Here is a 57,671-nt window from a genome sequence, read left to right as displayed (position 1 = left end):
CGCCGCCGCACGCGGCGAACTGCTGATGCTGCTCGATGCCGACCTGAAGGGCCTGACCGCCGAGGGCATCAGCACGCTCGCCCTGCCCGTTTTGCAAGGCAACGCGCAAGTGAGCCTGAGCCTGCGCCAGAACAGCCTGCTGGCATTCCGCGCCATCGGCCTCGATTTCGTCTCCGGCGAACGCGTGGTCGAAAAAGCGCTGTTGAGCGAAGTCCTGCAGGAGGTTCACGGCTTGCCGCGCTTCGGGGTCGAAGTGTTCATGAACCGCCGCATCATCGCGCGCCGTCTGCCGATTGCGGTGACTCACTGGCCACATGTCACGCAGGCGCGCAAAACCGAGAAACTCGGCTACTGGAAAGGCATGCGTGCGGAATGGCGGATGATCGCGGACCTTCTGAAAGCGGTCTATCCGCTCGCGCTCATTTCACAGACCTTTCAAATGCTTCGCTTGCGTGTCGAGTATGGCTCGCGCACGAGTTTTGCGGCGCGCATCCGGAAAGTGCCCGATACCGATAGTCCGGGCTGACGCGCTTGCGAACCTGACGAGCCTGGCGATCCTGACGAGCCCCGCGCCGCCCTGTCCCGCTCGCGCCCGGTCTCGGGCGTTCAGTCGGCAGCCGACAGTGGGTTGCGCCCCCTCGCCGCCAGTGCGGCAAAACCTGCCGCGCCCAGCGCCAGCGGGCTGTAAAGCGTTGCGAAACGCCACAACACCAGCGCCGTAGCGATGCCCGCGCGGGGCACCCAATTCGCGAATGCCGCAGCGAGAGCGATATCGCCGGTGCCGCCGCCCGCGGGCACACCGGTCCACAACGCGGCATGCAGCACGACTGCCTGCACGGCCAGAACGAACCCTAACGGCAAGCGGTAACCGAGTTCGCGCAAGATAAACCAGAGGGCGCCATAGCGCAGCAACCACTGCAGCGTCGTGAACAGACACAACGCGCCAAGCCGCCACCTGGGTCCCGCAAGCAGTTCCAGCCATTGCCGGCGCACGTTGTGGAAAAACCGGCTCAATCGCGCGCGGCGTTCATCGAGCCAACGAACGCGCCGGCCGGCGGCGCCCAATGCCGCCGCCACACGCCGGCGGCTCATCCAGCAGACACCGATCAGGCATGCCGCGCCGGCCAGCCCGCCGAACACGAGCGGCGCGCTGGCACGCGGAATCACTTGCATCAGCGGCCCGAAGGCAAACAGCAAGGAAACCGGTACGGCGGTCGTGAAGAACGCGAGATCGAGCGCCTGATCCGCGCCGACGACCGTCGCCGCAAGCGACCAGGATGCGCCGGCGCGCTGCAGCAGGCCGATGTTGACGCCGTAGCCCGCCGCGCCCAGCGGGGACGCCAGGAACGCGAAATCGGTCGCCAGCGTGATGGCCAGGGTCCGTAGAAAACCGACCCTGAATCCGAGCGCGGTCTGCATCAGATGCAGCTTGCCGGCTTTTGCCATCGCGCTGATTGCGGCGCTCGCGGCAAGCGCGGCGAATACAGATAGCGAGACGTTGCGCAGCCCGGCGAACGCCGCGTGCGAATTGAGAACGAAAGGCGCGCCGGCGGCGAGGCCGATACCGGCAAGCGCCACCAACACGGCCGCTTTATGCGTATGTGATCTGATCAACGAAGGCCTCAGCAAGTACAGCCTGGCCCTGCATTCTCCGCACGGTGCAGCATGCATGAGGCTGCGTCGTGGGTGAAATCGAGGCCGTCCGGGGCCTCATGGTAACCACGCGACGCTGCGTTTTCGTGACTGTCGACTATCGACTATCGACTATCGACCGGCAATCAGCGATTGGCGCGCGGACGGCAACTGCCCCCATCCGACCAGCACCTGCTGGATGCTTCGGGCGTAGGCGTCGCGCTGCTTCGGCGATTCCGAGTGATACGCGCCGATCGCTCGCCAGGTGTTGCCGTATTTGACCATCTTCTGCTTCATCAGCCACGCGGCCACGTAGACGTTCACGCACGGATCGGTCAACGCGCGGTGCGGTACGCCCTCGCGCGCGAGCGCACCAAAATGGATCGAATTGATCTGCGCCTGGCCGACGTCGATCGAACCGTTCGCGTTCTGATGTATCGCGGCTGGATCGCCCTTTGACTCGTACCATGCAACGGCGCGCAATACCCAAGGATTGACGCCCTGGTAGGCCGCGGCTTGATTGAAGCAGTCGTCGGCCGCGAGGGCCGCACCGGACATCGACAGCCACGCCAGGGCAATACAGAAGACTTTCAAGGACACGATTCATCCTTCCGCTTGATCGCGATAAAAAGAGAACGGCAGGCCGCCGGCCGGACTACTTGACCAGGGCCTGATCGATCTGCCGTTGCACGGCGTCGAGGTAAGCGTGCGAGGCATCGGACACCACGGTCCGGACAACCGGCGTCGACGGTCCCTTGTGCTCCTGAAGCTGGGCCGGCGCACGCGACTTCTTTCGATGTGTCGCCGGCTTCAGCGGCAAATCGTCATCCGCGCCGCTCGGCGGCGGTAGCATCGCGAGCGACGGCAACGGCGGATAGACCTTGTCCGCCGCGGCGGGCACCGTGGCGGGGAACGCGCCGGACGACTGCAGATCCGCTCCCGGCTGCCCCGCGAAAGCAGGCGCGGCGAGCAGCGTGGCCACCGTCAGCAAGGTGATTCGAAGCATCGCGATAGCCTCCTTCATTGCACCGTCCTGATCGAGACGCTATACGGCTGGCCGAGGCCGGCGGTTCGATTTTCGAAGCTCACCTTCGACATGCGTTGCGCGGGCACGCCCTTCCATACCGCCTGGTTCAGGTACGCGAAATCCTGACCCAGCGCGGTGACCAGCACGACCGTGGACTGCTGCTGCGCGGCAGCCAATGCGCCTGCCCTGGTCAGCACGGCGGTGAGTTGCGGGTCATGCGCGCCGAGCGCGTCGGGCGGAATTTCGAAACTGATGACTTCATTGGGCGCCTTGTCCGTGCGCGCGGCATTCTGCGCGGGCATCTGTGCGCACCCGGCCAGCGCGAGAACGGCTACCAAAAACCACACCTGTCGCTTCACACCCGTCTCCAGTCAATCCCGTTGCTATAGCGATGTTTTCGGCAAGCCCGAGGGAAAAGTTGATAGGTCGAAAACGCACCGGCGAAAATCAAAAAGAGTTACCTCAAGATCGGCGCAAACGATTGCTTCGGCGCTCGCTGAAGCGTCGAACGAGGCGAAGTTGCCTCACGTTTTGAGGGGATTATTCGTATGACAATTGCAGGCTGAAGCGGGGCCGAAGACGCCGCCAAGCGGGATTCCGCGGGTCATGCCTGGGTGAAACAGGCTGGCTTGTGCTGCCAGTGAGCAACGCGCCCACGGCCGCAAGTAAGTGAGTTGGCAAGAGAGCGGCCTGGCTATCTACCCATCGATTCAAGTCGAAAGCGGCACGCGCTCCGGTTCGTCCGCATCGAACCACGCCGGATTGCGCTCGGCTATCGGACCCAGCGACATCAGAATCTCGCGCAGATGGTTGCGCATCGCTTCTTCAGCGGCGCTCGGGTCGTGCGCGCGCAGGCCCGCCAGAATTTTTGCGTGCTGCTTGATCAGCAGATCGAGCGGCGATACATCGGGCAAGCTCAGGTAGCGCACCCGGTCCATCTGTGCCTTGATGTCCTGAATCGTTTCCCACGCCGCCGTGCAATCGATCGCCTGGGCAATCGCGTAGTGAAACGCCTCGTCGAGCGCAAGGAAGGCGGCGGTGTCGTTCGATTTCGCCGCGAGCTTCTGGTCGCGAAGATTGTCGGCCAGCGCCTGCAACTGCTCGTCGGTGATCGATACGGCTGCCTTCTTCACCACCGCCGTCTCGATGGCTTCGCGAATGAAGCGCCCTTCCCGCACCTGGCGCGGCGAAATGCGCTTCACGAAAGTGCCGCGCTGCGGCAATACCTGAAGCACGCCCGCTTCGACCAGCTTGATGAACGCCTCCCGCACCGGTTGCCGCGACACCTGAAACAGGTCGGACACTTCCTTCTCCGAAAGCGGCGTGCCCGGCACCAGCTGGCCGACAAAAATCGCCTCGCGCAGCGCACGGAAAATCTGCTTGCCGATCGGTTCGTGCGAGTCCAGCGAGACGCTGGCGGTCAGATCCGGCAGTTCGACGCGCGCACCGGGCTGCACGCTCGCGCGGCGCCGTATACGAGGCGCGACGAGCGTGACATCGGAGGAGAAAGGAGACGCGCTGGCGTGGAGGTTCTTGGTCGGCATCGGTTAAAGCAGCGGATAGCGGCGAATGAATGGCGAGGGGGACGGCACGCACCACGAATACCCACCCGGATATCCACTAAAGCGTGCCGCACCATACTACCATGCACGTTTCATGTTCAATGCACTCGCACGCGGCTCGCGAATCCACACCAGCGAACACAGCGCGCCGAGCACGGCAATCGCGCCCGCCAGCACGAACGCACTGGCGTAATTGCCGTGCGTCGCCTCGACGATGAAGCCCGTCACCGCAGGCCCGATCACGCCGGCCAGGTTCGCCAGCAAGTGCGCAAAACCACCCGCGCCGCCAACGTGTTCGCGCGGCACGGTATCCTGAATCACGGCCCAGTACACCGCGCCCGTCACATACAGGAAGAAGATCGACACCGACATCAGCGCGACGGCGCTCTGAGTACTGGCAACGCGCCCGGCCAACGCCACGCACACCGCCGCCGCGCCCAGACAACTGCCCAGCACGAGCCTGCGCGACAGCAGCGGCTTGCCGGTCAGGCGCAAGATGAAGTCGGAGATGAAGCCGCCCGCCGCGAGCCCGATACTGCCGAGCAGCCACGGAATGACCGTGGCGAAACTCATGTCGCGCAGACTCAGGTGATGCGCTTCGGTCAGATAGGTCGGGAACCACGACAGGAAGAAGAACAGCACGTAGTTGTATGAGAAGAACGCGAAGGCGGTGGCGAGAATGATCGGTTTCTTCAGGAAGTGCCGCAGGCCGAACCGCTCGCCGCTGGCCGAATGCGCGATCGCATGTTCGTCCGTCTGACCGGCGCGGATGAGTTCGATCTCGTGAGGCGTGACGCGCGAATTTTCGTGCGGGTGTTCGGTCGTGGTTGCCGCCCACAAGACGAGCCACAACAGTCCCAGCAGCATGATCGCGACAAAGGCCCAGCGCCAGCCGAACTGCACCGCCATGAAACCGACTACCGGACCCGCCAGCGCGCCGCCGAGCGGCGTGCCCGAACTGATCACGCCAATCGCGCTCGCGACTTCCTTGCGCGGGAACCAGTTATTGACCATCTTGCTGTTCGACGAACTGAACGGGCCTTCGCCCATCCCGAACAACACGCGCAGCACGATCAGCGAACCGATGCCCGTGGCCAGCGCGGTCGCGCCGCAGAACACCGACCACACACCCATTGCGGTGCCGAATACGCGTTTCGCGCCGACTTTGTCCGACAGCACACCGCCGACAAAATTGAACAGCGCATAGCCAATGAAAAAGCTGCTGAACACGATGCCCAACTGCGCATGCGAGAAGTGCAGGTCTTTCTGGATCAGCGGTGCCGCAATCGACAGCGCCGCGCGGTCGAGATAGTTGATGACGCCGGCCAGAAACAGCAGCGCGACGACAAACCAGCGTTGACTCTTGATCATCAGGTGTCTCCTTCGGGTCGCCTCTTGGTGGGCGTTTGAATAGCTATGGTGGTTTGATTGGCCTGGCAAGGCGCTGCGGCCAGATGCAACGCCTCATGCCATGGTCGATGCTCAGTCGAAGTTCAGGTGCACCTTCATCGACTGCGAGCGGTCGAGCGCCACTTCGAACGCACGGTTCGCTTCGCTCATCGCGAACGCATGCGTCATGAGCGGTCGCAAGTCGACCTTGCCGGAGGCGATTTCATCGGCCGCGATGGCATATTCTCCGGCGAAACGGAACGAGCCTTGATAGCGGAGTTCCTTCGACATCACCAGGTTCGCCGCCACCGGCGATTGACCCGCCGGCAGATTGCCGACCTGAATCACCGTGCCGCCCGCGCGCGCCGCACGCAGCGCCGTATCGAGTCCGGCGGGACTGCCCGATGCCTCGATGACCACGTCGAACCTGCCGCGTTGCGCGGACCATTGATCGATCGTCGTGCTGTCCGTCGCGTTCACGATCTGATCCGCGCCGAGTTGCTGCGCAACCTGCAACGCCCGGTCCGACAGATCCAGCGCGACCACGCGATGAGCGCCGGCGCGGCGCGCCACGCTCAACAGAATGCAACCGATCGGCCCGCACCCCACCAGCAAGACATGGGCGCCGACGAGCGAACCCGCCTGCTTCACCGCATGCAACGCGACCGCGAGCGGCTCGGCCATCGACGCCTGTGCGAAATCGACGCCGTCCGGCACGGGCACGCATTGCCGCGCCGCGACGACGATGTACTGACGGAACATGCCCTGCGTGTGCGGAAACGTCGATGCACTGCCCATGAAGCGCATGTTCAGACAATGATTCGGCATCCCGCCGACGCAAAAGCGGCAGGTCCCGCAGGCCAGTCCGGGATTCACGGCGACACGCTGCCCAGGCGTCAGACGATGCTCGGCGATGACGCCCTCGCCGAGCGAATCGATTTCGCCGGCCACCTCATGCCCGAGCACGAACGGCTCGCGCACCGCGAAATCACCGCTCTTGCCTTTGAAGTAATACGACAGATCGGACCCGCAAATGCCGCCCGCGCGCACGCGTACTCGCACCTGGCCGGGGCCGGGTACAGGCGGCTCGACTTCGTCGATGCGGATCAGTTTGGGTTCGTGAAGCACGGCTGCAAGCATGAAGGACTCCGGAATGACAAAGGTCTCGCGCTCAATGCCGCGCGAAAGAAGATGGGGATGCGAGGGCTTGTGCTGCCGGTTGCGCTTCTGCCGGCTCGCCGCCGCCCCAGTCATGGAGATCGCCGCCGCGGCGCAGAGGCGCGGTTTCCGGCAATGCAAAGAGCGACACGGTCGACACGATGCCGAGCACGGCGACGTAGACGATCAACGCGAGCGAATTGCCATGCGTGGCCTGAATCAGCTTGACGGCCAGCAGCCCGAGCACACCGCTGCCGAGCAAAGAGCCGATCTGCCAGATCAGCGCGATACCGCTGCACCGCACGCGCGCCGGGAACAGTTCGGGGAATAGCGCCGCTTGCGGTGCATAGCAGAGGCTGTGGCCCACGCTAATGGCGAGAATCATCACGAGCTGGATCGCCGCGCGATTGCCGCTATCGATCGCCATGAAGAACGGCACCACCAGCGCCACGTGCAATAACGCACCGGCAATAAAGGTCGGCCGCCGTCCGATGCGATCGGACAGCGCACCGGCGAGCGGAATCGTCACGAGTTCGAGCGCGACCGCGACGATCACCGTTTCGAGCAGCATGCTTTGTGCGATGCCGTGCGCTTTGCCGTAGGCGAGCACGATCATCGTGTACATCGCAAAGGCGCACGCCTCGATCAATTTGGCGCCGACACCTTTGACGATCGTCGGGCCGAACTGCCGCACCACTTCCACCACCGGGCGCGAAGCCACTGCCTTGGTGCGCTGGATCGTCGCGAAGATCGGCGACTCTTCGGTGCGCAAGCGGATGTACAGGCCCACGGCGACCAGCAGCGCGCTGGCGAGAAACGGAATGCGCCAGCCCCAGTCGAGCAGTTGTGCCGGCGTCAACGTCGCGCTGAGCAGCGCGAACAAGCCAGACGGAATCAGGAAACCCGCCGGTGCACCGAGTTGCACGAGGCTCGCAAAGAAGCCGCGCCGCACAGGAGGCGCGTATTCCGCCGTGAGCAACACGGCGCCCGCCTGCTCGCCACCCACACCGAAGCCTTGCAGCACGCGGATCACGATTAGCGCGATCGGCGCCCAGATGCCGATCGACTGATAGTCCGGCAGCAGGCCGATCACGAACGTCCCCAAACCGACGATCAGGATCGTCACGATCAAGGCCTTCTTGCGGCCGACGCGATCGCCGAAATGACCGAACACGATGCCGCCCAGCGGGCGAGCCAGAAAACCGACCGCGTAGGTGGCGAAGGCGGCGAGCGTGCCGATCAGCGGGTCAGCGGAGGGAAAGAATTTCTGGCCGAACACCAGCACGGCAGCCGTGCCGTAGACGAAGAAGTCGTAGTACTCGGCCGCGGTGCCGATGGTCGAGGCGAAGGCCACGCGGCGCAGCATGGCGCTGCTGGCCGGCGCGGCGGCTTGCGGACGTGCTGGGTTCACGCGTGTCTCCATGATTTTGTAGTTGGGTTGGTCGAGCGAACTCGGCTCACCAGTTCCACAGCGTTCCGTCTTCGAGGCGCGCGACCGGCAGATACGCGGGGTCGTAGGGATACCGCGCCGCGGCCGCTTCGTCGATATCGACGCCGTGGCCCGGCGCTTCGCCGGGATGCATCATGCCGCGCTCGAAGCGCCATGCATGCGGGAATACGTCGAGCGCTTCCCGCGGAAAACCCATGTATTCCTGCACGCCGAAATTCGGCACCCACAGATCGAAGTGCAGCGCCGCGCCCATGCACACCGGCGACAGATCCGACGGCCCGTGACAACCGGTTCTCACCTGGTAGAGCGAAGCAAAATCCGCGATACGTCGCAGATGCGTTATGCCGCCCGCGTGCGTCAAAGTTGCGCGGATATAGTCGATCAACTGCTCCTCGATCAACTGTTTGCAATCCCAGATGCTGTTGAAGATCTCGCCCACGGCGATCGGCGTGACCGTATGCTCGCGGATCAGTCGGAAGCCGGCCTGGTTTTCCGCGGGCGTCGGGTCCTCCATCCAGAACAGGCGATACGGCTCGACCGATTTGCCGAGACGCGCGGCTTCGATCGGTGTCAAACGGTGGTGGACGTCGTGCAGCAAATGCGTATCGAAGCCGAACTTGTCTCGCACCGCGTCAAAGAGCTTCGGCACGAAGTCGAGATACTTTTCCGACGACCAGCTCTGCTCCTCGACCGCGCCCTTGGTGGCCGGCTCGTACATGCCGCCGCCTTTGGACACGCCGTACACCGAGCGCATATTCGGCACGCCGCATTGAACGCGAATCGCCTGATAGCCGGCTTCGACGTGTTCCGCGTAACGGTCGAGCGCTTCGGGAATGTCGCGGCCGGTGGCGTGGCCGTACACCATCACGCCTTCCCGCGAGGCGCCGCCGAGCAGCTTGTACAGCGGCATGCCCGTGACTTTGCCGAGAATGTCCCACAGCGCCATATCCACCGCGGCGATCGCCGTCATCGTGACCGGGCCGCGGCGCCAGTACGCGCCCTTGTAGAGGTACTGCCAAGTGTCTTCGATACGGCCGGGATCGCGGCCGATCAACAACGGGCACACATGGTCTTTCAGGTACGAAGCAACCGCGAGTTCGCGGCCGTTCAGCGTTGCATCGCCGATGCCGTGTATGCCGTCGTCAGTGACGATTTTCAGCGTGACGAAATTGCGGCCCGGGCACGTGACGATCACGTCGGCGCGAACGATTTTCATGAGTGCTTCCTTGCAGAGGCGAGTCGCGAACCGCACGGAACGGCGGGATGCGAATGGCGGTTTTTTATGTCGGTTTCGGGCACGGGTTGAGGTGGAAAATGAGGTGGAAAATCGCACGCATCAACTTGTCCCAAACCCGTCTCAAATTGTTTGAACGATGCTACCATACAAGTATATCGAGACGTCAAATCAGGGTTTTCCCGCTGAGCGGCGTCGTTCCAAAGCCTTTTCCGCCTTCTTCCGCCATCTGGATTTCGTCACATGATTTCTGCAGCCACCTTGCCTCGCCTCGTCCGCCAAGCACTGCCTACGCTGCAGACGCATCTGTTGTCGCCGCAATGGCAGGAGCCGCGCATCGGCATCGTTCATCTGGGGATTGGCAACTTCCATCGCGCGCATCAAGCCCTCTATACGGAGGAGGCCATGCTTGCCGCGGGCGGCGACTGGGGCATTTGCGGCGTCACGCTGCAAGGCGATGTCGGCAAGCGCGATACGCTGATGGAGCAGCAAGGTCTGTATAGCGTGGTTGAACGCGGGCCGCGTGGCGCCAGGGTAACCGTCGTGCGTGCGCTGCGCGAAGTGCTGGCCATGCCGCACGATCGCGCCGCCCTGTTCGCGCGTCTCGCGGATCCGCTGGTCCAGATCGTCTCGCTGACCGTCACTGAAAAAGGCTACTGCCGCGACCCGCAAACCGGCGAGGTCGCGCTGAACGATCCCGCCGTCGCGCACGATCTGGCCAACCCGCTCGAGCCGCGCACGGTGCCGGGCATCCTCGTCGCGGCATTGCGCGAGCGGCGCGACAGTGCGCACGGTCAACCGTTTACCGTGCTTTCGTGCGACAACCTTTCTCACAACGGCGCCGCGCTGCGGCAGGTGGTCTGTTCGTTCGCGCGGCAACGCGATCCCGGGCTGGCCGACTGGATCGCCGCCCGTGTTGCGTTTCCGTCGACCATGGTCGACCGCATCGTGCCGGCCACCACCGACGCCGAACGCGTCACCGTGGCCCACGCGATCGTTTATGAGGATGCCGCGCCGGTGCCGTGCGAGCCGTTCCGGCAATGGGTCATTGAAGATCGTTTTGCCGGGGGACGTCCCGCATGGGACGCAGTCGGCGCGCAACTCGTCGACGACGTGACGCCGTTCGAACTGGCGAAGCTGCGCATGCTGAACGGCACGCACTCCACGCTGGCCTATTTGTCGATGCTCGGCGGCTTCGACACGATCGACGCAGCGGTCTCCCATCGTCCCCTGCGCAATCTCATTCACGCGATGATGACGGACGAAATCGCGCCGACGCTAACCATGCCTGCATCGTTCGACCTGCCCGCCTATCGGGACGCATTGCTCGAGCGCTACGCAAATCCAGCGCTGAAACACCGCTGCGCGCAGATCGCGATGGACGGCAGCCAGAAGATTCCACCGCGCCTGCTCGCCACGATCGCGGCGCGGATCGGCGCGGGACAGCCGTTCACGCGTCTTGCGCTGGCGATAGCGGCCTGGATGATGTTTTTGCGCGGCCATGCGGACGACGGCGCGCACTACGAAATCAGCGATCCGCTAGCCGGCAGACTGACAGCGCTCGCGGCATCCGCGCGGAGCGAGCCGCAGGCCCTGATGGACGCATTGCTGTCCGTGCGTGAAGTGTTTCCGGCGGATCTGGCGGCCCTGCCCGAGTTCAGAAAAGCGCTTCGACGCGCATTGCAGTTGCTTCACGAAAATGGCGCACGGGGAGCCATCGCCGCATTGCAATGAAGCCGCGCGTTGGGGAAACGCGCATGGCCGGCATAGTGGGGCTGGCGGCGTCGAACCGGCACAGCATGCCGGTTTTTTCCATCGTTGCGATCGATCAGCGCTCTCTATCGAAGCGTCTCATTGACATCTCATCGGCGCCTCAGGCGGTCGGCTCCGCTTCACGGCCTTCCGTGGCCCCTTCGCTCGCCCGCTCCTGCTCCCGCTTCTGTGCCTCCTGTGCCTCCTGTGCCTCCAGCACATCCTGGTAGCGCAGATACCCACACCGTCCGCCGGCCTTGGCGGCATACATCGCCGCATCGGCGTGGAGCAGCAGCTCCTCCACCGTGGCGCTGTCGTCAGGAAACTGACTGATGCCGATGCTGGCGCCTACCGTCATGCGTTGTCCATCGATCAGCAGTTCTTCGTTCAACACCGCCATGATCCGCGAGGCAATTCCCGGTGCGGCCTCGGCGGAGCGCGGCCCCTCGATCATCACGATGAACTCGTCGCCGCCGAGCCGCGCCGCAACGTCCGCCTTGAAAAGCACCTGCTTCAGCCGCTGCGCCACCGAGGCGAGCACCTTGTCGCCGATCGAATGGCCGAACTGGTCGTTGATCTGCTTGAAACGGTCGAGGTCGACGAACAGCACGGCAAGCCTTTCCTGACGCTGCGTCGCTTCCTCGATCGCCGTCTCGAGCTTCTGCATGAACAACATCCGGTTTGGCAGGCCTGTCAGGCCATCGTGCGTGGCGAGATGCACGAGCTCACGTTGCTTGTTATGCAACACATCCATTTGCGACTTGATTTCCCGGCGCAAACGATCGAAGCAGCGCGCCAGAACGCCGATCTCGTCAGTGCGTTTGAGTGGCAGCGTTTCCATCGCGTGCTCGGCGAACAGATGCGTCGCTGCGTACGCGAGAATGTGCAACGGCTTGGTCAGCGCACGCGCAAACAGAATCGCGAGGAACAGCGCCAACACGCTGAATACCAACACCATGCGAATGATTCTGTTGCCCAGCTGGGTGGCGCCGGACAAGACGTCGTCGAGCGGCTTGGCGAGGCCGATCACGATAAAACGGTTGCCTTCGGAGGCGCCGAACGGTCGGCGCACGAAAGCGAGCACCTGACCGGCCGCCTGTCCCGGCCGCACGAGACCGTTCAGTTGCACTTCGCTTTTTGACTGATCGAAGAGCGGCCGGGTGGCGGAAAAACTGTCCTGCATCAGGACGCGGCGCCCCCTGTCGAAGCCGAACGTTTTCGAGGCATCCGGATGGACCAGGAAGTCGCCCCACTCGTTGGCGAGATAGACCTGGTAGTCACTCGGCAAATCGCTCTGCAAACGGTTGAGCAAGCCGGCCAGATCGATATCGATTATCACGACGCCCACCACCGCGCCACCCGCATCGGCCACCGGTGTGCCGAGCCGCAGCGTCGGCTTGCCCTCGGCGGCATGCGCGCCGTACTCGTGATTCACTGTGATCGGCGAGGTGTAAATGCGCCCGGGCGAGAACGCCAGCGTGTCGAACACATACGCAAACTGGCCTTTTTCCTGCAAGCGATTCCCCTCGACCCGCACCAGGCCGTCCCCGTCACGGTCGAAACGGATCAGCTCGAGTCCGTAGTGCTTGCGGGTAATGAAACGAATTTGCAGGTACTCGGGATGGTGCACCATGAAGCTGGCATACACCTGCGCCAGTTGTTCGCGCGGCGCATTCGGGCCAACGCCGTTGTCGGTCTGCGCAACGTCCGCCAAAGACGGCAAGCTCGCGAGCACCAGCGCGTCCGCGGCGACGTCGGCGATCGCCACGGAAAAGCGCTGCCCCAGCAGTTCCGTCGACGTCAGCAGGCTGTGTCCGGCTTCGTTCACCAGCATCGTACGGTTGGCGCGATACGTGTAATAACCGGTCGCGCCGGACGCGAGCACGCCAATGCACGCCAGCAGAATCGATAACTTGAATGTCAAGCCGGGGCGCATCATCAAAAACGCTCCGACCTGTCGCCGGACACGATTCTGCTCCACAGTTCCTCGCGCCGCTGAATGTCTTCCACTGGGCCGATCCAGACGATGTGCGCCTTGTCGCTGTTCTCCGCCGGTGCTGTCAGCGTGTTGGCAAGCCCCTGCCGTTGGGTCAACAACGCACTGACGTCCGGTTCGAGCATGTAGTTGATCCACGCAAGCGCGAGCGGACGATCCTGCGCGGCACGCGTCATCGCCCAGCAGTCCAGCCAGGCGAGCGCGCCTTCGTCGGGAATCACGTAGCCCACGTCGGCGCCGGCGCGGCGCAACGATTCGACCTGCTGGGTGCCATAGTTGCCGAACATCAAGGCAGCTTTGTGCTGGATGAAGAACGCGGTCGCTTCTTCCGGCAGTGTGTAGTAGGTCAGCAGATTGCGGCGCAGATCGACTAGCTTGTGGGCGATCACGCGCATCTGCGTGGCATCGAGCTGGAAGGGATGGGGATAGCCCAGCGCCAGCGCCGTGAACGAGAAATTGTGCTGGGCGCTATTGAAGTCGAGAACCTTGCCGCGGTAGCGCGGGTTCCACAGTTCGCGCATCGAGCGCGGCGCAACGGCGATCTGCTTGCGGTCATAGATCAGCCCCATCGACGAATACGTGAATGGAATGGCGTACACATTGCCCGCCGAGGTCAGCCCTTCGATCGACGACCGCGCCTGAAACCGCGGCAACTGTTTTTTCGTATTCGGCAAACTGGCCAGATCGAGCGGCACCAGCAGATTCGCGCGGGTATAACGCTGGACCTCGGCGGTATTCGCCGCGAGCACATCGAACTGTGGCGTACGCTGGGTATGCATTTGCGCCCATAGCGCCTCGTCGGAATCGACCAACGTGACTTCGACCTTCGCGTGGTAGCGCGCCTCGAAAGCCTGGACGACGTCGGCGTCGGCGTAACCGGGCCATGCCAGCACTCGCAGAACCTTGTCGGCGGCCACGACGGGTGCTGGAGACAAAAGGCTACCGCAGAAAGCGGCGTTTATCAGTAACGTCAAAAAACCCGAAACCCCGCCGCCGCAGAGCGACTTCGCGCGTGCCGCCGCGAGCGCAATCCGGCGCCGCAGCGATGGTTTGAAACAGCGCATGTCGTCTGCCATCGAAATCGTGTGCATATACAACCGCTTAGCAGAAGGCCATCAAGACGAACGCAAACGGGTGCGCGGTGTTTAATCGCGGGCGTAGCGCTCGCGTAGTGCTCGATAACTTTGTTCAGACAGATACCGATACGAACGTACGCTGCGAAGGCAGGCGTGCAGAGCGTCGATCATAGCGCCAAGCCATGCATTTTTGGTTCCGGCCCCGCCCCAATCGCGAAAAACCATCGGTCAGGCTTGATTTCACACATACGTTCATCTGTATTTAACGGTCGTTCATGCGAAATCTTTAACTCGTCGACAGCCGTTTGAAACAATTTGAAACAATCGAGGGCGCCGCAATAGTCCGCAAAATTCCGCAATAGGCAGTGGTAAATAGCGCTTTTTCGAATGCCGGTTTTGACGGCACAACACATCCGGCAACGTATCCGGACAACGCGGCGCGATTCGCCAACTTCCCAACTTCATTACGACCTCGTTACAGGGCAACGAGCGGCTTTCGAGGCCATGCTCGGGGTCATGCTCGGAGCCATGCTCGGAGCCATGCATTAAGCATGACGACACCACCGAACCCTATCGAATCCCCTCACCACATTCAGGCATTAAAAGCTATTCCCTTGCGCTATCCGGTGTTTCACTAACTACCCAATCTTTTTGAACTGATAAGCTTGGCGCGCGCTGCTGGCCGCCCCGGCCGGCAGCTTCAACCCAAGCCTGGTCGTAAGTCGCGCCAGGCGTCCCGCAGCGGCACAACCGCATACGGGAGTATTCGAACTACACCGAGGAGTAAAACAGTGAAAAAACTGCTAGCGGCTTTGACGGTTGCTCTGCTTGCTACCGTCTCGATTGGCGCACACGCTAAAGATTGGTCGACTATCCGTTTCGGCGTTGACGCCAGCTACCCCCCGTTTGAGTCCAAGGGTTCGGACGGCAAACTTGCGGGCTTCGACATCGACCTCGGCAATGAAATCTGCGCGCGCCTGAAAGCCAAGTGCGTGTGGGTCGAAAACGACTTCGACGGCATGATCCCGGCCCTGAAGGCGAAGAAGTTCGACGGCGTGCTGTCGTCGATGTCCATGACGCCGCAACGCGCCGAGCAGATCGCCTTCTCGTCGAAGCTGTTCAACACGCCGACGCGCCTCGTCGCGAAGAAGGGTTCGGGCATCCTGCCGACCGCCGATTCGCTGAAGGGCAAGTCGGTTGGCGTCGAGCAAGGCACGATCCAGGAAACCTACGCAAAGACGTACTGGGAAGCGAAGGGCACGAAGGTTGTGCCGTATCAGAACCAGGACCAGGTCTACGCCGACTTGCTGTCGGGCCGTCTGGACGCTGCGCTGCAAGACGCCGTGCAAGCTGACATCGGCTTCCTGAAGACGCCGCGCGGCGCGGGCTTCGACTTCGTCGGCAAGGACCTCGACGATCCGAAGATCCTCGGCAACGGCGCAGGCATCGGCATGCGCAAGGAAGACACCGATCTGAAGGCGAAGGTCGACAAGGCAATTGCCGACATCATCAAGGACGGTACGTACAAGAAGCTCGAGAAGAAGTACTTCGACTTCGACGTGTACGGCGGCTAAGCCAGCCACGCGCGTCTGACGACGCGCTTGCCGGTTTGCAAGGACGGGCTCCGCATCGCGCGGAGCCCGTTTCGTTTGTGGGACCGCTTTAGCGCGCAACCCGGCGTGCGATCGAGCCGCCCCCAACCTGCCGCGTGTACCGCACGCGCTCCGGACAATGCCGCATCAGACCACGCGCTGCGTCATATCGGCTAAGATCGTGCGATCGAGACGCCGCGAACCCGCCCGCCAATAATTCAGTTCGAATACTAAGCTTGAAGCCCCCTTTCCCCCTGTAATCAACGACATAGCGCGGCACGCCTCACTTGCCCGCGGATTTGAAGACCATGCAAACCCAAACCCATCCGCTGATTGCCCCGACGCTCGGCACCGCCCGTAATCTGACGAGTTTTCACTACGGTCCCGGCGGCGGGCAGAAGATTTACATCCAGTCGTCGCTGCATGCCGACGAGCTGCCTGGCATGCTGGTGTCGTGGGCGTTGCGCCGCAAGCTCGCCGCGCTGGAAGCCGCCGGCAAGGTGCGCGGCGAAGTCGTGATCGTGCCGGTGGCCAATCCGATCGGTCTGAATCAGCACTTTCTCGGCCACCTGACAGGCCGCTTCGAGACCAACAGCGCGCAGAACTTCAACCGCAATTTCTACGAACTGGCGGCGCTGATTGAGCCCGGCATCGAAGCGCGCCTCACCGACAACGTCGACGCCAATCGCACGGCAATCCGCGCGGCGATGCGCGAAGCGCTCGACGCGCAAAAGCCGGCAACCGAACTCGAATCACAACGTCTGGCGCTGCAAAAACTCTCGTATGACGCCGATGTCGTGCTCGATCTGCACTGCGACTGGGAAGCCGCGATGCACCTCTACACGAACCCGGACCTGTGGCCGGAAGTCGAGCCGCTCGCCTGTTATCTGGACGCCAAGGCTTCGCTGCTGGCGTTGAATTCGGTGGGCAATCCGTTCGACGAAATCCATAGCTTCTGCTGGTCGGATCTGCGCGGCCGTTACGGCGACCGTTTTCCGATTCCGAACGGCTCGGTCTCGGTCACGATCGAACTGCGCGGTCAGCGCGAAGTGTCTTACGAGTACGCGGAGCGCGACGCCCAGGCGATCGTCGAATACCTGACCTCGCGTGGCGTGATCGACGGCACAGCGGCGCCGCTGCCGGCGCTCGAATTCGCCGCCACGCCTCTGGCCGGCGCCGAGCCGATCGTCGCACCGATCAGCGGCGTGCTCGTGTATCGCTGCGAAGTCGGCACCTGGGTCGAGGTCGGCCAGGAGATCGCCGATATCGTCGACCCGTTGACCGATCGTGTGGTGACGCTGAAGAGCAGCGTGGCCGGCGTGCTGTATGCGCGGCATTTGACGCGCTTCGCGACGGCCGGGCTGGAATTCGCGCGCATTGCCGGTGCGAAGGCATTCAGAAGCGGATCGTTGTTGAGCAATTGAGGAACCACTGCGGCCGCGCTTCCATGTATTGATGAACGGAAGCTGTGCCTGCAACGCAGAACGCCCGCTATGTCAGCGGGCGTTCTGCGTTTACGCGCCTGTTGCGAAAGAACAGCTTGCTCGGAGGCGGACGGAAAGCCGCCTATCAAACCCGCTCAGAAAGCCGGAATGATCGCCCCTTTGAACTGCGTGTCGATGTACTTGCGCACTTCATCCGACTCGTATGCCGCCACCAGTTTCTTGACCCACGGCTTGTCGCGATCCTGCGCGCGCACGGCGATCAGATTCGCGTACGGACCTTTGAGGTCTTCGATCGCGATCGCGTCTTTGGTCGGCTGCAAGCCGGCCTTCACCGCGTAGTCCGTGTTGATCGACGCCGCGTCGAGGTCGTCGAGCGCGCGCGGCAATTGCGCGGCGTCGAGTTCGACCAGCTTGATCTTCTTCGGATTCCCGGCGACGTCGAGCGGCGTGGCGTTGACGCCGTTCGTGCCGACGCCCGGCTTCAGTTTGATCACGCCGTACTTCTGCAACAGCAGCAGCGCGCGGTTGCCGTTCGACGGATCGTTCTGGATGCCGACCTTCGCGCCTTCCGGCAAGTCCTTGAGCGACTTGAGCTTCTTCGAATAGAAGCCCATCGGCGACACGTAGGTCAGGCCGACGTTGACGATCTTGTAGCCGCGCTGCCTGATCTGGCTATCGAGAAACGGCTGGTGCTGGAAACCGTTGGCATCGAGATCGCCGGAGTCGAGCGCCGCATTCGGCTGCACGTAGTCGTTGAATTCGATGACCTTCACGTTCAGCCCTTCGCGCGCCGCGACCTTGGTCACGACCGACCAGATCTGCGCATCAGGACCGCTCATCGTGCCGATCCTGAGTTGTTTGTCGTCGGCATGCGCAAACGTTGCCGTGAGCGAAACAGCGGCGATAGCGAGCAGATTCTGGATGATTTTACGGCGTTGCATGCGTTTCCCCTCGAACGATTCCGATTGATAGGCGCGGATCGTCGCATGCAGCCGATGCACCCGAAAACCAATCGTTTTTCACACGCTTATATGCACGATCTGGAGAAAGCTTATGAGCGGCGTGCCTTGCGCGATTTCAACGCGCAACGCTATGTCAGTGTCGCGCCGGAGCGACAGATTCCAAAAATAAGCAAAGCTGTCACAAGCCTTACTCTGCGTTCCCTTAAATTTCGGGCCATCGCACGACCTTACCAAAGAGTAAGGCGTGACGATCGCTTAATTTTTAATCGGAGAAGTGCCTTGAACAAGAAAGTATTGACCGCCGCTACGCTCGCCGTCTTCGCCACTGCCGCCCACGCGCAAAGCAGCGTCACGCTGTATGGCCTGATCGATGCCGGTATCAGCTACGTGAACAACTCGAAGACCGCCACCGGTCACGACAACCTCTTCAAGTACGACGACGGCGTTGCTCAAGGCAGCCGTTGGGGTCTGCGCGGCACCGAAGATCTCGGTGGCGGCCTGAAGGCGCTGTTCGTGCTGGAAAGCGGCTTCAACAGCGGCAACGGCACGCTCGGCCAGGGCGGCGCACTGTTCGGCCGTCAAGCGTATGTCGGTGTGTCGCAGAACAATGTCGGTTCGCTGACGTTCGGTCGCCAGTATTCGTTTTCGACGGATTACCTCGGCGGCAACTACTCGACCGGCGGCCAAACCGTCGCGGGTAACTACGCTTACCACATCAACGACGTCGACCAGTTGACGTCGAGCCGTATCAACAACGCAGTCAAGTTCAGCAGCGCGAATTTCGCGGGCCTGACCTTCGGCGCGATGTACGGCTTCTCGAACCAGGCTGGCGCATTCGCCGGCGCACCGGCAACCGGCACGGCCGCGGCACCGGTCGCAGGTTCGTCGCGTGCCTACAGCTTCGGCGTGAACTACGCGAACGGCCCGTTCGGCGTCGGCGCAGCGTACACGGACATCCGTTTCCCGAGCCAGGCAACCCCGGCATTCTCGACGGCTATCGCCAACGTGACGACCGGCACCGTGCGCGATCTGCGCACGTTCGGCGTCGGCGGCCGTTACTCGATCGGCGCGGCTACGCTGTGGGCGTTGTACACGAACACGCGCTTCCAGCCGATCTCGGGCAGCTCGACCACGTTTGCGGCATACGAAGCGGGCGCGAAGTACGCGTTCACGCCGGCACTGACGGCCGGCGCAGGCTACACGTACATGCACCTGAGCGATGCCAGCACGGGCCACTGGAACCAGGCGGACCTGAGCATCGACTACGCACTGAGCAAGCGTACGGACGTGTATGCACTGGGTATCTACCAGATCGCTGCAGGCCAGGTCGGCAAGACGAATCTGCAGGCGCAGATCGGTTCGAGCACGAGCTACTTCAGCACGTCGGGCACGGGTTCGGACAACCAGCTGGCCTTCCGTGTCGGTATCCGTCACAAGTTCTAAGCGAGTCTGGTCTTGCCTTGTCGGCGAGGCGCGCGAGCGCCTTGCTGTGCCGAGGTGATGGAAAACGCCCTGCGGGGCGTTTTTCTTTTGGGGCGGCGGTTTCTCAGGCGTCTGCTGCTTCGCTTCGAGCGTCTGAACTGCTATCGCATCCGTCTCGACGGAAGAAGTCCCGCGCCATTTTGTGGATTGATGGTCAGCACCGGACGACCGGGCGATGTAGTAACGGCGCTAGTCGGCGTGCTGCGCAGCCCCGGAGCAAGATAGATGAACTTCCACCCGCCGTAAGTCTGCTCGGTTTCGAAGTCCGCATATCGCCGCGGGAACTCCGCGTGCTTGATGGTCTGCGCCTCCGAGCTGCTATACACGCCATAAAAGCGATCGCCCTGCCGCAAGAAAAGCCAATCTGTCTTGCCGGTGACCGGATCCGGGTATGCCTGACGCAGATGATGCATCGGAACCGGAAAGCGCGCGTCGTCCAGAAGATCGTCGACCGACGCCGGGTAGACGCGGCCAACGCGGTAATACCGCACGATCGCCTGGCGGTACTGATCGCCGGCGAACAATAGTTGCTTCTCCTGCTCGCGCCGCCGTTCCAGCGACCAGACGTCGAGTGCGCCCGCCAACGCGATCGACATCAGCATCAGCGCAATCAATAGCGCCAGCATCACGAGCCCGCGCTGGCGCGCGGCGCACGGCGAGGCTCGATGCCGCGCAGTCCGCTTCATGCACGCGACGCCTCGCGCCGGGAAAGCGCCGCGACTCACTTGGCCGCCCCCGCTGGATCGGCAGGCGTGCCTTGCGCACCGCTCGCCGGCACGACGTCGTACACACCCGTCTTGGTTTCGTCGGGCGAGGCGACCACCGCCCACTTGTCGTCGCCGTTGACCGGATCGACCGGAACCGCGCGCAGATAATGCTTCGCCACCAGTTCATCGAGCGTGTCCGGATACTGGCCGTTGTCGCCGTAGTATTTGTCGATCGCATCGCGCATCACCGCGACGTTCTGCTGCCGGACCTGCTCCTTGCCGCGTTCGATGCTGTGCATATAGCGCGGCAGCGCGATGGTCAGAAGCAGGCCGATGATCGCCATCACGACAACCAGTTCGATCAGCGTAAAACCGCGGGACTTGCGCGTACGAGCGGGTTTCATGATGCACGTCACCATTGTTTGTACGGAACGCCATTGATGCCGGCGCGATCGGATTTCGACGACACGTCGAACACATCCTTGCCGGCCTGATCGTTTCCTGACGGCGCGTCGGCCCCCGCCTGATCCGGCGGCACCCCATAGGACCGCACGTTCCAGGTGTCTTCCGCGGGTGTATCCGGCTCGCCTGCAAAGAACGGATCGCGCGGCACGTGGCGAAGGAACATCAACAGACTGCCTTTCGGATCCTTCGCGTTGGGCACGCCTGTCACGAGCACGGTCAGCGAAGGCGGATAGCCGGACGCCTCTGCCTCCTTGTCGATCAAACCCGCGTCGCTCGAATCCTTGTAGGCGTCGAGCGCCGTGCGAATCTCGCGCAACGCGGCGCTCAACTGCTGCTCCTTCTCGCGCTGCACGATCAGTTCCGAGAACGGCATGATCGCGAGCGCCAGGATGGACACGAGCGCGAGCGTGATCACCAGCTCGATCAACGTGAATCCACGTTGATCGAGCTGGTTTGCGCCACGCGAGCGGACCGTGTTCGTCGGCATGGCCACGGCTCAATACCCGTTCTGAATCGAGCGAAGCGGGTTCTCGTTCCCCATGTCGCCCGGTGGCATCTGCAGGATCGACGGAGCGGGCGCAGGCGCCGGTGCGGGCGCCGGCTGGGCAGGCGCCGGCGGCTGGGCGGCTGCCTGCGCCGCGTTTGCTGCGCCGCCCTGCTCGGCCTCGCCTCCCGCCTGCTCCGCTGCCGGCGGCGCATTGGGCACCGGCACCGGCGCAGGTGCGGCCGACGGCGCCGGCGTGAAGCGTCCGCCGTACGGCGCGGGCGGCGGCGTCGTGCGCGGCGGCGGCGGCAGTTGCCCAAACGATCCGGTCGCGGGCACCGTCGTCGAACTGCCCGCCGCCGCGCCCGCCTGAGCGGGCTTGCCGCCAACCGTGCCACCGCCTACGTTGCCGGGCAGCGCCTTCACGGGCGCCGCTCCGGGCACCGCCGCGGCGGCCATGACGGGGTCGAGCCGAAGCTGGTCGGCGTGCACGTTGACGTCGGTGCCGGACCAGACCTCCTGCGTGTCCACATCCGCCGCGAGTTGCGGCCGCACGATGTGCGGCGTGATCTGCAACACGATCTCCGTCTTCACATGGTCGCCGTTGTGATCCGAGAACAGGCGCCCGAGCACGGGCAACTGCCCGAGGCCCGGCACCTTGTCGGCCGACTTGCGGTCCTGATCGGAGATCAGCCCGCCCATGATCTGGCTTTCGCCGTCTCTGAGGCGCAGGCTTGTCGATGCGCTACGTGTTCCTATCTGATAAGCAAGCGAACTCAGACCTGTCTGCGAGTTGCCGCTCTGAATCGTATTGGTGATATTGCTGACTTCGAGATTCAGTTTGATGCCGACATCGCCGTCCCGATAGACCTGCGGCTCCACCTCGAGCTTGATGCCGACATCGATGTACTGAATCATTTGCGTGTATGACGGACCGCTCGTGCTCGGCGTGCTGGAACTCGAAATCACCGGCAGCTTGTCGCCGATCAATATCCTGGCCTTCTCCTTGTTGCGCGTCCGGATACGTGGACTCGCCAGCAAATTCGCGTCGGTATCGGTGAGTTTGAAGTTCGCCGTCGCGGACAGACCGCTGACATTCAGCGCATTGAGGGGAAGATGGTGCAACGCGCCCCACGTGTCCACCGTCGACGGCGTCGACATCGTGAACGAGTTCGGCCATTCGATGCCGAGATTGGACAGGCGTTCGTGCGACACCTCCAGCACCTCGACTTCCAGCATCACCTCCGGTTCCGGCAAATCCTGCGCGGCGATCATCTCTTCGGCAACCTTGATGGTGTCCGGGGTGCCGCGGATCGTGACGGTATTCGCGCGCTCGTCGATCACGACTTCCTTGATCTTCAGCAGGCTCTTCAGCAGCGACTGGACCTGTTTGGCTTCGACGTTCGACAACTGGAACGTGCGTACCTTCAATTCCTGATATTCGAGCTGCTTGGCCGGCGTCGCCGGGTAGATGAAAAGCGTATTCGCATTGAGTTGCTTCTTGTCGAGCTGATTCTGCATCAGGATCATATCGACCGTGTCCTGCAGCGAAGCGTTCGTCACGAAGATTGTCGTCTTCAGGTCCGCTCGAACGTCGCGGTCGAAGATGACGTTCAGTCCCGAGGTGCGCGACAACGCTTCGAAGACCATACGCACGTTGGCGTCGCGAAATTGCAGCGTGATCGGCGTGCGCATGATCGACGAAGCGGCAAGCTGCTCCTCCTTGTCCGCGCGTTGCAGCCGGATCTTGTCGTTGATTTCCTTTTCCATCTGCAATGCCAATGGATTGGTCGGATTCGCCAACAGTACCCGGTGCACACGATCGGCCGCGGGTCCGAACGAGCCGCGCTTCATCATGCGGTCCGCTTCCTGCAGGGTCGCGAGATCCCGGCGGTCCTGGTCGATCAGCGCGCCGATCTTGCGGCCGCGCTCGCTGGTCGGATCGATCTGGCTTGCCGCATAGAGCTTCTGGATCGCGGCGTCGAACTGGTAGCTCAAACGAAACTGGTCGGCCTGATCGAGCAGCGCGTTGACCTGATCATTGCGGTCGTGCAGATAGTTGATTTTCACCTCGGCGTCGGTCGGATCGTCCTGCCGATTCGGAACGTGCATGCACCCGCTGACAGCAAGCATGGAGATGGCGATCGCAAGCACACGCTTTCTCGCGCCTCCTCCAGTGGGCGTGCGCTGGGCACGGAACGGGACAGGTGGCGAGAGATGGTTCGATGGGCCGCTGTCCCCAATGCGGCTCGCACCCCGTGTGCGTGAGGTTTTCATCTACTTTGCCTCTCTTGGAATGGATATGGCCTGCGTCTGGTTGAGCGGCAGATAGGTCAGCACCACGTCGGATTCGGAAACCGACTCGACTCGGTACTGGTTATCGACGACTTCACCCGGTGAAACGATCAGCAAGCGGTCGCCGTTGCTGAGAAATACCTGCGGCTTCGCGGCTTTCGCATCGAGCTCGCCCAGGTAAGTAAAGGGCACGGGCGGCGCAGTCGGCGCCGGTGCGCGCACCTCGGGTACGACCGGCACCTCGACAGGAGGCGGCGGCGGAAGCCAGGAAGAAGCGGCGAACGGATTGTTGGCCGAGTCGACCGACAGAGGCGCGCGCAGGGCGATCAGTTTTGCACGTGGCGTTGCTGTTATCGCCGGGTTCGCGTTGGTGGCACTGCTGGCACTGCTGGCACTGCTGGCGTTGGCGACACTGCTGGCGCTGGCGGCGCTGGCGGCGTTGGCGCGGCGCGCGGAAACCGGAGCAGCAGCCGTTTCCCGCGAGGTTACGGGTACGGCAGATGCGGACGACTGGTGATGAACGGAAGCAGGCCCCGCCCGCATGTCGTCATGTCCCTGCTCGTGGATCGAGGCAAGCACCACCGGCGTCTGGGTCGCCACCACCTGCGCGCGATACCCGAGCCCTATGACTGCGATCCCGAAGCATGTCAGCAACACGCGTTTGACCAGCGCGGGCTTCACGGCTGCACCGTCCGGCAGATGAGCTCGAAGGCGTTTGACCAGCGCGAGGTTCATGGCTGCGCTGTCCGATAGATGAGCTCGAACGCGATTGACCAGAGCGGGTTTCATGGCTGCGCCGTCCGATAGATAAGCTCGAAGCGGACCCGCGCATCGAGAATGTTGCCGTCGACCGCAGGACGCTCGACGTGGATCGCCTGGAGTGCCGCATTAGGCACATTGTTCAGGACTGCCGCGAGAAAACGCCGGATCGCACTGTACTGATCCTTGACAGGCAGCAAAACCTGATACCGCGTAAAGGGCGCGCCGGCCTCCGTCGTCACCTGGTATTCGGCGGAGCCGAGCGTCAGATTGCTGTCGCGAGCCTGCGCGAGTATCGCCGCGATATCGTCCGCGCTTTGCGTGAAACCCGGAAACAGTCCCGGCAAGGTGTCGAGTGGCACCGCATCCGCCGCGACGCCGCGCTCGCCGGCAGGGCGATGCGCGTTCGCCGTCCGCGCGACTCGCGCCGGGTCCTGCATCTCACGTAATTCGCGCGTTCCGGAATCCACACTGGGCGTCGAGGCGCACACGATGGCGGCTGCGCCGATCATCAGCGCGCCGAGCAGTCCCGGCAAGCCGAACGAGCGCTGCATCTCGAAGCGCAGCGTCAACAGCAGGTCCTGTAACTGGTCCGCTTTCATGACTTCCTCCAGACGGCAGTGATCTGGAAACGCACCGGTTTGCCCGGCACGTTCGGCTCGATCAGGTGATCGTTGAGCACGGCTTCCCGCAGCAGCACGCTGGTCTGCAGATACTTCAGGTACGCAATCATCGCGTCGAAATTCTTCGCCTCGGCCGTGATACGGATCTGGCTTTGCCCGGGGTTCTGATCGATGCCGATCAGCGCGACATCGTGATCCGGATAGTCTTCGACGATCGAGAAGAGGTCCTGCCACGGCACGGTCAGCTCCCGCAGAACCGATTGGCTCTGCTTTTCCGCGAGCCTGGCGGCCGGCGTCAGCGGCGCCTTCACCACATGCCGGCTTGCCATTGTTTGCTGCCGGACGGCCTCCAGTTGCGCCTGCGCGCGATCGTTTTCCGCGTACGCATGCCAGAGCCGTGCACCGCTTGCGAGCAACAACACGGCAGCGGCGCACAACAGGATCACGCCGCCCATCGCGGCGGGGGCGCGGCGGCGGCTGAAGTCGAGGTTAAGGTGCGGAGTCATTGCGCACACTCCATCAGCCGATGCGCGGGCGAGCTGTCCACCGGCAGCGCCTGCCGGATCACCGTGGCGAAACGCGCTTCGAACGGCGCCAGTTCGGTCTCGACGCCGAACAGATAGATCTTGCAGTCGCCCTGCCGCAAGTTCATTCGGGTCGCCGAGCGTTCGAACAACTGCTCGGCCAGATCGGCCAGCCGGGATGCGTCGCCCGCATCACCGGGAAACAGGCGCTGTGCATCGTAGGCGACCCAGCGATTCTGTTCGGTCATGACGGCCTGCATCAACTCGTCCGCGACGAACACAAGCAGTGCCTCGCCGCCTTCGGCAGCGTCGCCGATGCGATTGAGCATCTCCGGAAGGCATAGCCTCAAGCGGCTAATCTCGACATGTTCGGACGCGCTCACGTCATGGATACCGTCATGAAGCGCGCGCGACATCGCGCTGGCAAACAAAGCCCGGCCGCCGCGCTGCACGCTGAACCGCACCACCAGCGACGCGCCGTCGATCCCGTAGGTATCGGTGAAATGCGCCAACACGATCTCTTCGAGTTCGCGCGCGCGCAGCGTGCGGAAATCGCCACGCAAGATCGCGTGATTGCCCCAGAAATCGTCCAGCACCATATATGCGCTGCGTTTCTGCACGACCTCCTGCGGCACTGGCGCGGCGTCGGCACCGGACGTGGCGATGAGCGTGTCGGCAAGCGCTGCGCGCAGCGCATCGAGTGCGCCCGATTCCGTACAGCACTGCGCCTCGGGAATCGCAACGCTCGCAGGCTCGGCGGCAACTGCCGGTTTGCGCAGCCGCAACAGCCGCGGGGCGCGCGCACCGACCACGATCTCACGCGTGCCGACACCGATTGCAACCGGACTATTCAACCATCGTGACACGGTTAATCTCCTCGAGAGTCGTTTCACCGCGCTTCACCAGTTCGACCGCGGCGGTGCGCAGCGACTGCATGCCGTAGCGCATCGCTGCCGCCTTGATAGCCCCGAGCGGCGCGCGCTCGGACAGCAGTTGCCGCAACTCGTCGTTCATGCGCAAAGCTTCCGCGATTGCGCGGCGTCCGCGATACCCGCTGCCGCGGCACGCCGCGCAGCCGGTGCCGCGATGAAACAGGTAGCTGCCCGCCGTATCCGGATCGATGCCCGAACGGACCAGCGTGTCCGCGTCCACCGACTCGCCGGTCGTGCAATCCGGACAGCATTGCCGCAAGAGACGCTGGGCGACGACGCCGTTGAGCGCGGACACGAAGCTGTACGGATCGACCTCCATGTTCGTGAAGCGGCCGATCACGTCGAACACGTTGTTCGCGTGCACGGTAGTGAACACCTGGTGACCGGTCAGCGCCGCCTGAACGGCGATTTGCGCGGTTTCCGGATCGCGGATTTCGCCGACCATGATCTTGTCCGGGTCATGCCGCAAGATCGACCGCAGTCCGCGCGCGAAGGTCAGCCCTTTCGCTTCGTTGACCGGAATCTGCAGGATGTCGCCCAGCTGATATTCGACCGGGTCCTCGATCGTCACGATCTTCTCGAGGCCGTTGTTGATCTCGGTGAGAATCGCGTAGAGCGTCGTTGTCTTGCCGCTGCCGGTCGGCCCGGTCACGAGCAGCATCCCGTACGGCATCGACGCTATTGAGCGCATGAAGCGTGTATCGGCGGGCTGAAAACCCAGCGCCTCGAGCGTGAGACCGCCGGCGGCTTGCGAAAGCTGATAGCGATCGAGGATCCGCAGCACCGCGTCCTCGCCGAACTGGTTCGGCATGATCGACACGCGGAAATCGATATCACGTCCCGCGTACTGCGCCTTGAAACGCCCGTCCTGCGGAACGCGGCGCTCGGCGATATCGAGTTCGGAAATCACTTTCACGCGCGACAGGACCTGGTCCGCGACATCGCGGCCTTCGACACGGCCGACCACGGTCAGCACGCCGTCCACGCGGCACTTGATCATCAACCCGCTGGCACGGCACTCGAGGTGGATGTCGCTTGCCATCATCTTCAGCGCGTCATAGATCGTCGAGTTGAGCAGCCTCACCACCGGGCTGTCGTCACTGCTGATGCCCTGCAGCGTCAACGCGAGCGAAGACTGATCCACCGCGCGCTGGATGGGATCGTCGAACGCGAGCGAGTCCATTGCCCGCACGTCCTTTTCGCGCACGGCCAGATACGCGCTGATGTCTCCCGCGCTCGCGAGCGCCCAGCTGTACGGCACGATCGGCCGCGAGCGCATGCGGTGTTCGACCCAGCCGCGCGTGCGCGCATCGAGCGGATCGGCGATGACGAACAGCAGGCCCTTGCTATTGTTTGTGCCGTTTGTGCCGTTTGTGCCGTTTGTGCCGTTTGTGCCGTTTGTGCCGCTTGTATCGCTTGCACCGCTTGCACTGCTTGCACCGCTCGCCTCACGAAAACAGATGCACAAACGGGTCGTCGCCTCGACAAACGAAATGACGTCGAAGTCGGGTTCGTACTGACTCAACTCGCGCATGCTGACCGGTTTCATGCGGAATTGCGCGGCCAGTTGAGTGCGCATTTCGTCCGCGCTCAGTGCCGTCTGCGTCATCAGCTCCTCCAGCGCGCGAATGCCGGACCCATGCCGCTCGCCGAGCGTTCGCAGTGCGTCGCGCAACTCGACACGCGGTTCGACACGCGGTTCGACACGCGGTTCGATATTGAGGCTTGCCGGAGTCGTGCTGACGGTATCCACGAGTTTTCTCCAGGAAGGTCTATTGGATGCTCGACGCGATTTCGAAAATCGGCATGTACATCAGCACGACAATCCCACCGATCACCACACCGATAAAAATCATCATCGCGGGTTCGATCAAACGCGAGATCAGATCGATGGTGCGAGACACTTGCGCCTCCTGAAACGCGGCGATTCTGTCCAGAACAGGCCCAAGACCGCCGGTCTTCTCCGCCACCGTCAGGAGCCGATAGGAAATCGGGTTGGCGAGTCCGCCCTGCTGAAACGCGTCGGAGATCCGGGTGCCGTTGCGCACCTGCTGCAAGGCGCCTGCGAGTGCGACCTGGTCCGCGCGGCCAACCAGGCCACGCGCGAGGTCGAACGCGCGCACGGCGGGAATACCGCCATCGACCAGCATCGCGGTCGTGCGATAAAACTGCGACTGGCGAAAAACGCGGAAATGTTGCCCGATGCCGGGCAGCGCAAGCATGCGATCGGAAATCCAGTTGCGGACCACCTGCCTGCGCAATGCAAAGCCGGCCGCCACCGCCAGCACAGCGAGGCTCACGCTCAATTCCGCTCCATGGGCGTGCACCATGCTGCCCCACGCGATCAGCATGCGCGAGAGCAGCGGGAGCTCACGCCCGCTGTGCTCGAGCAAGGTTGCGAATCTCGGCACGACGAAACCCAGCAGGAACAGCACGACCGCCGCGCCGACCAGTAGCAGAACGGATGGATAGATCGCTGCCGACACCACCCGGCCGCGCAGTTCGTGCAGCATCGCGCTGTTGCGTGAGTAGCGGGTCAGGCTATCCGCGAGGCCGCCGGTTTGCTCGCTGGCTTTCACGCAGGCGACAAGCACCGGCGGAAAGATGTGGCTCTGGTGCTCGAGCGCCGCGGAGAGCGACTGCCCCTCTTCCAGCAGCCGCAACAGTTCGCGGTACGCCTGCGCAGAAGCCTCGCGGCGCTCATTGCCGCCGAGCGTGCGCAATGCGTCGACGACGCCGACGCCTGCATCGAGCAATGCCGCGAGTTCGCGTGCGAACAGTTCGACGTTGAACCTGCCGCCGGGCAGCGCCATCCAGTTCTTCCGGTCGCGCCGCCGGCCCGCATCGGCACGAACCGATACGACGCGAAGGCCGCGAGCCCGAGCAAGCGATGCCGCAGTCGACGAAGAATCGCTATCGATGCGAAGCGTCTGGACCGCACCACTGGTATCGAAGACACGCAGCACGTACTTCACGTCGATTCTCCTTGCAAACAACCCACTATCGATCCGGCGTCGCGACAACCGCGCGCCGCACCCGCGGCACACCGTCACCACGAAGAGACGGTCGTGTTCTCGCCGACGCCGCCGCCCCGTCCATCCTTGCCAAGCGAAAACAGATCGTAGTCGCCGTGTTCACCCGGCGACCGATACTGGTACGGACGATCCCACGGATCGACCGGCACCGCCTTCGCCAGATACGGCCCGCTCCAATGCGCCGCATCCTGCGGCTTGGCCACGAGCGCCTGCAGCCCTTCTTCGGTGGTCGGATAGGAGCCGACATCCAGACGGTATTGATCGAGTGCCTGGCCGAGCGAGACGATCTGCGCGCGCGCGATCTTCGTATTCGACTTGCCGACCTGTTCGAAATATCGAGGGGCAACGAGACCCGCCAGCAAGCCGATGATGACCATCACCACAAGCAGTTCGAGCAGCGTGAAACCGCGGCTGCGGCGCGTGCGCCCTTCAGGACGGATGCGCTGCCACGGACGCCTGGGCATGCCGGGTTTGATAGAGGACAATTCGTTGTGCACGGCTCCCCCTGAATCGACTCACCGCTTCGGCGTTGCCAAAGCCGTTGAATGTATTCTTCTTCAGGTCGATACGGGCAAGAAGTAGGGAGAGCCGTCCAAAGACATGGGTAAAGACCCTCCAGTTGCAGCGCTCTTAAACGGAGGGCTTATGCACGCGTTCTTCGTGCGGCAGCGTGAGCACACCCATGTCGATTGCGATGCGCACAAGACCTGTCACGTTCGTGATGCCCAGCTTGCGCATCAGATTCGCGCGATGTTTTTCTATCGTTTTTGGACTGAGCTTCAGATGCTCGCCGACTTGCCGATTGGTATGCCCCTCGACAACGAGCCGCAGCACCGACCGTTCGCGGCCGGTCAGCGTATCCCAGAGGTGGGTTTGTTGCGGAGTATCCGGAGCGTGGTTCAACGAACCGGCTCGGCGACCGCAAGCGTCGAGACTCGTGTTGCGCTTGCCCTGCATGACAAGCCGCATCTCACCGACCAGGTCTTCGAATGACGCGTCCTTGATCACATATCCGTCGGCACCCGCGGCGAACGACTCTCGCACATGTTCTTCACTGCGGTGAACGGTGAGGACAATGATGCGGATCTGCGGCGCGCGCCGCTTGATCGCGGCGATCGCCTCGAAACCGCTCCCGCCCGGCATGGACAGGTCCATCAGGATCAGATCGGGCATCGTCGCGATCGCAAGCCGGCATGCCTCGAGTCCGTCGCTCGCCTCGCCCACGATGCTGTAGTCGCATAGTTCCGACACCATGCGGCACAGACCGCTGCGCAAGAGATGCTGATCCTCAGCAATCAGCACACGGTGCCGTTTTTCCAATTTCGTCGCTCCTGCTGCGCCGTACCCGGCTAGTTGGACGCAACGGCGTCATGGTAGGCACTCAACAGTTCCGCCGGCGTCGCGAAGCCGTCGATGCGCAGCCATGGCTTGCCGGGCGCTGCCCGCACGAATGCGACCGGCGTGTGATTCATCTTGTCGCCCCGATAGACGTTGAAGGCGCGTTGCGTCGCGATGCTCGCCTCCACGGTGCCGGTGTAGTGCTGCCATTCCGGGCCGGCTTCGAAGCGTGCTCCGTACGCCTTGAGACGTGCCGGTGTGTCCTGCTCGGGATCGATCGAGATCGACACGATGTGCACCTTGTCCCGGTCGCCGCCCAACTCGCCTTGCAACCTCTCGAGCGTCTGGCTGACCATGGGGCAAATGGTGGTGCACGTGGTGTAGATGAAAGTCAGGATCACCGGCCGGCCGTCATTCAATTCATCGATCAACGAAACCGTCTTGCCGTCGTCCCTGACGAGCTTCACCGGCGGCAGCGTGTAGTCGACGGTCGACCGCATCGTCCCCGACATCATGTGATGATGCATATGCGCGTCGGCGCCATCGGCGGCGTCCGCGGCGGATGCGCCCCATGCCGCGGGACCTGCCAGTCCGGCGCCGGCTAGCAGAACCGCGCCGATCAGGACTACGTTGGTCGTTTTCATCGCTGTCTCCAGAAGTGGCAAGCAAGGCTCGGTCGCGCGAGGCGCAGGTCGCGTCGACTGCCCGCCCGCTTCGCGACTACACTGACGGAGCGCTTTGGCACTACGACGAAAACGGGCCCGGGCCCAACCTGCGTTCCCCGGCGATCGATATCATGAGGACTGCGTCGATATCAGCGTGACCCCATGAAAGGCGCGCCACCATGCATATTCAGTCTCATGAATTTGCACGCGAGCGTCATTGGATGAGAGCCCCCAAAGCGCGGTAGGGCATGTCCGCCTGCGGGAATACCCGCCTCGTTCAACCGGGGGTTCCCACATCGTTACTCAGTACTTGCCCGGTTGTGGTGGGCCTTAATCGAGGCTTACAATCAGTCATAGGCTTAAGGTTTCCTTAAGAAAACGCATCGGGAGCTCCAATGGATGCAAACGAGCCCACGGGATTGCAAGTGAAGCTGGCTGACCTGATCGAAGCCATGCGCAAGCTTTGCATTGCGGCCCGGCCCCACGAACCCGGCACCGGCAGCATCACCGATGCGCGCGGCGCGGCGCTTGCCGTTCTCACGCCGGATGGAACATTCCTGTCGGCGAGTCGCACCGCGGCGGCCCTCCTCGGCTACTCGAATGCCGAGCTGGTCGGCAAGCACCTCGTCGACATGGCGCCGGAAAACTTTCACGCGTCGCTCGCGAGCGATTTGTCCGTGAGCGCGCGTCGCGAATTTCATTCCTTTTCTGCGGTAATCAGCGACCGCACCGGCCATCCGACCCGGCTCCTGTTGCATCAGCAGTCGGTCCCCAGCAGCCAGACCGGGCGCAGCGCGTTGTTGACGCTCTTTGAAGAGCCGCTGATTTCCGGGCCCGAACTTGCGGATGTCACACGCTTGCTCGATGCGAGCGCGCGAGACCGTCTGACGTACCTGACAATGGGTCAGCAGAAAGAACGTCAACGCCTTGCAGCGGAACTGCACGACGGCCTCGGTCAGGCATTGACGCTCGTCAAGCTGATGGCCGAGGACGCGCTGATGCGGATACGCCGCGGGCAGGTCGACGACGCAGCCCAGTTGCTGGATGCAACCGTGCTCAGAATTCGCGAGACGATCGGCGATGTAAGGCAGATATGCGGCGAACTGCGCCCACTCATGCTCGACCAGCTCGGCCTGCCCGGCGCGTTGAGTTCGCTATGCCGGCGCATCGAGCGCAGCGCCGAAAACGTCTCCGTTGTGTTCAACTGCGACGTCGGCGACGAGGACGTGCCGGAACATCTGAAGGCCGATATATTCAGGCTTGCTCAGGAAGCGCTGAACAACACCGTCAAGCATGCCGTGGCCACGGAAGTCACGCTCGCGTTCCGGCGTATTGCGGGCGGGCTCCTGATGACGATTCAGGACAACGGCATCGGCTACGAAAACCGTCCACTGTCGACAGAAGACGCCTGTACAACCGGGCTTGGCCTCATTGGCATGCAACACCGGGTGGAATCGCACGGCGGTACGTTTTCAATCCAGTCGCTTGGTACGAACGGAACGCTGGTCTCGGCGGCATGGACTGCCTAATGCAAGGGCCGTTCGCGCTCAGCGCGCCCCACCCAGCCCGTACTTGGGCAAGCCCGCGTCTTCAGGCGAATCCGGCGGGCGGTCCAGGTCGGTCGGCAAGCGGACAGGCGTGTCGTCAACGTTCGGCTCGGAGCACTTCTCGGCCAGAGAAGTGAGCAAGCCCATGCTGATGGCGACCAGGACCAATTCCGTCAGGTTGGCGATATTGAGCTTGTGCATCATGCTGGCGCGATACTTCTCGATCGTCTTCGGGCTGAGATTCAAGTACTGCCCCACTTGCCGGTTGGTGCGCCCTTCGGCAATCAGTTTCAGCACACTGCGCTCCCGTGCCGTCAGAACGTCCCACGCCTTCTTGGGCGCGTGCGCTTCGCGGCCCGTGACGAACGAGTCGACCATATATCCGTACACGTCGGCGCTCAGATGTTTCTTCCCCTGCATGACCATACGCATGGCGACCAGCAGCTCGTCGAACGAGACATCCTTAAGCACATAACCCTCGACGCCGGCGCGCAGCGCCTCGCGCACGTACTCTTCGCTCTGGTGAACCGTCAGCACCACGATTCGCACGTTCGGCGAGCGGCGCTTGATCGCCGCGCTGGCATCGATGCCGTTCATGCCGCGCATCGACAGATCCATCAGCATCAGATCGGGATTCAGCGTCATTGCCATCTGACAGGCTTCTTTGCCGTCCCTCGCCTCGCCAATGACGTTATAGTCCCCTTGCGCCGAAAGCATCGAACGCAGACCGTTTCGTAGCAGATCGTGGTCTTCGGCAATCACGACACGGTAGTTGGTATTCATGTTTTTACCCCGAGCAGCCATGAACCGATCGCGACAACGCGGTGCAGCCGCTAGACGGTGCCCACCGCATGTCTCGTCTTTGTCTTGCAACCAATCCTTTCGAACTCCAAACTTTACCTTTCACCTTGCAGGCAGCCACCCTGCACGAGTCCTCTCCCCGCAAGGTTCGCGCCATGGCTCTGCAAGCGAGCATTGATGAGCATGTGAAATTCATCTGACATTTGGAATGACCGGCGATAGCTGCGTGTATGTTTCAGATTTGAAGCACATTTCTCCGGACTGGAGATTAGTAGCAATACCGATAGAGTAGACATTACGCGCCGAATTCGTCAGCGAGACAGGACTCACCGGTTACGGGTTCGAATCAGAAATATTCCCCCCCGGCGGCTGCGACACGTCATGACGCATCCGATCAACGACGTTTACCGCTCATTACGAATGTAACGATTTTGTACAGCCCTCCGAGGCGTCCGCCTGACGACTCAAAGTGTAGGGAGGTGCCCCATTGCAGACGTGCTTTTCACCACACCACAATTGAGATGCGGGAGAACACGACCATGCGCCATAGCCCTTCATCCGGACCGGGAAACGCGATCCTCATCGCATGCGCGGTGCTTGGCATGGCGTCGGCGGATGGGGTACGCGCAGAGATTTTTGGATCGGTTGCGAGTAACGGCGCAATCGTCCTGACCAACGTACCAGGCAAAGCGGGGTTGGCTGTCATCGTTGCCGGCGATCCGCCTTCCGAACGCGATGCGAAGCGTGCGCAAGCCTCGCCGACTGAGAGCAGCGACGCGTCGCGGTTCGCCGATGTGATCGACGAAGCAAGCCGCACCTTTCGCATTCAGCCCGAACTGTTGCGCGCGGTGATCGACGTCGAGTCCCGATACAACCCGAAGGCGGTTTCAGACAAAGGCGCGTTAGGCCTGATGCAGGTGATGCCGGCGACAGCACGACGCTTTGCCGGTGGAGACATGCTTAATCCGCGAGACAACGTGCTGACCGGAGCCCGCTATCTGCGCTTCCTTCTCGATCTCTTCAAGGACGATGTCGAACTCACCCTGGCCGCGTATAACGCTGGGGAAAATGCCGTGATTCGGGCCGGCTATCGCGTGCCTTCACTGCCGGAAACGCGCCTTTACGTGCCACGGGTTTTGGCTCGCTATCGGCGCATGCTCGCAGCCGGTTGACGTTGCATGCTCCTGCGGCAAGCCGGCGCCCGTATCGATGACATCGGGACGTGACCGGCCGCCGGCTTTTTAGTCGTGCCGTTGCCGAGTGCATGAACAGACTATGGAAATGCGGGAATGGTCGGCTCCGTTCCCCGGATCTCGGCCTCCGCATGATGAAGCTTGATCATCTCTTCGATTTCCTCGACGCGATCCTTGGGGACGTCGATCATCATCAACAGCTCACCCCGCTCGATCGCTTCTTCGAAACGTTTCAGCCGCGTATTCGGTACATCGATACCGATCATCGTCGCCGTCCATGCGCCAAACCCGGCGCCCGCTAGCGTGAGCGCAACGACAACGCCGCCCGCAATGGTCAGACCCGCGGGCGGATAAGCCAGTGCAACCAGGCCCGTCAACATGCCGGTCGCGCAACCCGCCGCCGTACCTCGCGTCAGTGCATGAAGCAGATCGCTGCTCTGCGCAAGCGAGGCCTCCGGCAAATCGTCGAGCCGCACGTTGTGGTTGGCAATCACGTGGATATGCCGCCAGTCGACTCGCCTCAACAGAAGCTCGTCAACGATCATCCGCGCACATTGCGTGCTCGGCAGCAAAAAGTAGATGCGTCTCATGGCGACCTCGCTGACCGTAGATCGGGGTCTATCCGGACCCCTGACACCATTTTGCGCGGATTGGCAGCGGAGAAAAGTAGGAACGCTCGCCGAACGGAATGGGTAGAGACCCGCAGTGCGCGCCTTTTGTCGAACCATGCTCCGCCAGGCCGGTGCTTCCGGCGAAGGGCGCGGGCGTTCTTTTACAGCTTGCCGTAGCTATGCAGCCCCGACAGGAACATGTTGACGCCGAGGAACGCGAAGGTCGTCACCAGCAGGCCGGTCAGCGCCCACCATGCCGCCACCGCGCCGCGCAGGCCCTTCATCAGGCGCATATGCAGCCAGGCCGCATAGTTCAGCCACACGATCAGCGCCCACGTTTCCTTCGGGTCCCAGCTCCAGTAACCGCCCCATGCTTCCGCGGCCCACAGCGCACCGAGAATCGTCGCGATCGTGAAGAACGCGAAGCCGACGGCGATCGACTTGTACATCAGGTCGTCGAGCACGTCGAGCGGCGGCAGGCGGTCCGCCAGCACGCCGCGCTCCTTCGCCAGATACGCGACCGCGACCATTGCCGACAGCGCGAAACTGCCGTAACCGATGAAGTTGGCCGGCACGTGGATCTTCATCCACCAGCTCTGCAGCGCCGGCACGAGCGGCTGGATCTGCTGGGCGTCCCGCGCGACCGAGTACCACATCAGGAACCCCACCGCCGCGCCGATCACCAGCAGCACGAATGCGCCGAGCGCACGCGTGTTGTAGTGCTGCTCGTAGTACAGATAGAACAGCGCGGTGATCAGGCTGAACAGCACGAACACTTCGTACAGGTTCGAGATGGGAATATGACCGACGTCCGCGCCGATCAGGTACGACTCGTACCAGCGCACCATCAGACCGACGAAGCCCATCACCACCGCGGCCCACGTCATTTTCGACCCGATCGCGGCGCCGGTCGGCGAGCGCGACAGCAGGCCGATCCAGTAGAAGACGGTGGCGAAGACGAAGAGCGCGCTCATCCACAGAATCGCGGACTGGCTCGACAGGAAATATTTGAGGAAGAACGCGTTATCCGCACGCGTCAGATCGCCGTGATAGAGCTGGATCGCCAGCAGCGACAGCGCGGCGATGCCGACCATCAGCGGACGCACCGGCTTCCAGCGCCAGCCCAGCACGACGAACACCGGCACTGCGCAGCACAGCACCAGTTTGTCGTAGTAGTTCATGAACGGGTAATAGCGCGACAGCGCGAACCCCGCGCCCGCGACCATCACGACGGCGAACAGCCAGTCGACCACGCCGAGGCGTTTCAGGAAGGGACGCTCGTCGAGCGGAGCCAACGTTTGACCCGCGGTCATCGAGACATCCCACTTGATCACAGGTGCTGGGTCAGGCGTATGGGCACCGAGAGACGATCGGGTCAGGTTCATGGTCCTCTCCATTGCGCGGAGCGTGTCGACAGGATGCCGTCAGCCTGCAATTGACTGACTTCCAGCCTCGCATTGCGCATCGCATCGTTCGACGTCTGCGTCTCAGGACGCGGTCTCTTAGTGCGGGTTCCGCCGCTCACATCCGCCACCGGACGTGATCGGTGGAACCCTTGCTGCCATAAGCGCGCGCTTCCCGATTCGCTCCGTGAGTCTGCACTGCAGATTGAAAAAAAGCGCCCGCCGGGGGGAGACGGAGCGCAAACTGTTCGCGACATCGCCACTGGTGCTCTCAACCGGGGCAATCTCAGCAATGACGCCGACGTTCTTGCAGGAGCCGCTGCCGTGCAACGGCTCATCCGCACAGCACAGAGCAGCTGGGCGGCCTGGTGTCTGAATCGCCACGCCCGCGGGCGCGGTGACGGGTAAGGCAGCGTGCTCATTGATCGGCCGGCGGCGGATTGGCCGCTGCCTCGGTCTCTGGCGGAAACGCTTCCACAAAGGCCGCCACCGCGCGCATGTCCTGGTCCGACATATTGGCGCAGACTGCCTTCATGATCTCACCGCGAGGTCGTTGATCGACGTTGAGCTGGAAAACCAATAGCTGCTTGATGATGTAGTCCGCGTGTTGACCAGCGAGTCGCGGAAACTGATTCATTCCCTCGCCACGCTGGCCATGACACGAAACACATGCCGCCACGCCCTTGTCCGGCAATCCGGACGCATAAATCGCTTTCCCTGCGCCAATGAGCGATTGATCGCCGGGTTCACCCATCACCGGTTGCTGACTGGAAAAATACGCGGCAAGCTCGTCGATTTGCGACTCGCTCAGGTGCGTGAAGCCCCACATGAATCGCTTGGCGTTCGGGTCCGATCGGGTGTGCATCTTGAAGTCCGTCAATTGATCGACAAGATATTCCCGTCGTTGCCCCGCCAGTTTAGGAAAATTGGGCGACACCGAAACGCCGGTCACGCCATGACAATTCGAGCAGACCTGCATGGCAATGGTCTTTCCGGCGACAGCCGGATTATCGACCGCCCTTGACCGGTCCATGTCGTGACAGCCCGACCCTGCCAGCAGCATCCCAAGGGAGATGATTTGCGCCATCTTTTTCATGTCACGAACCTCCTTACCGCTACTTTTTCCGCTGCCTGAATCGACTTCGTTCCGCATGAGGACGGCAGAGAACGTCACCAATACGCGGCCCATAGATAGACGAACAACGTGTCGTTGTCCGATGCGTTACGCCCGGTGCCGTCGTAATTGGAACGGGAGCCAAGGTATTTGGTGAAATGCGTGTATTGCAGGCCGACCCGAATGTTCTGCACCGGAATCCAGAATATCTCGGGTATCCATCCCTGCGTGGCAGGAGAAAAGTTCGCGCTGCTGGCATAAGCCACGCTATCGGTGCTGCCCGTCACATTGAAGTAAGCGAGGCTCACGCCATACTTGGCCTGATAGATGTACGACACTTTCAGCAGCATCGATTTGAGATTTGCCGACTGGCTGTCGCCCAGAACGAAGTTATTCGGATCGCTAATGTTCTCGTGAACGTAGCGCGCCTGTGCGGTAATCGTATGCGGATCGAGCAGGTACTGATACTGCGCATCCACGCCGATATCGCGATAGCGGGTTACGCCCTGCGTGAATATCGGGAAGGCGTTTGGATCGTTGGGATAGACGTCGGCGAGCAATCCGAACGTCCCCAGCATGACGTTGTGCGGACCCCATTCGTGAGTCAGCGCAAGGCGCCAATACGGGTTGTAGCCTTTCAGATAGGTCTGCGGATGAGCCAGGTCTCCGGCCTTGCTTCCATGGCTCAGAAACGACCAGATCCCGTCGGCGGTGCTGTAAGCAGTCAATTCCGCGTATAGCAACTTGTTCCAGTACAGGTAGCCGCCAATGCCGACGACCTGCTGCGCCAATGCCCCTTCGATGAGCGTCGTGAACTGCGGCGACCCAACCGCGCTCGTCGACGAAGAGAGGTAGGGGTAGCTCCAGGCAGGCGCAGTGTTAAAGACATCCTGCACAGTCGGATTGTTGTGCAACGTCACACCCAGTATGAAGTCGCTCGCTTCGCCGATGATCCGTTCCACGTAACGGACATCGGTGTTGTCCGATGCCCACTTACCGATCCATCTGCCGTCGCCATTCTGGTGATCGTAGTTCGTGTAGGTATATTGGGCGAACGCGCCTATCTTGTCGGTGATCTTCCCCGCGAGGAAAATGCTGGCCGCGTCCCATGTCAGATTGCCGTCTTTGGGCGAGATGGGATTCCCGTTAGCGTCGTTGTTGTGCCGGGTCTTGGTTACATCGACTGTTCCCATCACGGCAAGCGGGATGGTGCGTTCGCCGAGCGTATAGCCGTTCAACTTGAACATGCGCCCATATGGCGTGAGCTCGGGAAACTGACCGCCGGCGTGGCATGCCACGCAGCTTTGTCCCGTTTGGCGGGCGAATATAGGCAGAGCGTGTGCGGGAAGAGCCTGGAACAGACAAAGTGCCACGAAGGCTGCCAGCAAGCCATCTCGAAACAGCCCATCAAACACAGGAATACTGATAATAGTCTTTGCCATGGCTATCTCTCCCTGCGCCGTGTGTCACACCCCTACCAACGGCGTAACGGCGGCTAGAATCAATGACTGCATTCCTGTGTTGCGCCCGACGAAAGCAAGCGAAATGAGAGAGCGGCCTTGCGACTACAGCGACCCATCCCGATGATGGCATTTGCACCCTTCGCCACGCTTTCATTGTGCAAACGAGCGGCCATGAACGGCATGGGTCAACGTCCTATTCTTGCGGTAGGGGAGATGCTCGACCGCGCGGGCGACAGCGATTGTGAGTTCCTGCGCGCCAGTGCGCGCCTCGTCTCACGCCATCGTCACGGCACCATCCAGTCCCCATCGGCAACGAGCCTGACTCGATCCGGCTCGGCAAAGCGGACGATATAACCGCCCTTGGACGCGAAACGCTGCCCCGGCGCCAGCGTCAGGCGCGGGTAGTAACCGGTCAGGATGCGGCGTTCAAGCATGTCCTGAATGCGCTCGATCAGGTAATCCCGCTCGAACGCATCGACCATATGGCTAAGCGTCTCCGCCAGCAGGCCGCACGCGAGATAGGTGTCCGCCTGGACCTGCGGCGCGACCATCGGGATTTTGCGGATCGAGAACCAGCCGAACGCATAGTCGACACGGACACGCCGGCCGTCCGGCAAATCGAATGGATACGCGAGGCGCGTGACGCCGCGCCAGCTCGCCGACAACGGCGTGCTATCGAGGCCGCCCAATAGCCCCGACATGAACACGGTGTCCGACGGCGGCGGCAAATGCCCGAGCGCGGCGACGTCTGGCGGACGCAGCCATAGCACCAACACGTCCGCACGCGAAATTCCACGCAAGGCGTGCGCGACGCTGTCGTCTCGCGCCAGAGCGCGGCTCGACACGGCAATGCCATGCCCCTTCAATGCGGCGGCGAGCGCCTCGGCACCCCGCTCGCCGCTGTCGCCCGTGCGATAGACCTGCCAGACTGTTGTCGTCGCTTTCACGGGCTTGCCACCGGCTTCAGCACGAATCCGTCTGGCGAGCAGCTCTGCTTCGAGCAGCACGCCCTTCGAGAAATATACGGAGTAGAAATCCTGGTCGGTTTCGACCGGCACTTCCACGTTGGGAAAGAGACACGGCACGGCCTCCTGTTCGCAGAACTCGTGAACCGGCGCCCAGTTCTTGCCACCGAGTCCCGACAGCACCGCAAACACCGGCTGCTCCGCCAGATAGCGCTTCAACTGTTCATGCCACGTCGACGGCGGGCCGCTCAGCTCCCACACATGCAGCTCCCAACGACGATTGACCATGAACATCATCTTGCGCGACGAGCGCAGCGGCGGCGTCGCGCCGAGCGGAAAGATATTCTTGTCATCGAAGTACTGTTTGAGCACATCGAGCATGCCGCGCCGCTTCACCGGGTCCGCATCCGGCGTGATGATCGTCGCGAAGTGCAGCACCGTGTCCGTGACACCCGTCGCCGTGCGTCGATCGAGGTGCTTCAGATAGCCGATCAGCGCGGCCATGTCGGTATCGTTCAGCGCGTACTGCGGCATCAGATTGCTGAGCGGCTTGCCTTCCGAATCGAGCCCTTCGCGTATGGCTCTCGCGATCGTCGCTTCCGTGTAGGGCTCGCGATTGGTGCGCATGCCGGGAACGTACGGCAGGTCGAACTCTTCGGGACTCTCCACGCGAGGATGCACCAGATACCGGTCGGTGATCGGCGGGATGCTGCTGTTGCCTTCCCTGGAGCCAAGGCCGCTGCGCCGATGGCAATTCATGCAGGCCGCCGCGGCGCCGCGCAGGTTCACGCCACCCTCGTGCGTCGCCTCAAGCGGTTCGCCCGAACCCAGCACGCCTTTCTGGAAGATCGCTTCCCCCGCGTTCGCTGTCGTGGCCGGCGGCGTCGACGGGGCGGAGTTCGCCTTGCCCACCGGCACGATCAACGCGGCGAGCAAGGCACATTGAACGAGCGCGAGCGCTACGAGCGATCGCGCCCGCGCGACAGCCCCTCGGCCGACCCGGGCGCAGTCCATGGCTAGGGGCTCGTCCGGCTTAGGGCGGGCGGCATCGGCGGCGACGGCTCGGCGTTGACCGACACCGAATTGTGCCAGCCCTGCGAAGCCGGCTTCGCGAACATCGTATCGTCAAGCGGCGGATTGAGCGACACCTTGTCGATCGTCAGCTTGTCGCGCTTGCCGGCCGCCGCCGCACCGCTTTCGATCGTGAACGGTATCTGCAATCCCTCGACGTCCTTGTAGTCGCTGTACTTGACTTCCACGGTGACCGGCCCGCGAGGGCCCCGTGCCGCACGGTCGTACTTCACGTCGAGAAAGCTCTGTGCGTCGACCCACACATGACGGGTCACGCCGGAAGGCAACTTCACGGCGAGGCGGTAAGCATCGTGCCCGTCTACCTTGTCGATACCGTCGAGCGTGACATCGACACCCTTCGCCTGATGGTCGATCAGCAACCCGTCGATGACCTGCTCGTCATGCGCGGACTTCAGCTCGTCCATGGTGTACGGCCGCGCTTCCCCACCGCCCGTGGCGCTCGGACTCACCTTCCAGCCCTGTTTGCCGTTGAATACCCGGACAGCCCGCTGGTTGAGCACGGTCATCTCGAAGCGTGTCTTGTTCGGACGTTTCAGCGCAAGCGCGAAGGGCAATTCGTCCGAGGGCGTATTCGCACTATCCACGTGCCCGACCCACACCATCGTCTGGATCTTCCTCCAGGCATCGAGACCGCCCCGCGCGGCGATGTTTTTCTCGACGATCTGGTCCGCACTCAGATCGCGCCCCTCCGGTATCTGCTCGCTCGCGTACACCGCCGCCGTCAGGCAGCCGACGAGCATCCACAATGCGATTCGTGTCATGGCAGTGGACCCCGCACGGATGTTGGCTAATGGCTGGTGGCCGGTGCCGGCTGGTTCGGCACTTTGGCCATCGCCAGTTGTGGTTTTGCAAACAGCGTGTCGTCCGTCGGCGGATTCACCGTGACATGGTCGATCGTCAGCTTGTGCGTCGGCTTGACGCCGCTGACGACAGTCTCCAGCGTGTGCGGAATGACGAGTCCATTTTCTTTCTTGTAATCGCGATAGAAGATGGCGACGTTGTGCATCCGCCCGTCGAGCTTGCGTGGTTCGCCGTCGATCTTCAGTTCGAGAAAACTGCTCGCGTCGATCCAGATACGGCGCGACGTATTGTCTTTCTCCGTCACCTTCAGAACGTACGCGCGATGCCCTTCCACTGATTCCACCCCCAGGGCGTCTACCCGTGAGCCCTTGCTCGCATAGTCGATCAGCGGCCCTTCGAGGTCAGCGGACGCCGCAGCCGATTTGGCCTCTGCGGGGGTATACGGTTCGACTTCGTTGCGTCCGAGGAAGGGCCTGACCTTCCAGCCCTGGGCGCCGTCGTAGACCTGAAACGCCGTCTGCTCATTGAAGCGGACCTCGAAGCGGCTCTTGTTCGGCCGCTTCATCATCATCGTGAACGGCAGTCTGGTGTTCTTCTTGCCGCCGGCTTCGATCTGCCCGGACATCGTTATCGTATTGACCGCGTGCCAGGCCTGAAGCCCACCGCGAGCCGCGACATTGCGCTCGACGATCTGCGCCGCGCTCATATGACTCGCCGCCGCGGCTTGCGCCGTTCCCGCGGCCGAGGCCGCGTATGCGACCGATCCCGAAGCCAGCACACCGGCCACCGAGGCCGCCGAAATCGCCTTCAAAATGAATCGAGACATGAGTCACCCCCCATTTGTGTTGCAAATCGCCTTACCGCGATCATTCGACGATCAGTCCGTCGACATGAAGCGAACCGATGAATACGTCGACGCGCTCGCCGGCCTTGATCGGACCGCCCTTGTTGGAAAACACCATCCAGTATTCCCGGCCCGTTTCCAGCGGACCGGTCTGACGCAACTGACCGATCTTGTCCATGACCGGAATCTCGAGCACTGCGTGGCTCGTTTCCCCGTAAAGATAGGCGGTCGCGGTCTTCTCGCCGAGCAGATGCGCCGCCACCGGATCCGTCACGCGATAACTGAAGCGAATCAGATTGCCCGATGCCGTGCTGCGCACGCTCAGGTTGTCGATGCCCTTCATCATCCCGTAGTAGTTCTTCGCATGCTGCGACATGCTCACCGGCAAATACGGCGAGTGCCTGAGCGTAGTCGCCGCCGGCGGTTTGGGCGCCGCCGGCGGGCTCTGCTGCGCCGCGGCCCCTTGAACCAGGGCCGCGGCCAGACACACACTGCTTGCGAACAGCACTGCCGGCGGCATCGTGGAGGAACGAGGTTTCATTGCCGCGCCCCTCTCACTTGACGACCGGCGGCAGCGTCTGCGCCGGGTTCAGCGGTACCGCTGCCGGCGGTGTTACGGGCAGCTTCAGTGCCGCTGCCTGGGCGAGGCCGAACAAACCGAGCAGACCATCCGACGAGCCGCCCAATGCGAGTGGATCGATCGGTGTGCCGCCGCCGAACAGGCCTGGCTGCACATACTCGACTGCGCCGATGTCGTACGCGAGACCCTGCGGCCGCGACGTGCCGAAGATGTCGTGATTCGGCGCACCGCTCGCCGTGCCGGCATTGATGGCGGGCGAACCGGCATTGATCGAGTAGTTGCCCAGCACCACGTTGTAGCCGGTCATGCCCGACGTGAGCGACTCGTTGAACAGCGACAACGGACCGTACGACATGTTGATCCACTGGTTGCCTTCGTCCGGCGTCGCCGACGGCATCAGGGTGAACAGCGGATTCGGAAGAACCGTATCGGAGATACCCGGAGGCACCGTGATGCCGATTCCGCCTGCTTCCGGCGGCACACGTGAGCCGTTGCAATACTCGTGCACCACCGCCGGATTCAGATTGCTGTTGTGCGCCCCCGGATAGTCGCCGGCGTCAGTCAGAATCGAATACTGCGGGTGCATCGTCAAAGCCGCCTGACGATTGCTGGCCGAGGTGTCGCCGAACGCGCCGATGTCCCAGTAGACTGCGTTCGGATCGCAATAGCCTGTCGCCTTCCCCGCCTGATTCAACGACGGATTCAGCGTGACCGCGTTCTGCAGGCCGGCGATATTCGGATTCTTTCCTCCCACGGTGATATAGAACGTGCGGTTCTGCCAGAACACATCGTTGGTCAGCACCGGGTTCGAGAACGTCGTGCAGTTGGGCAACCCCGCCGGACACGCCACGTTCGGATTGGTGAACGCGACGATGAAATTACCCGTGTGGCGCGCGGTTTCCAGCCCGGCCGGCTCGAAAGTCGACGTCGTGATCGGAGAGCACGTCGTTTCCGATCCCACCGTCGTGCAGTTCGGCGGCCCGACGTTGGCCTGCGCGGCCGCAGCCGTGTTGAACAGCACGCCGGCGGATGCTGTCGAGTCGTTGGCGACGACCGTGTTGTTGATGAAGCTCACGGCCACCGCATCCTGCAGGGAGACGCCGCCACCCGCCCACCCGGCCACGTTGTTCGCGATGATGTTGTTGGTCACGCGAACCTGATACCACGCGTTCGAGTTGCTGGGACTGCGTTGCACCTCGGTGCCGTTGATGTTCTGCAGCCGCAGGCCACCGCCCTTGCCGCTTTCCGCCGTGTTGCCGACAATCAGATTGCCGTCGATCACAAGGCCCGGGCCCACGCCATCCGACAACTCAGGCGCGCAATCGGTGTCCACTGTCGCGTTCTCGCAGAACGTGCCGTCAGGCGGTACGCCCTGGGCGATCACGCCGCCACCGTACGTGGGCAGCGTCGGGTTGTTGCTCTGGTTGAACAACACCCAGTTGTGCGAGATGTCGCCGTTATAGCTGAACCCGAAGTGCGCGACACCGCCGCCGTCGCCGGCACTCATGTTGCCGCAGACCCAGTTGTAGTTGAAGTGATAGTAGTCGGCACCGGTGCAGAAGGTTACGCCACCCGCTGAAGAAGGCGTATTCGAGTTGATTTCGTCGCCATACGAAGCATTCGACGTCACCGAGTTGTGGTGAACATTCACATGCTGGTTGAGCAGGAACGGCAACTGCGTCACGCCGTTCGCGGCAATGGTTGCTTCGGCCGTTTCGACCTGGCCTACCGTGATGCCGCCCGTGAGCGTCCCTGCGTTGGCGAAGACACGGTTGTTCGAGACCTCCGTATAGTGGTTCCAGCCATGCAGGAAGATTCCGCCGCCGCCTTGCGAGCTGTTGGTGAAGGTTATGCCGTCGATACGCGACGGATTGCACAGGAAGTTGCTCGGGTAGTTCACGCAATCCGGCGGGTTCGGCTGGAACAGCGTCGGGCCCGCGAGCGGCGTGCAAATGCCGTTCGCCGTGCAGTTCGGGTCGGGTTGCGGCACGCCGTTCACCGTCACGTCCTTCACGCCCTTGGCGAGCACGGTAATGGCCGCACCTTCATACGCGCCCATCAGCGTCGGCTCGATCAGCAGTTCGGCCAGGTTGCCGTTGAGGTTGAAGTCCCATCCGGAAGCGGGTTCGAACGGTATCGCATCCACCTTGCGCTGCATCGCGGTCGAGCAGGAATACGTGCCGGTCGGATCGTACGGATTGCTCGACGAGATCAGACCGCCGTTCAATGCGTCGCCGAAGAGACAGCCAACCTGTCTGCGCCATGGGTCCATCTTGCCCGACGGGTGGGTGTTCGCGTTGACGGTCACCGCCGTCGCGCCGACACCTTGCAACCGGACCGGTTTCCACATCAGCAGCATTTCGTTATAGACGCCCGGACCGACGATGATCATGTCGCCCGGGGTGGCCTTGTCGATCGCAGTCTGAATCGCGTTGCTCGAGGCGTTCTCGCCGTTCACATAGGTTGGCGTCTTGCCGCCGATCGTGACCGTGACGGTGTCGATCGAGCGCTTGCCGTTACCCGCCGTGATGACGAGTTCACCGCAGAACGTGGGGTTCAGCACATTGCGCTGCTGGATCGTGCAGCTCGACTGCGTCGGCAGCAGGATCGGCACCAGCACCTTGATCTGCGTATCGCTCCATGACTGCACCGGAGCATTCACGCCGCCGATCGTCACCGATCCCGTTCCCCGAGTCGCACCGAAGCCATAGTGCCGCGTGAGGAACTTCTGGTTGAACGGTGCGGCGGTCGCGGCCGGACCCGTGTAGGCATGGTTCGGCACCTGCGCATTGCCTTGCGCGTTGATGGTCAACGTGTGCAGCGGAGCGCTGACCCACGGTCCGGAGCCGCCGCTGATCGCGTCGCCCGTTACGCTGGAGATCGCCGGCGTGGCGTCCGGGTACGCGCAGTCAGGCTGGTTGTAGCCCTCAGCGAAGGCCGAGACCGGCACCACTGGCGTATCCATGTACTGGGTCTGTCCAGGCATGAACGGGATCTCGTAACAGAACTGGCTGTACGCCGGATTGAACAGAGGATCGCGAATCGTCTGGCCGGGATGCGCCGGATCGGGCATATCGGGATCGTTCATGCAAGCGACCATCATCGTCGGTGCATAGCCCGTGGGGTTCGGCGGGTTGACCTGCCAGGTCGAATAGTTCAAGCCGTTGAAGATGCCCCATTGATCCGAATACGTGCGAGCGACTTCGTTGCCGGCGAAATCCTTCATCGAGATCGGCACGTTCGGCACCGCGAACTTTTCGCCGAATTGCGGCGAATACGGGTCGAACTCCGATGAGAAGTCATCCAGCATGAAGCCGGTGTAGTGCGCGGCGACGTGCGTCGAACTGAAGATCCAGAACTTCGCCAGTGCGGTCATCTGCGGCGACACTGTCACTTCCTTGCGGTCGCACAGGTGCCGCGAAGCGCCCGCGAACGGCGAGACTTCCTGCGAGCCCGGGAACAGGCTGATGAAGTCGGGCACGATGCGCAGCTCACCGACACAAGGCCAGAACTCTTCGATGCTGCCCGTGTCGCCCTCATTCCGGGGGTAGGTGTTGGAGCCGAGATCCTGGGTCGGGTTCTGCGGATTGTTCCGGTTATAGGTGGAATTCACCGCAGCCTGGTCGGGCAGGATGAAGATGGCGCCGATGCCGGCGAACTGCTGCGTGACCGGGGCAATGTAGTTGTCGCCGATCAGGATGTTCTTGTCTTCCTCCTTCACCAGTTCATAGCCCGGCGGCACGATCACTTCGACCACGTACTTGCCGGCAGGCAGCATCTGCGTACCGTCTCCCGAAGGATTAGCCACACAGACGGTGCAGTTCGTCGCGGTCGGTTTGCCGCTGGTCGGATTCCGGCCCGTCACGCTCGGGAATTTGTACATCCCGTCGTACGGCGCGGGCTGCAGCTGGTTGAACGCGTGCATGCCGTCGTAGCACTTGAACTGCGAATTCGCCGGCAATGCACGATGCTGCGCGTCGAGCCATTGTGTGGTGTTCTTCAACGTGAAGAAGAACGGGTCGGTCGTCTCCTGTCCCGGACAGTTCATGTTCGGCACGCCGTCGGAACGGAAGCCCTGCGCCCAGTCATCCCAGCTGGCGGTCTTGGTCGTGTCCACCAGCGTCAGGCTGGTGGTGCCGTCCGCCGCGGTGCCCTCCTGATACAGGTTCACCGTGACGTTCGGCACGTCGGGCGTCCACTTCGTGTGGATCAGCAACGAAGGATCGTCGAACGGCCGCGTCGATGCATAGATGACTTCGCCCCTGATGCCGCCGTTTTCAGTCGCGCCAAACTGCGCCTTGCCGAACTCGATAAAGGAGCTCTGCCCCGAGAAGCCCTGCCAACCCATCGTGGTTACCCACGGCGGATCGACCCGGCCAGTCGACGGATTCGTCCCCGAACGGTCCTTGCAGTCCGCATCGTTGCAATACACCGCCCCAGGCACGCGCAGGTTCGTCGGCAGATGCGCCGTCGCGGACTCCAGCGTGTTGGCGTAGTTGGCCGCGATGGTCGAGGTGCCGCCGCCGGGTGTGCCGTCGGGCGGGCCGCCCGCGTCGTAGACCACATGTACGCCGGTCTGCTTGAAGCGGGTTTCGTCGGTGTCGACAACGTACCAGTTGAACAGCGGGAACACTTCGTTGAACGATGCATAACCGTTCAGGTCGGTGTTGTTGAAGTTCGAATAGCTGCCGTCGCGGAAGCGGACATTGGTCGGAACCAGCGGAAGCCCCGGGTCGCTTGCCTGCGAGACACCTGTGCCGTTCAGATCCATGAACGTCCTGGTGTAGAGATTCGTGTGCCATTGGAGCACCGAAATATCCCCGACATCCACAGTCTGGCCACCCGCCAGTTGCACCGCCGTCGCAAGCCCGTCGACGATCTGATCGTTCCATTGATCGAAGATCGTGATTCTGAACGTGCCCGCGGGCAAGCCGCTAAAGCTGAACGTCCCGTCGGCATTGCACTTCGTGAACGACATATCCTCGCCGTCCGGATCGCCGACGCTGACATAGCACTGCGTGAAACTCAGCGACGTGCGCGAGCCGGCGCCATACAGATTCTCGTTCGGCGGACGGCTGTAGTGCAGGTTCGTCACCCTGCCCTTGAGACCATTGTTGCACGTCGTCCCGGCGCAAAGGAGCGGCAGGCGAGCATTGATGATCTTCGGATTGGCAAAGCCGATCGCCACGTGAAAGCCTGCCGGCCCGAACTCCTGGAAGTACGCCGGTCCACCGACCTTGATGAACGCGTCGTGTGCCTTCTGTCCGTCAAGCGTGTTCGTCTGCAGCCATTCCTCTCCTCTGCCGATGCGATCAGCCGCCGGCGTCGCGACGATGCCGTACCGGCCGGGCATCAGGTTGGCAATGATCGCCTGGCCGACGAGCGGCGAAATCGTCTTGCCGTCCGACTCGAATTTCGGACACGTCGGGACCATGCCGACGAGACCGTCGGTCGAAGTCGAAATCGGGCAGGCATTGAGTCCCGTGCTCGGATCGATTGTGCCTTGCAAGGAATTGGACAGCGGCATGTTGAACATGTCGTAAGTCATCTGTCCGGTTGCATCGCCAGTGCCGCCCGCGTCGTCCCACAGCTTGATTTCGAATCCGCCAAGCCCTGGTTCGCGCGCCGTGCCGAACGTGTCGGTGCCGCCGCTGACATCCACTTCGCCATTCAGCGGAGCGTCGTCCTCGAAGACGAACACCGAAACCTTCGCGGTCGCCATCGGCGTCTCCTGCAACAGCACGTTGACGCTGGTCTGTCCGGGTGCGATCGGCGCGCCGCCCATGGTGTGGCCGCACTTACCCGTGCCCGGCGCAAAATCCGCGCCGCCGGGACCCGACGGGCAGTCCTTTGAAATATCGAACTGTCTTTGCGGCCCGGTCGGGTTCGCCGGATTGACCGGTTGCGGCAAGCCCGCACCGTTCCCAAAGCTGTTACCGGCGTCACCCGGCAAGATCGAGATGTAATAGTGCTTGGTTGGATCGAGCGACACCTGCGCCGGATTGACCGGCACCTGTTGCGCAGCCGTCGTGCGGCACACGCCGTTGCCGATATCGCACACTGCCGGCAGGTGCGAGTTGCTCGCCGGGTCGTACACCGTTTGCCCCGACTCGCAGGCGACCTTGCCGACACAGCCTGCCGCCACGACCGGCATGTAGCTGGTGTGGAAATTCGCGCCGAGGCTGGGAACCGGCAGCGGCGGGCAGGTAGCCGGACGCGTTGCCGCAGTCGTCTGGCATGCGGGATCGATCTGGAAGGTACGGTCTTCCTCGATGATCCAGCGGTAATCGGCCAGCTGAACCGGAGTCTTGCCCGGCGCCGTGCTCGGCGCGTCCAGCGGCTTGACGACCAGTCCGCTGCCGCCCTTGAACGTCACCGTCACAGTTGCGGCGGTACTCGACGTGTTCTGCGAATTCTTTGCCGTGTATTTGAACGTCATGGTGGCAGTCGCACTGCTGCCGACCGGCGGCGTCGTCGGAATCGCGGTGAACGACCCATCCGGATTCAGCGTGACGGTCCCGCCTGTCACGGCACCCGAAATCGCGGCGGTGAGCGGCAGCCCCTTCGGATCCGAGGCATTGGCCAGCACGCCGGGCGCGCCGATCTGCAACTGCGACGCGATGTTGCTGACGTAAGTGCCATTGCCGGCCACCGGCGGGCCAGACAGACAGCCGTTGCCGGCGCTGCAGGCCGATAGCGTGACCGTCGCCGATACCGCGGGATTGCCGTTGGCCTGATACACAAAGCTGTCCGCTGTCGTACCGGCATTCGGCACATAGACAAACGTGCCGTCCGGGTTCAGCGTCAGCGCGCCGCCGGTGGTGGTCGTCTTGACCTCCACGCCGTATACATTCACGTCCTTGGCTTTCACGCCCTTGGCCGGGTCCGACACGGTCAACGTGGCGCCAGGAATAAAGAAGTAAGTCGAGGAATTGGCGATCGCATTCTGATTCGCGGCCCCTGCCGTCGGCAGCGTGCCGCCATTGACAGCGACGTAACCCTGCATCCCGCCGTCACGCTGATTGTTGGTGGACAGGCTCAGCTCACGGTCGAATACCGGCAGCGCCGTGGCGCCCGTAGCCGGTGCGTTGATCATCACGTCATAGGTCTTGCCGGCCGCCAGAAAAACTTCCGACTGGACTCGCGTACTGCCGGGCAGCACGTTGCCGTCTTCGGCGATCAGCGAGAAACCTGACACAGCAGGATTGCCTGTTTGTGTACCGACTATCGCCGGAACGTGCATCCGCAAACCGGCGTTCACGAAACGCAGGAGCACCTGGCCCGTCGCGACAGGCGCGGCGGCGGCAAACGAAGACCCGCCGGGATTGGTCCGGTCGAAGGCGACGCCGTTGATCAGGTAGTAGCGCGGATCGTAATTCACGGTCGGCGGATAGCAGGTGCCGAACGCCGTCGACTTCGAATCGCCGCAGCCTCCGGGTTGACCCGACCACGCCAGGGTTTCGCTGAAGCCGGTCGTCGTCACCGCCGCGGCAACAGCCGTGTTTTGCACGGGATCGATTTCGCTCAGCACGAGCGGTACGTCGGCGTCATAGCAGATAGCCGGATTCGTATAAGCCTGATATTGCTGCGACGCCACCGGGCAGCTCACGGTGCCGCCGACCGGCGCCTTCACCACCAGCACGCCGTATAGTCCCATCGGCCCCTGGATCGACGGATGCGTGCCCGACTCGATCAGATAGGTGCCGGGGCTGAGGTTGCTCCAGGTGAGCGCGGTCGTCTTGCCGGTCGCCACCTCGGTGGCGAACGACTGGACGCGAGGCCCCTGCGCGGGCGGCGTGAAGGTCGCGCCGCTCGCGCTGCTGGCAATCGGCCAGGTGGTCGCGGTTTGCGTCGGATGCGGCGGACTCGGCATGCTCGTCGCCGTCGTCCCCAGGCCGCCACCCAACTGCCCAACCACGACGAGCGAGGTCGGCACGGCGCCGGGCAAGCTATTGGTGAGATTGATCGTCAGCGGTCCTGGCGGCACGGTGATCACCACGGGCGACCAGCTCGCTCCGGCGCCCGGATTCGCCGCCGCACAGGTCGCCGGCGCAACCGCAGCCGGCGTGCACGTGTAGCCCCACATCGGCACCGCCTGCCCGTCGGGCAACGTGGCAGTCGCCGCCTTCGCCGTCAGATTGACGACTTGAGCATAAGACAAGCTGCTGGCAGTCAGCAAAATGGACGCTGTGACCCCTGCCTTGAACACGTCGAAGAGGGTCGCCTTAAACTGAGTGGTTCTCATCGCGCTTCTCCCCGCCTCTAATTAGATTCGTCAATCAGGAAAACCTGTGGATCGACGAGCATCATCATCATCATTCCGCCTGGAAAGATGTTGTTCGTGGTGATCTCGCGCTCGTTATGCGAGTGCCACATGAATGCGAAGCCTGCTTCTGTCGTGGGTGGATTCACGACCGTCCCGCTCGGCGGCGTGGTCCCGGTGGGCGCAGTGGCGCGTACGGTCGCGTCGGGCCCGAGATAAGGACTGCCGCCATACCAGAAGCCGTTGGTCAGCACGTGCGAGTCCGGCAGGGTGACCGGCCCGCCGCTACCCACGTTGCCGAACGGATGCGCTTCGAGCGCCTTGCCATGATCGGCGCACCACTCGTAGTAATTCGGCGCAAGCGGGTCGGCCGTGTAGTAGCCGTTCACGTCCGGGATGCAGACGACCGGCTTGCCGAGATAAGCCGCGTATTTCGGATCGGTATCGGTGTACAGGTCCCCGGGCTTGTGTCCGTAGACATCCCAGTTCAGACCTCTGCCCGTCCAATAGAAAATTCCGTCCATCGTGAGGCCCGGCGTCGTGGTCGTCGTGAACAGCAGCGGTCCGGCCACCTTGGTCGGGTCGGTCTTGCTCAGGATCATGTTTCCATCGCGCGCCAGCACCCGCACGTGATTGCCGTGCTCGTGGAACGGATGCTGCCAGCGGCCGGTGCCGATGATCCGCAACAGCACCAGTTCACCCGGGTGCATGTGCGGATTGCCGTTGTAGGGCTGATGCGGATACTGCACCGCGTAGTTCGGATCCATGTCGTCCGGCATCGAACGGCCGTTGACCATGAAATAGGCCGGGTGATAGGGCTCCGTCTCGACAGTCATGCAGCCGTTCGGCGCCGTGCACGCATTCGCCGCCTGCTGTTCCACTTGCGTATGAATGCGCGGATCAATTTCGGAGAACTGAAAAAGATACTCACGATCGTAACAGGCGGCGCTGTGGTTATAGGCCGCGCCGGCGTTGCGGAAGTCCGGTTGCCCATCCGGCAGCGTCGCCGCAACCGCGCGGCAACCCGTCGGCAACGCAACCGTGCCGGGCGACGAAGTCGGCAAAACGATGATCGCACCGTACAGACCCATTTCGATCTGCAGATCGCCCTGCGTGCCGCTGTAGTAAGCATGCGTGCCAGGCGTCGCCGCGACGAAGCTATACGTCACCGTGGCGCCGTGGGCGGCCTCGCGCGTCAGCAATCCCGGCGAACCGGTGAGCGCGGCAGGACAGGTCCCATCGGCGTTCAGCACCGCGGCGCAGACCTGGAATCCCGGGAAGAGGATCGACGTATTGCCCGCCGCCGCCGGCAGGTTATTGGTGAGCGTGACCGTGACGACGTCGCCCTGCTTGACGATCAGCGTCGGACCGGGAATCTGCATGCTCGGACAGTTCGCGCCCGCGATCGTGGACGGCGAAAAGCCGGCCGGCGCCGTGCGGCATCCATAGCCCCACGAGTAGACGCTCGCGCCGTCGGGCTGGGTGATGCGGTTTGCCTCGGCGCTCAGATCGAAGTGCGTCCCCGTGATGCCAGGCGCGGCGGCTTGCGCGTGCATGCAGACGAGCGTGGCGAGCATCGCCGCGCCGAACCGTGCAAACCGCCCAAGACGCGCGAGCGTGGCGATCCATGTGTTTTGAGTGATGTGTCCCACGGCTCTTCTCCTAGGTGCAGGACTTCGTGGTCGGGTTCACGGCGTTGCAGATGTGAACCTCGGTCATCAAGCCGCCGAAGTTCTCCTGGTCGTTAGCCAGGTGATCGAGATTCGGCGTGTACAGGTAGTAGATCGCACCCGGCTTATATTTCGTCGTGTCGCTGGCGTCGAGGATCAGGTCCAGGGATTCGCCGCCCCCCAACGTGATCGAGTTCGTGTTGTAGGTCAGGTCGTTGCCTGACATGTCGCGCAGCAAGCGGGCGTTGATAGCAATCACGTGCATCGGAATGCCAAGCGAGGCCAACGTCTGATACTCGGTGACGTCCAGGTCCGAGATCCGCAGCAGCGCCTTGCCGCCGGCCGGAATGTTGATCAGCGTCGGCAGCGGTTGCGAAAAATGCGGTGTACCGTCGGCGACCTGTGTCGACAGCGGGTTCGGATTCACGGTGTCCGGATAGCTGCGTCCGTTCAACATGAAGAGCTTGTCCTTCATGTCGGTGAACGGCTCCGGATTGAACGTCATGCCGATGAAGTGGAAGTTCGGATCGAAGCCGTGTATCTGCACGGGATACTCGACGTCGTAGGCGGTCGAACCGTCGCCGTCGTTGTACGCGTACAGCGTCGGCGTACCGCTCTTGTTGTTCACGTGGAGAACGCCGTTCGAAGGCGGCAGCGGCGTCGTGCACAGAATGTCGGTGCCGCATGCCGTGCGCAGATCCAGTTGCTGCTTCTGCAGCGAGCTGTACAGCGACGCGCCGGCGGGAACGCGGTTCTGCCGCGGCCGCACGAAGATCTGGCCGACCATGCCCATCTGCAAGTGTTCCGGTGGCGTGATGTGGCAGTGCCAGAAGTAGGTGCCTGCATCCGGCGCGAGATAGTAGTACGTGAAGCTCGCCCCGATGTTGATCGCCACCGACGCGTCCGGCACGCCGTCATAAAACGACGATGCGTTCGGGTAGCCGTGGAAGTGCACCGTGTGCCGCTCGAACAGGTCGGGGCGCATGATCATCCCGACGTTGGTCAGCGTGAGGAAGAACTCGTCGTCCTCGTCGATCGCCATCATCGGCGCCGGCTCGTTGCCGTTCATCACGCCGATATCCATGATGGGTCGTGGATCGACGTGGCCGGTCAACTGGCCTGGGGGCACGGAATCCGGATCAGGCACGAGGCCGACCGCGCCGTTGTAGGTCGGGTCCGACCTTGGATCGCCGACGGTGTTGAACACCGAGGCGAACTCGGTGCCGGGATTACCCGCCTTGATGTCGGCGAGCCCGGACAGCGGGCCGAAGGCGAACAGGTAAGTCTGCACGCCGTTCGCCATCGTGGCGTAACCGTCACCGCCCGAGATCTGCTGGCACTTGATCGCGCCGTTGATGACGCCTGTCGACGTCGAGGTCTGTCCGGTGTAGGACGGCCCGGTGTAGGCGGGCTCCCCTGTACCGGGCGGCAGCGCCGTCGGATGCGCCGGCGTGGTTGGCGGGCATTGCACCCGGAACGACTGGCCGAACGAGGGAACTGCGAATAGCAGGAACAGCAGCGCGGCAACACTGCTGCGATAAGCGCGGGTACTGAACATATGACCTCCGTCCCAGGGGTCAGCCTGCGCGATACGCGCCGGGCGTCATGCTCTACTGCGAATGCGGGCCGGTTACGTTGTGACACCAGCCCGTATCTGGATTCTGAACAAGAGCGAGGTAGCCTGGGATGGGTGACCCCCCTACACTTGCGGTAGGGCAAACCCAGCGACGCTCTTCAGATCTGGCTGGCCAAGGTAGAAAAAGGAGCCGTGCGTCGATCGCGTCTCGCACCGGGTCGTCGGATCCTCGGCCGAGGCTGGCGGGCGAATCGGATCGACTCGATTTCTTTCAATTTACTTTCATAGACGCTCGGTTGCAGACCGGCCTTTCGAGTGGTTCGGGCTTTGGCAAACTGCGTAAAGGCACGCGCCGGAAGTAGTCAATCAAAGTCTGGTACGCTGCGCCCTTTGCTACCGCTTGCATTGAACCCGATGGAAAACCCTTTCAACGATCGCGGCGTGTCGGTCACGCGCAATGCACTCTCATCGGCCGGCCAGGTCTTTCCGCTGCGCGACATCGTCGACGTGCAAGTCGTGACCGTGCCGAAGAACAAAATCCTGCCTTACACGATCTCGCTCGCCGGACTCGTCGGCGCTATTGCCGGCGGGATATTGCGCTCGCCGGCCGGCCTGGTTTGCGGCACGATGCTGATCGTGGTCGGCTGGCTCACGTGGGCGACCCAGGACATCACGCATCGTCTGATGGTGCAGACCGCGAATGGCCTGCGCGAAGCGCTCATGAGCACCGATCGCGAGTTCGTCGAGCGCGTCGCCGCAGCCGTGCACGAGGCAAAGACGGTCGCCGCGGCGCCCAAGGCCTGAGCAGCCGCCGTCCGCAATACGCCAGGCGTTGCGCGTTAACACAAATTTGATTCGCGGTGTGGCAGCTTTTGCGCGTCGTTGAGGCGTGCGTCGCTAGAGTGGTTGAGTGTCAACAACGCGCGCCGCCTCGCCGAATCGGCGCAATCATGATGCTCACGTCCGTAGCAACGTCCGAATTCTCCGTCTCGCGTGCACCGCGCGAATCGCGCCTTCCCCGCCGCACGCATGTCGTCGTTCCGCTCGTCATCATCGACGTCACCGTGCCCGGCACGTCGTCGGCACATGGGCGGCGCGCATTGCACACGGCTCTCGGCGACGATCTGCGCCTCTACGTCGTGACCGTCGACCAGCAACACGAGCGCGTGACCTTTCGTGTCGAAGTCACCTCGCGCAGCCTCGACGACGTGATCGGCCTGCTGACCACCGCCCTCGACCGCGCCACGCTCGGCCGCGCGCAAGCGACCGTGATCCGTCGTCCGCGCGACTATTGACCTAGATCAATGCTTGCACGGACAACTGGCTAGCGGCCGCCCAAATCTTTACACATCTTTGCAATTGCCCGCGGGTGGGCGTGTAGAGTCGCCGCTCCTGTTATCGCGTGTTCCCTCCCGCAGGCCCCCGCAAGCGTCCCGGTTTCCCCGCCTACGCTGCGGCAATCCAGTGAGATTGCCGTCAGTGCTGTTCGAGCTGTCCAAGCCGCAGCTCACCATGCATCGCCTTCGCCAGGGACCCGCCTTTTTGCAAAGCGTGATCCTATGTTCCTGTCGTCTCTCGATGCCGTACGCCGGTATGTCCGTCCGCATTTTCGTTTTCAGTTTCGTCATTCAACGGCAGCGGCGCTGGTCGCGGCCGGCGCGCTCGCCGCGCTGACCGGCTGTGCCGTCACCTTCCCCACCCCCACGCCGCCGGCGCCCAAAGCCGCGTTGATCAACGGCGGCAACGACGGTCTGCTGATTCCGCTGCACGTGGAGCGGGCCGACGAAGATCACGCGCGCCTCGGCCTGCCAGTCCAGCTCGACGGCAAGCCGCTTTACATGGCGCTCGACACGGGAACGCAAGGCGCGCGGGTGTTGAAGTCGGTACTGCCCGGTTCGGGCTATGCAAGCGCCGGCGGCGTGACGTCGTTGTCGTTCGCGAACGGCGTGGAGATTCTCGGCCCGGCCGTCAAGGTGCCGTTCAGCCTCGCCGGCACCACCCCGACGCCGATCGCCGCGCAAGCGGTAGACGTCATACGCTGTCTGCCGAACGCACGGCGCTGTGTGGGAATGGACGGCTACACCGGTGAATTCGGCTGGGCGTTTTCCGGCATCGTCGGCGTCGGCGCCGCGCAACCGGGCGATAGCTGCTGCACGCAACCTTT

General features: G+C 62.7%; 47 protein-coding genes (2 of these 47 only partly in view). 10 read left to right on the top strand and 37 right to left on the bottom strand.

What is annotated here, in order from left to right; translation table 11 throughout:
- Window positions 1-526 carry the 3' portion of a glycosyltransferase family 2 protein gene (locus DSC91_RS03575; protein ID WP_115776856.1) on the top strand. Its footprint begins 245 nt before the window's first position, so 526 of the gene's 771 nt are visible here — the last part of the coding sequence; its start codon lies off the left edge, out of view; its stop codon occupies window positions 524-526.
- An 80-nt stretch (window positions 527-606) separates the two neighbouring features.
- On the opposite strand, the gene DSC91_RS03570 is transcribed toward DSC91_RS03575, so the two are convergent.
- The 9 genes from DSC91_RS03570 to manD all read right to left on the bottom strand — a co-directional run bounded on the left by DSC91_RS03570 (window position 607) and on the right by manD (window position 9,434).
- Window positions 607-1,614 carry a lysylphosphatidylglycerol synthase transmembrane domain-containing protein gene (locus tag DSC91_RS03570; protein WP_162831326.1) on the bottom strand — a complete coding sequence of 336 codons (1,008 nt, stop codon included), beginning with the start codon at window positions 1,612-1,614 and terminating at the stop codon, window positions 607-609.
- 150 nt (window positions 1,615-1,764) lie between these two features.
- Window positions 1,765-2,190, bottom strand: a complete 426-nt coding sequence (locus tag DSC91_RS03565) for a lytic transglycosylase domain-containing protein (RefSeq protein ID WP_115779676.1) — start codon at window positions 2,188-2,190, stop codon at window positions 1,765-1,767.
- Window positions 2,191-2,287: 97 nt separating this feature from the next.
- Entirely contained in the window at window positions 2,288-2,638 is a 351-nt protein-coding gene (locus DSC91_RS03560; RefSeq protein ID WP_115779675.1) for a hypothetical protein, read from the bottom strand.
- 14 nt (window positions 2,639-2,652) lie between these two features.
- Entirely contained in the window at window positions 2,653-2,961 is a 309-nt protein-coding gene (locus tag DSC91_RS03555) for a hypothetical protein (RefSeq protein WP_229758291.1), read from the bottom strand.
- 408 nt (window positions 2,962-3,369) lie between these two features.
- The gene (locus DSC91_RS03550; protein ID WP_115776853.1) at window positions 3,370-4,203 is read right to left on the bottom strand and encodes a GntR family transcriptional regulator; all 834 of its coding nucleotides are present in this window, start codon (window positions 4,201-4,203) and stop codon (window positions 3,370-3,372) included.
- A 96-nt stretch (window positions 4,204-4,299) separates the two neighbouring features.
- Window positions 4,300-5,592 carry an MFS transporter gene (locus tag DSC91_RS03545; protein WP_115776852.1) on the bottom strand — a complete coding sequence of 431 codons (1,293 nt, stop codon included), beginning with the start codon at window positions 5,590-5,592 and terminating at the stop codon, window positions 4,300-4,302.
- A gap of 111 nt (window positions 5,593-5,703) precedes the next feature.
- A complete protein-coding gene (locus DSC91_RS03540) occupies window positions 5,704-6,750 on the bottom strand; it encodes an L-idonate 5-dehydrogenase (RefSeq protein ID WP_115776851.1) in 1,047 nt (348 codons plus the stop codon).
- Window positions 6,751-6,781: 31 nt separating this feature from the next.
- Window positions 6,782-8,179 carry an MFS transporter gene (locus DSC91_RS03535; protein ID WP_229758280.1) on the bottom strand — a complete coding sequence of 466 codons (1,398 nt, stop codon included), beginning with the start codon at window positions 8,177-8,179 and terminating at the stop codon, window positions 6,782-6,784.
- 46 nt (window positions 8,180-8,225) lie between these two features.
- Entirely contained in the window at window positions 8,226-9,434 is a 1,209-nt protein-coding gene (manD, locus tag DSC91_RS03530) for a D-mannonate dehydratase ManD (protein WP_115776850.1), read from the bottom strand.
- 261 nt (window positions 9,435-9,695) lie between these two features.
- Between manD and DSC91_RS03525 the strand changes: the two genes are divergently transcribed.
- Window positions 9,696-11,186 carry a mannitol dehydrogenase family protein gene (locus DSC91_RS03525; protein ID WP_115776849.1) on the top strand — a complete coding sequence of 497 codons (1,491 nt, stop codon included), beginning with the start codon at window positions 9,696-9,698 and terminating at the stop codon, window positions 11,184-11,186.
- Window positions 11,187-11,325: 139 nt separating this feature from the next.
- Here the strand turns inward: DSC91_RS03525 and DSC91_RS03520 are convergent, their stop codons facing one another.
- On the bottom strand, window positions 11,326-13,143 hold the full coding sequence (locus DSC91_RS03520) for a GGDEF domain-containing protein (RefSeq protein WP_115776848.1): 1,818 nt from the start codon (window positions 13,141-13,143) through the stop codon (window positions 11,326-11,328).
- The gene (locus DSC91_RS03515) at window positions 13,143-14,291 is read right to left on the bottom strand and encodes an ABC transporter substrate-binding protein (protein ID WP_115776847.1); all 1,149 of its coding nucleotides are present in this window, start codon (window positions 14,289-14,291) and stop codon (window positions 13,143-13,145) included. Before DSC91_RS03515 ends, DSC91_RS03520 begins: the two co-directional genes overlap by 1 nt.
- Before the next feature lie 776 nt (window positions 14,292-15,067).
- On the opposite strand from DSC91_RS03515, the gene DSC91_RS03510 reads away from it, so the two are divergent.
- Together DSC91_RS03510 and DSC91_RS03505 are read left to right on the top strand one after the other, a co-directional pair.
- Window positions 15,068-15,850: an ABC transporter substrate-binding protein gene (locus DSC91_RS03510; protein ID WP_115776846.1), complete on the top strand. Its 783-nt coding sequence runs from the start codon at window positions 15,068-15,070 to the stop codon at window positions 15,848-15,850.
- A 326-nt stretch (window positions 15,851-16,176) separates the two neighbouring features.
- Window positions 16,177-17,292: a succinylglutamate desuccinylase/aspartoacylase family protein gene (locus tag DSC91_RS03505; RefSeq protein ID WP_115776845.1), complete on the top strand. Its 1,116-nt coding sequence runs from the start codon at window positions 16,177-16,179 to the stop codon at window positions 17,290-17,292.
- A gap of 155 nt (window positions 17,293-17,447) precedes the next feature.
- Here DSC91_RS03505 and DSC91_RS03500 read toward each other — a convergent pair whose 3' ends face one another.
- Window positions 17,448-18,254 (bottom strand): MetQ/NlpA family ABC transporter substrate-binding protein, encoded by an 807-nt coding sequence (locus DSC91_RS03500; RefSeq protein ID WP_115779673.1) that lies wholly within the window; start codon window positions 18,252-18,254, stop codon window positions 17,448-17,450.
- 300 nt (window positions 18,255-18,554) lie between these two features.
- On the opposite strand from DSC91_RS03500, the gene DSC91_RS03495 reads away from it, so the two are divergent.
- Window positions 18,555-19,718, top strand: coding sequence for a porin (locus DSC91_RS03495; RefSeq protein ID WP_115776844.1), 1,164 nt, complete (start codon window positions 18,555-18,557; stop codon window positions 19,716-19,718).
- A gap of 140 nt (window positions 19,719-19,858) precedes the next feature.
- On the opposite strand, the gene DSC91_RS03490 is transcribed toward DSC91_RS03495, so the two are convergent.
- From DSC91_RS03490 to DSC91_RS03430, 13 genes are all read right to left on the bottom strand, one after another.
- Entirely contained in the window at window positions 19,859-20,443 is a 585-nt protein-coding gene (locus DSC91_RS03490; RefSeq protein WP_115776843.1) for a type II secretion system protein, read from the bottom strand.
- Between the two features lie 35 nt (window positions 20,444-20,478).
- Window positions 20,479-20,868, bottom strand: coding sequence for a type IV pilin protein (locus DSC91_RS03485; protein WP_115779672.1), 390 nt, complete (start codon window positions 20,866-20,868; stop codon window positions 20,479-20,481).
- Between the two features lie 8 nt (window positions 20,869-20,876).
- Entirely contained in the window at window positions 20,877-21,416 is a 540-nt protein-coding gene (locus tag DSC91_RS03480) for a type II secretion system protein (protein ID WP_115776842.1), read from the bottom strand.
- A 9-nt stretch (window positions 21,417-21,425) separates the two neighbouring features.
- Window positions 21,426-23,690, bottom strand: coding sequence for a secretin N-terminal domain-containing protein (locus DSC91_RS03475; protein WP_115776841.1), 2,265 nt, complete (start codon window positions 23,688-23,690; stop codon window positions 21,426-21,428).
- On the bottom strand, window positions 23,691-24,497 hold the full coding sequence (locus DSC91_RS03470; protein ID WP_162831325.1) for a hypothetical protein: 807 nt from the start codon (window positions 24,495-24,497) through the stop codon (window positions 23,691-23,693). It lies immediately after the preceding gene.
- Window positions 24,494-25,069, bottom strand: coding sequence for a hypothetical protein (locus DSC91_RS03465; RefSeq protein WP_115776840.1), 576 nt, complete (start codon window positions 25,067-25,069; stop codon window positions 24,494-24,496). Before DSC91_RS03465 ends, DSC91_RS03470 begins: the two co-directional genes overlap by 4 nt.
- Entirely contained in the window at window positions 25,066-25,596 is a 531-nt protein-coding gene (locus DSC91_RS03460) for a hypothetical protein (RefSeq protein WP_115776839.1), read from the bottom strand. The genes DSC91_RS03465 and DSC91_RS03460 overlap by 4 nt, the downstream gene beginning before the upstream one ends.
- A complete protein-coding gene (locus DSC91_RS03455) occupies window positions 25,593-26,480 on the bottom strand; it encodes a hypothetical protein (protein WP_167470486.1) in 888 nt (295 codons plus the stop codon). Before DSC91_RS03455 ends, DSC91_RS03460 begins: the two co-directional genes overlap by 4 nt.
- The gene (locus DSC91_RS03450) at window positions 26,461-28,299 is read right to left on the bottom strand and encodes a GspE/PulE family protein (protein WP_373291909.1); all 1,839 of its coding nucleotides are present in this window, start codon (window positions 28,297-28,299) and stop codon (window positions 26,461-26,463) included. Before DSC91_RS03450 ends, DSC91_RS03455 begins: the two co-directional genes overlap by 20 nt.
- 19 nt (window positions 28,300-28,318) lie before the next feature.
- The gene (locus DSC91_RS03445) at window positions 28,319-29,521 is read right to left on the bottom strand and encodes a type II secretion system F family protein (RefSeq protein WP_115776837.1); all 1,203 of its coding nucleotides are present in this window, start codon (window positions 29,519-29,521) and stop codon (window positions 28,319-28,321) included.
- Window positions 29,522-29,595: 74 nt separating this feature from the next.
- Entirely contained in the window at window positions 29,596-30,045 is a 450-nt protein-coding gene (gene gspG / locus DSC91_RS03440; RefSeq protein WP_115776836.1) for a type II secretion system major pseudopilin GspG, read from the bottom strand.
- 166 nt (window positions 30,046-30,211) lie between these two features.
- Window positions 30,212-30,901, bottom strand: a complete 690-nt coding sequence (locus tag DSC91_RS03435) for a response regulator (protein ID WP_115776835.1) — start codon at window positions 30,899-30,901, stop codon at window positions 30,212-30,214.
- 29 nt (window positions 30,902-30,930) lie between these two features.
- Entirely contained in the window at window positions 30,931-31,563 is a 633-nt protein-coding gene (locus tag DSC91_RS03430; protein ID WP_115776834.1) for an SCO family protein, read from the bottom strand.
- Between the two features lie 416 nt (window positions 31,564-31,979).
- Between DSC91_RS03430 and DSC91_RS03425 the strand changes: the two genes are divergently transcribed.
- Entirely contained in the window at window positions 31,980-33,113 is a 1,134-nt protein-coding gene (locus tag DSC91_RS03425; protein WP_115776833.1) for a sensor histidine kinase, read from the top strand.
- Window positions 33,114-33,131: 18 nt separating this feature from the next.
- Here DSC91_RS03425 and DSC91_RS03420 read toward each other — a convergent pair whose 3' ends face one another.
- Window positions 33,132-33,914, bottom strand: coding sequence for a response regulator (locus DSC91_RS03420; protein ID WP_115776832.1), 783 nt, complete (start codon window positions 33,912-33,914; stop codon window positions 33,132-33,134).
- Window positions 33,915-34,471: 557 nt separating this feature from the next.
- On the opposite strand from DSC91_RS03420, the gene DSC91_RS03415 reads away from it, so the two are divergent.
- Complete coding sequence (locus tag DSC91_RS03415; protein ID WP_229758279.1) at window positions 34,472-35,104, top strand: lytic transglycosylase domain-containing protein; 633 nt, start codon at window positions 34,472-34,474, stop codon at window positions 35,102-35,104.
- 101 nt (window positions 35,105-35,205) lie between these two features.
- Here DSC91_RS03415 and DSC91_RS03410 read toward each other — a convergent pair whose 3' ends face one another.
- From DSC91_RS03410 to DSC91_RS03360, 11 genes are all read right to left on the bottom strand, one after another.
- A complete protein-coding gene (locus DSC91_RS03410; RefSeq protein WP_115776830.1) occupies window positions 35,206-35,715 on the bottom strand; it encodes a DUF1269 domain-containing protein in 510 nt (169 codons plus the stop codon).
- 182 nt (window positions 35,716-35,897) lie between these two features.
- A complete protein-coding gene (gene ccsB / locus DSC91_RS03405; RefSeq protein WP_115779669.1) occupies window positions 35,898-37,049 on the bottom strand; it encodes a c-type cytochrome biogenesis protein CcsB in 1,152 nt (383 codons plus the stop codon).
- Window positions 37,050-37,557: 508 nt separating this feature from the next.
- A complete protein-coding gene (locus DSC91_RS03400; protein ID WP_115776829.1) occupies window positions 37,558-38,235 on the bottom strand; it encodes a c-type cytochrome in 678 nt (225 codons plus the stop codon).
- Between the two features lie 74 nt (window positions 38,236-38,309).
- Window positions 38,310-39,551 carry a cytochrome C gene (locus DSC91_RS03395; protein ID WP_229758271.1) on the bottom strand — a complete coding sequence of 414 codons (1,242 nt, stop codon included), beginning with the start codon at window positions 39,549-39,551 and terminating at the stop codon, window positions 38,310-38,312.
- Between the two features lie 449 nt (window positions 39,552-40,000).
- Entirely contained in the window at window positions 40,001-41,695 is a 1,695-nt protein-coding gene (locus DSC91_RS03390; protein ID WP_115776827.1) for a c-type cytochrome, read from the bottom strand.
- A gap of 2 nt (window positions 41,696-41,697) precedes the next feature.
- Window positions 41,698-42,534 carry a LolA-like protein gene (locus DSC91_RS03385; protein WP_115776826.1) on the bottom strand — a complete coding sequence of 279 codons (837 nt, stop codon included), beginning with the start codon at window positions 42,532-42,534 and terminating at the stop codon, window positions 41,698-41,700.
- A 26-nt stretch (window positions 42,535-42,560) separates the two neighbouring features.
- Window positions 42,561-43,400: a LolA-like protein gene (locus DSC91_RS03380; protein WP_229758270.1), complete on the bottom strand. Its 840-nt coding sequence runs from the start codon at window positions 43,398-43,400 to the stop codon at window positions 42,561-42,563.
- A gap of 40 nt (window positions 43,401-43,440) precedes the next feature.
- Window positions 43,441-43,959, bottom strand: coding sequence for a hypothetical protein (locus tag DSC91_RS03375; RefSeq protein ID WP_115776825.1), 519 nt, complete (start codon window positions 43,957-43,959; stop codon window positions 43,441-43,443).
- Window positions 43,960-43,972: 13 nt separating this feature from the next.
- Window positions 43,973-52,243, bottom strand: a complete 8,271-nt coding sequence (locus DSC91_RS03370; RefSeq protein WP_162831324.1) for a choice-of-anchor Q domain-containing protein — start codon at window positions 52,241-52,243, stop codon at window positions 43,973-43,975.
- Between the two features lie 17 nt (window positions 52,244-52,260).
- Window positions 52,261-53,913 (bottom strand): multicopper oxidase family protein, encoded by a 1,653-nt coding sequence (locus tag DSC91_RS03365; RefSeq protein ID WP_115776824.1) that lies wholly within the window; start codon window positions 53,911-53,913, stop codon window positions 52,261-52,263.
- Between the two features lie 10 nt (window positions 53,914-53,923).
- Window positions 53,924-55,489 (bottom strand): multicopper oxidase domain-containing protein, encoded by a 1,566-nt coding sequence (locus tag DSC91_RS03360; protein WP_115776823.1) that lies wholly within the window; start codon window positions 55,487-55,489, stop codon window positions 53,924-53,926.
- A 432-nt stretch (window positions 55,490-55,921) separates the two neighbouring features.
- On the opposite strand from DSC91_RS03360, the gene DSC91_RS03355 reads away from it, so the two are divergent.
- The 3 genes from DSC91_RS03355 to DSC91_RS03345 all read left to right on the top strand — a co-directional run.
- Window positions 55,922-56,311 carry a DUF6232 family protein gene (locus DSC91_RS03355; RefSeq protein WP_115776822.1) on the top strand — a complete coding sequence of 130 codons (390 nt, stop codon included), beginning with the start codon at window positions 55,922-55,924 and terminating at the stop codon, window positions 56,309-56,311.
- A 146-nt stretch (window positions 56,312-56,457) separates the two neighbouring features.
- Window positions 56,458-56,802, top strand: coding sequence for a hypothetical protein (locus DSC91_RS03350; RefSeq protein WP_115776821.1), 345 nt, complete (start codon window positions 56,458-56,460; stop codon window positions 56,800-56,802).
- Window positions 56,803-57,066: 264 nt separating this feature from the next.
- Window positions 57,067-57,671 carry the 5' portion of a hypothetical protein gene (locus DSC91_RS03345; protein WP_115776820.1) on the top strand. 499 nt of this gene lie beyond the right edge of the window, so 605 of the gene's 1,104 nt are visible here — the first part of the coding sequence; its start codon is at window positions 57,067-57,069; its stop codon lies beyond the right edge, outside the window.

This window comes from Paraburkholderia caffeinilytica, from assembly GCF_003368325.1.
GTDB lineage: Bacteria > Pseudomonadota > Gammaproteobacteria > Burkholderiales > Burkholderiaceae > Paraburkholderia > Paraburkholderia caffeinilytica.
Note: the sequence above shows the minus strand (reverse complement) of the source record. Positions and strands in the feature narration are given on the sequence as shown.

Bases quoted from the DNA above. Each gene is read 5' to 3' on its own strand.
- DSC91_RS03565 (WP_115779676.1), bottom strand. From the start codon at position 2,190: ATGTCCGGTGCGGCCCTCGCGGCCGACGACTGCTTCAATCAAGCCGCG.
- DSC91_RS03560 (WP_115779675.1), bottom strand. From the start codon at position 2,638: ATGCTTCGAATCACCTTGCTGACGGTGGCCACGCTGCTCGCCGCGCCT.
- DSC91_RS03555 (WP_229758291.1), bottom strand. From the start codon at position 2,961: ATGCCCGCGCAGAATGCCGCGCGCACGGACAAGGCGCCCAATGAAGTC.
- DSC91_RS03550 (WP_115776853.1), bottom strand. From the start codon at position 4,203: ATGCCGACCAAGAACCTCCACGCCAGCGCGTCTCCTTTCTCCTCCGAT.
- DSC91_RS03545 (WP_115776852.1), bottom strand. From the start codon at position 5,592: ATGATCAAGAGTCAACGCTGGTTTGTCGTCGCGCTGCTGTTTCTGGCC.
- DSC91_RS03540 (WP_115776851.1), bottom strand. From the start codon at position 6,750: ATGCTTGCAGCCGTGCTTCACGAACCCAAACTGATCCGCATCGACGAA.
- manD (WP_115776850.1), bottom strand. From the start codon at position 9,434: ATGAAAATCGTTCGCGCCGACGTGATCGTCACGTGCCCGGGCCGCAAT.
- DSC91_RS03525 (WP_115776849.1), top strand. From the start codon at position 9,696: ATGATTTCTGCAGCCACCTTGCCTCGCCTCGTCCGCCAAGCACTGCCT.
- DSC91_RS03520 (WP_115776848.1), bottom strand. From the start codon at position 13,143: ATGATGCGCCCCGGCTTGACATTCAAGTTATCGATTCTGCTGGCGTGC.
- DSC91_RS03515 (WP_115776847.1), bottom strand. From the start codon at position 14,291: ATGCACACGATTTCGATGGCAGACGACATGCGCTGTTTCAAACCATCG.
- DSC91_RS03505 (WP_115776845.1), top strand. From the start codon at position 16,177: ATGCAAACCCAAACCCATCCGCTGATTGCCCCGACGCTCGGCACCGCC.
- DSC91_RS03500 (WP_115779673.1), bottom strand. From the start codon at position 18,254: ATGCAACGCCGTAAAATCATCCAGAATCTGCTCGCTATCGCCGCTGTT.
- DSC91_RS03490 (WP_115776843.1), bottom strand. From the start codon at position 20,443: ATGAAGCGGACTGCGCGGCATCGAGCCTCGCCGTGCGCCGCGCGCCAG.
- DSC91_RS03485 (WP_115779672.1), bottom strand. From the start codon at position 20,868: ATGAAACCCGCTCGTACGCGCAAGTCCCGCGGTTTTACGCTGATCGAA.
- DSC91_RS03480 (WP_115776842.1), bottom strand. From the start codon at position 21,416: ATGCCGACGAACACGGTCCGCTCGCGTGGCGCAAACCAGCTCGATCAA.
- DSC91_RS03475 (WP_115776841.1), bottom strand. From the start codon at position 23,690: ATGAAAACCTCACGCACACGGGGTGCGAGCCGCATTGGGGACAGCGGC.
- DSC91_RS03470 (WP_162831325.1), bottom strand. From the start codon at position 24,497: ATGAAACCCGCTCTGGTCAATCGCGTTCGAGCTCATCTATCGGACAGC.
- DSC91_RS03465 (WP_115776840.1), bottom strand. From the start codon at position 25,069: ATGAAAGCGGACCAGTTACAGGACCTGCTGTTGACGCTGCGCTTCGAG.
- DSC91_RS03460 (WP_115776839.1), bottom strand. From the start codon at position 25,596: ATGACTCCGCACCTTAACCTCGACTTCAGCCGCCGCCGCGCCCCCGCC.
- gspG (WP_115776836.1), bottom strand. From the start codon at position 30,045: ATGCCCAGGCGTCCGTGGCAGCGCATCCGTCCTGAAGGGCGCACGCGC.
- DSC91_RS03430 (WP_115776834.1), bottom strand. From the start codon at position 31,563: ATGAAAACGACCAACGTAGTCCTGATCGGCGCGGTTCTGCTAGCCGGC.
- DSC91_RS03425 (WP_115776833.1), top strand. From the start codon at position 31,980: ATGGATGCAAACGAGCCCACGGGATTGCAAGTGAAGCTGGCTGACCTG.
- DSC91_RS03420 (WP_115776832.1), bottom strand. From the start codon at position 33,914: ATGAATACCAACTACCGTGTCGTGATTGCCGAAGACCACGATCTGCTA.
- DSC91_RS03415 (WP_229758279.1), top strand. From the start codon at position 34,472: ATGCGCCATAGCCCTTCATCCGGACCGGGAAACGCGATCCTCATCGCA.
- DSC91_RS03410 (WP_115776830.1), bottom strand. From the start codon at position 35,715: ATGAGACGCATCTACTTTTTGCTGCCGAGCACGCAATGTGCGCGGATG.
- ccsB (WP_115779669.1), bottom strand. From the start codon at position 37,049: ATGACCGCGGGTCAAACGTTGGCTCCGCTCGACGAGCGTCCCTTCCTG.
- DSC91_RS03400 (WP_115776829.1), bottom strand. From the start codon at position 38,235: ATGAAAAAGATGGCGCAAATCATCTCCCTTGGGATGCTGCTGGCAGGG.
- DSC91_RS03390 (WP_115776827.1), bottom strand. From the start codon at position 41,695: ATGGACTGCGCCCGGGTCGGCCGAGGGGCTGTCGCGCGGGCGCGATCG.
- DSC91_RS03385 (WP_115776826.1), bottom strand. From the start codon at position 42,534: ATGACACGAATCGCATTGTGGATGCTCGTCGGCTGCCTGACGGCGGCG.
- DSC91_RS03380 (WP_229758270.1), bottom strand. From the start codon at position 43,400: ATGTCTCGATTCATTTTGAAGGCGATTTCGGCGGCCTCGGTGGCCGGT.
- DSC91_RS03375 (WP_115776825.1), bottom strand. From the start codon at position 43,959: ATGAAACCTCGTTCCTCCACGATGCCGCCGGCAGTGCTGTTCGCAAGC.
- DSC91_RS03370 (WP_162831324.1), bottom strand. From the start codon at position 52,243: ATGAGAACCACTCAGTTTAAGGCGACCCTCTTCGACGTGTTCAAGGCA.
- DSC91_RS03360 (WP_115776823.1), bottom strand. From the start codon at position 55,489: ATGTTCAGTACCCGCGCTTATCGCAGCAGTGTTGCCGCGCTGCTGTTC.
- DSC91_RS03355 (WP_115776822.1), top strand. From the start codon at position 55,922: ATGGAAAACCCTTTCAACGATCGCGGCGTGTCGGTCACGCGCAATGCA.
- DSC91_RS03350 (WP_115776821.1), top strand. From the start codon at position 56,458: ATGATGCTCACGTCCGTAGCAACGTCCGAATTCTCCGTCTCGCGTGCA.